The organism is Bradyrhizobium sp. AC87j1 (assembly GCF_002936975.1).
In the GTDB taxonomy this organism is placed as follows: Bacteria; Pseudomonadota; Alphaproteobacteria; order Rhizobiales; family Xanthobacteraceae; genus Bradyrhizobium; species Bradyrhizobium shewense.
The window spans coordinates 57,672-103,957 of sequence record NZ_PTFE01000016.1; the positions used below are offsets into that span (position 1 = coordinate 57,672).

33 protein-coding genes and 2 pseudogenes (1 of these 35 only partly in view) are annotated in these 46,286 nt (G+C 58.1%); 20 read left to right on the forward strand and 15 right to left on the reverse strand.

Translation table 11 applies throughout. The annotated features are described in order from the left end of the window. Window positions 1–966, reverse strand: the 5' portion of a protein-coding gene (gene hemN / locus CV770_RS11425) for an oxygen-independent coproporphyrinogen III oxidase (protein WP_104462408.1). Its footprint begins 372 nt before the window's first position; the window shows 966 of its 1,338 coding nt (coding positions 1–966); it begins with the start codon at window positions 964–966; its stop codon lies off the left edge, out of view. A 1,601-nt stretch (window positions 967–2,567) separates the two neighbouring features. On the opposite strand from hemN, the gene CV770_RS43250 reads away from it, so the two are divergent. Continuing rightward, window positions 2,568–2,852, forward strand: a complete 285-nt coding sequence (locus CV770_RS43250; RefSeq protein WP_245453731.1) for a hypothetical protein — start codon at window positions 2,568–2,570, stop codon at window positions 2,850–2,852. Window positions 2,853–2,879: 27 nt separating this feature from the next. On the opposite strand, the gene CV770_RS11430 is transcribed toward CV770_RS43250, so the two are convergent. Then, window positions 2,880–3,350 carry a sulfite exporter TauE/SafE family protein gene (locus CV770_RS11430; RefSeq protein ID WP_245453732.1) on the reverse strand — a complete coding sequence of 157 codons (471 nt, stop codon included), beginning with the start codon at window positions 3,348–3,350 and terminating at the stop codon, window positions 2,880–2,882. Window positions 3,351–4,699: 1,349 nt separating this feature from the next. Between CV770_RS11430 and CV770_RS11435 the strand changes: the two genes are divergently transcribed. Then, the gene (locus CV770_RS11435) at window positions 4,700–5,425 is read left to right on the forward strand and encodes a helix-turn-helix transcriptional regulator (RefSeq protein ID WP_104462439.1); all 726 of its coding nucleotides are present in this window, start codon (window positions 4,700–4,702) and stop codon (window positions 5,423–5,425) included. A gap of 352 nt (window positions 5,426–5,777) precedes the next feature. On the opposite strand, the gene CV770_RS11440 is transcribed toward CV770_RS11435, so the two are convergent. From CV770_RS11440 to nodD1, 10 genes and pseudogenes are all read right to left on the reverse strand, one after another. Further along, complete coding sequence (locus tag CV770_RS11440) at window positions 5,778–6,503, reverse strand: outer membrane protein (protein WP_201759802.1); 726 nt, start codon at window positions 6,501–6,503, stop codon at window positions 5,778–5,780. An 877-nt stretch (window positions 6,504–7,380) separates the two neighbouring features. After that, the gene (locus CV770_RS11445) at window positions 7,381–7,626 is read right to left on the reverse strand and encodes a hypothetical protein (RefSeq protein WP_104462441.1); all 246 of its coding nucleotides are present in this window, start codon (window positions 7,624–7,626) and stop codon (window positions 7,381–7,383) included. 680 nt (window positions 7,627–8,306) lie between these two features. Continuing rightward, on the reverse strand, window positions 8,307–8,684 hold the full coding sequence (locus CV770_RS11450) for a NolY (protein WP_104462409.1): 378 nt from the start codon (window positions 8,682–8,684) through the stop codon (window positions 8,307–8,309). Window positions 8,685–10,963: 2,279 nt separating this feature from the next. Beyond that, complete coding sequence (locus CV770_RS11455) at window positions 10,964–11,995, reverse strand: LLM class flavin-dependent oxidoreductase (protein WP_104462410.1); 1,032 nt, start codon at window positions 11,993–11,995, stop codon at window positions 10,964–10,966. Window positions 11,996–12,470: 475 nt separating this feature from the next. Further along, window positions 12,471–13,664 (reverse strand): branched-chain amino acid ABC transporter substrate-binding protein, encoded by a 1,194-nt coding sequence (locus CV770_RS11460; protein WP_245453733.1) that lies wholly within the window; start codon window positions 13,662–13,664, stop codon window positions 12,471–12,473. A gap of 258 nt (window positions 13,665–13,922) precedes the next feature. Next, window positions 13,923–14,636 (reverse strand): MerR family transcriptional regulator, encoded by a 714-nt coding sequence (locus CV770_RS11465; RefSeq protein WP_201759805.1) that lies wholly within the window; start codon window positions 14,634–14,636, stop codon window positions 13,923–13,925. Window positions 14,637–15,541: 905 nt separating this feature from the next. Beyond that, entirely contained in the window at window positions 15,542–16,513 is a 972-nt protein-coding gene (gene nodD2, locus CV770_RS11480; protein ID WP_104462414.1) for a transcriptional regulator NodD2, read from the reverse strand. A gap of 373 nt (window positions 16,514–16,886) precedes the next feature. Next, window positions 16,887–17,108 carry a transposase domain-containing protein gene (locus CV770_RS43255; protein ID WP_245453742.1) on the reverse strand — a complete coding sequence of 74 codons (222 nt, stop codon included), beginning with the start codon at window positions 17,106–17,108 and terminating at the stop codon, window positions 16,887–16,889. A gap of 73 nt (window positions 17,109–17,181) precedes the next feature. Beyond that, window positions 17,182–18,007 (reverse strand): annotated as a pseudogene (gene tnpC / locus CV770_RS44220) (IS66 family transposase); the annotation flags it as partial. Window positions 18,008–18,457: 450 nt separating this feature from the next. After that, window positions 18,458–19,402 (reverse strand): transcriptional regulator NodD1, encoded by a 945-nt coding sequence (gene nodD1, locus CV770_RS11495; RefSeq protein ID WP_104462415.1) that lies wholly within the window; start codon window positions 19,400–19,402, stop codon window positions 18,458–18,460. Window positions 19,403–20,237: 835 nt separating this feature from the next. On the opposite strand from nodD1, the gene CV770_RS11505 reads away from it, so the two are divergent. The 15 genes from CV770_RS11505 to CV770_RS41550 all read left to right on the forward strand — a co-directional run bounded on the left by CV770_RS11505 (window position 20,238) and on the right by CV770_RS41550 (window position 39,030). Continuing rightward, the gene (locus CV770_RS11505; RefSeq protein ID WP_104462416.1) at window positions 20,238–20,870 is read left to right on the forward strand and encodes a NodA family N-acyltransferase; all 633 of its coding nucleotides are present in this window, start codon (window positions 20,238–20,240) and stop codon (window positions 20,868–20,870) included. Further along, on the forward strand, window positions 20,867–21,526 hold the full coding sequence (gene nodB / locus CV770_RS11510; RefSeq protein ID WP_104462417.1) for a chitooligosaccharide deacetylase NodB: 660 nt from the start codon (window positions 20,867–20,869) through the stop codon (window positions 21,524–21,526). The genes CV770_RS11505 and nodB overlap by 4 nt, the downstream gene beginning before the upstream one ends. A 12-nt stretch (window positions 21,527–21,538) precedes the next feature. Then, on the forward strand, window positions 21,539–22,915 hold the full coding sequence (nodC, locus tag CV770_RS11515) for a chitooligosaccharide synthase NodC (RefSeq protein WP_104462418.1): 1,377 nt from the start codon (window positions 21,539–21,541) through the stop codon (window positions 22,913–22,915). A gap of 11 nt (window positions 22,916–22,926) precedes the next feature. Then, window positions 22,927–23,556, forward strand: a complete 630-nt coding sequence (gene nodS / locus CV770_RS11520; RefSeq protein WP_104462419.1) for a nodulation methyltransferase NodS — start codon at window positions 22,927–22,929, stop codon at window positions 23,554–23,556. A gap of 13 nt (window positions 23,557–23,569) precedes the next feature. Further along, the gene (gene nodU / locus CV770_RS11525) at window positions 23,570–25,279 is read left to right on the forward strand and encodes a nodulation protein NodU (RefSeq protein WP_104462420.1); all 1,710 of its coding nucleotides are present in this window, start codon (window positions 23,570–23,572) and stop codon (window positions 25,277–25,279) included. A gap of 1 nt (window position 25,280) precedes the next feature. Continuing rightward, on the forward strand, window positions 25,281–26,201 hold the full coding sequence (nodI, locus tag CV770_RS11530; protein ID WP_104462421.1) for a nodulation factor ABC transporter ATP-binding protein NodI: 921 nt from the start codon (window positions 25,281–25,283) through the stop codon (window positions 26,199–26,201). Window positions 26,202–26,204: 3 nt separating this feature from the next. Beyond that, window positions 26,205–26,993 (forward strand): ABC transporter permease, encoded by a 789-nt coding sequence (locus tag CV770_RS11535; RefSeq protein ID WP_104462422.1) that lies wholly within the window; start codon window positions 26,205–26,207, stop codon window positions 26,991–26,993. Window positions 26,994–27,316: 323 nt separating this feature from the next. Next, window positions 27,317–29,344 carry a carbamoyltransferase family protein gene (locus tag CV770_RS11545; protein WP_146101275.1) on the forward strand — a complete coding sequence of 676 codons (2,028 nt, stop codon included), beginning with the start codon at window positions 27,317–27,319 and terminating at the stop codon, window positions 29,342–29,344. Between the two features lie 170 nt (window positions 29,345–29,514). After that, complete coding sequence (locus tag CV770_RS11550) at window positions 29,515–30,621, forward strand: nodulation protein NodZ (RefSeq protein WP_104462424.1); 1,107 nt, start codon at window positions 29,515–29,517, stop codon at window positions 30,619–30,621. 836 nt (window positions 30,622–31,457) lie between these two features. Beyond that, window positions 31,458–32,294 carry an SDR family NAD(P)-dependent oxidoreductase gene (locus CV770_RS11560; protein WP_104462443.1) on the forward strand — a complete coding sequence of 279 codons (837 nt, stop codon included), beginning with the start codon at window positions 31,458–31,460 and terminating at the stop codon, window positions 32,292–32,294. Window positions 32,295–32,548: 254 nt separating this feature from the next. Next, window positions 32,549–34,303, forward strand: a complete 1,755-nt coding sequence (nifA, locus tag CV770_RS11565; protein ID WP_245453736.1) for a nif-specific transcriptional activator NifA — start codon at window positions 32,549–32,551, stop codon at window positions 34,301–34,303. A gap of 568 nt (window positions 34,304–34,871) precedes the next feature. Beyond that, window positions 34,872–35,714: an electron transfer flavoprotein subunit beta/FixA family protein gene (locus tag CV770_RS11570; protein WP_104462427.1), complete on the forward strand. Its 843-nt coding sequence runs from the start codon at window positions 34,872–34,874 to the stop codon at window positions 35,712–35,714. Window positions 35,715–36,947: 1,233 nt separating this feature from the next. Continuing rightward, on the forward strand, window positions 36,948–38,042 hold the full coding sequence (locus CV770_RS11575; RefSeq protein ID WP_245453737.1) for a GFA family protein: 1,095 nt from the start codon (window positions 36,948–36,950) through the stop codon (window positions 38,040–38,042). Window positions 38,043–38,060: 18 nt separating this feature from the next. Next, window positions 38,061–38,726: a 2OG-Fe(II) oxygenase gene (locus CV770_RS11580; RefSeq protein ID WP_245453738.1), complete on the forward strand. Its 666-nt coding sequence runs from the start codon at window positions 38,061–38,063 to the stop codon at window positions 38,724–38,726. A gap of 124 nt (window positions 38,727–38,850) precedes the next feature. Beyond that, a complete protein-coding gene (locus CV770_RS41550) occupies window positions 38,851–39,030 on the forward strand; it encodes a hypothetical protein (protein WP_146101276.1) in 180 nt (59 codons plus the stop codon). A 462-nt stretch (window positions 39,031–39,492) separates the two neighbouring features. Here the strand turns inward: CV770_RS41550 and CV770_RS11590 are convergent, their stop codons facing one another. The 3 genes and pseudogenes from CV770_RS11590 to CV770_RS11605 form a co-directional block, all read right to left on the reverse strand. Beyond that, on the reverse strand, window positions 39,493–40,809 hold the full coding sequence (locus tag CV770_RS11590; protein WP_104462430.1) for a preATP grasp domain-containing protein: 1,317 nt from the start codon (window positions 40,807–40,809) through the stop codon (window positions 39,493–39,495). 501 nt (window positions 40,810–41,310) lie between these two features. Then, window positions 41,311–41,583, reverse strand: coding sequence for a hypothetical protein (locus CV770_RS41555; RefSeq protein ID WP_146101277.1), 273 nt, complete (start codon window positions 41,581–41,583; stop codon window positions 41,311–41,313). Window positions 41,584–42,565: 982 nt separating this feature from the next. Continuing rightward, window positions 42,566–43,626, reverse strand: a pseudogene (locus CV770_RS11605) (M20 family metallopeptidase). 747 nt (window positions 43,627–44,373) lie between these two features. Between CV770_RS11605 and tnpA the strand changes: the two are divergent. The 3 genes from tnpA to tnpC (CV770_RS11620) all read left to right on the forward strand — a co-directional run. Next, window positions 44,374–44,826, forward strand: a complete 453-nt coding sequence (gene tnpA / locus CV770_RS11610) for an IS66-like element accessory protein TnpA (protein WP_104462433.1) — start codon at window positions 44,374–44,376, stop codon at window positions 44,824–44,826. Then, window positions 44,823–45,179, forward strand: a complete 357-nt coding sequence (gene tnpB / locus CV770_RS11615) for an IS66 family insertion sequence element accessory protein TnpB (protein ID WP_104462434.1) — start codon at window positions 44,823–44,825, stop codon at window positions 45,177–45,179. The genes tnpA and tnpB overlap by 4 nt, the downstream gene beginning before the upstream one ends. A gap of 122 nt (window positions 45,180–45,301) precedes the next feature. Then, window positions 45,302–46,286, forward strand: a 985-nt coding sequence (gene tnpC / locus CV770_RS11620) for an IS66 family transposase (RefSeq protein WP_245453741.1), incomplete at its 3' end; no start/stop codon positions are given.

Genomic DNA, 46,286 nt, shown 5'->3' on the forward strand with positions numbered 1-46,286 from the left:
CGGACCTAAGCCGATCACGGTTTTGCAGGTATCAGCCGAATAGCCCAGGGAGTTGCGGCGCAGCCGACCAGCTTTCTGGGCCAGCGCGAGCTCGTCATTGGGCAGGGCGAAATGGTCGAGCCCGATCTGGCGGTAGCCGGCCGAGACCAGCGTATCTGCAATAGCCGCGGCTTGCTCAGCGCGGGCGACATTATCGGGCAACGCCGTCTCATCGATTTGGCGCTGACGTTTCATATAGGAGGGGACGTGAGCATAGCCGAAAACCGCGAGCCGGTCTGGCCGCATGGCCAGAGCCGTCCGCGCGGAGTCCACGCAGGTCTGCACCGTCTGATGCGGCAGTCCGAAGAGAAGGTCGAAATTGATGCGGCTTATGCCATGCTGGCGTAGACTTTCGACGACCGAAGCTGTCAGCACCTCGCTCTGCACGCGGTTGACCGACCTTTGAACCACCGGATCGAAGCTTTGCACGCCGATGCTCGCGCGGCTGATTCCGGCCGCTTGTAACATTTCGACCATTTCGGCCGTGACCCCACGCGGATCAATTTCTATGGCGATGGTAGCTGATTTGCTGAATGCAAAGCAGTGGCGCAGGAGTTCCATCAAGGCGAGAAAATCGCTCGGTGCAATGGTGGTCGGCGTCCCGCCGCCGAAATGCACGTCGCGCACCGGCAGAGCGCGCGGCACTTGCTCTGCGACCAAGCCTATCTCGTCCCGCACTGCCGCCAAATAATTGCGAACCGGTCGCTCGCCGCCAGTGAGGCTTGTAGGGAAGCCGCAATACCAACATATAGAGCGACAGAACGGAACGTGGATGTAGAGCGATACGGGCTCGTCGGGCGGCAGCCGCCTCAGCCATGTCTCACAAGTCTTGGCACCGACCATCGCGGAGAAATCCGGTACGGTTGGATAGATGGTGTACCAAGGCAGGCGAGCATCGCCATACTTGTTTAGAAGGGAGGTCTGCAAGGCTTAACTTTCCCATGCTAAAACAGCATGAAGCTAACCGATGGCCTCTCTTGTGTCTTTGCGTTATGTCAAACCCGGCTAGTAGTTTCTGAGATCTGGTCCCGTTTTCGATGTTACTGCCAACGCGGCTTAGGGCAGAGCAGGGAGTGAGAGCCGCTCGTTGGCGATTATCTGGACGTTTAGGTAAGAATCTTCTCGTGCGAGCACGGTTGAAGCGGCTAGACGTGCCCGACGAGCCGGCGCGAACGATCAATCGCTCATCCGAGGGCACGTCGGTTCGCATTCGCTGGTGGCCAGTTGTTTTTGCGACGAAAACAGAGACTTGTAGGTCTCACCATGAGCAGCTGAGCTTCTGGATCTTCAAACCGGTTTTTCAAGCAAAGCCGATTGGTTGCTCACAGAGTTCGAAGGATGCCTCCGTCGGGCCGGCGTGACACGGAAGATAAGTTGCTTGCCAGATGGGAGCGCGAGGAGCGCAAGAGCACAACGTGACGCGACGTGCGATTCATATCGTTTTAGCGCAGTAGACGATAACAATTCCTAATCCCTAGTATCGAACGCATAAGCCTCAATTCCGCCACGCTGGTTGTCTCATTGCCACAAGCATCATCACGGATGTACTGATGATGTGGGGCGACCCCAGCGCACTTCAGCCCCCCCGGCGAAGTGCGTCGGGGCGCCTTGGTTCGGCGGCCTCGTCGCTGTCTAATGCAGCTCACCAACTCACAACGGCTTTGGACGTCTTGCTGATGGCAAAGCGAAGTCCGGCCGGATGCATCGGACGAGACACTATCTGCAATAGTTTCTACTCTTGTTCATCAACTGGGTTATTTTCATTTTACATCGGCTTTGGAGCTATCGATCCCTGCCAGATCCCGCATATCTATTCCGTTAGCCTTCATTGGCGTCGCAGCGATGCGATCGCAGCTCTCAGTTTCACATAGACCGCATGGTCAGGCGTCGACCATCCCGTCATATGTTCTCGGCTGCGAGCTGGAGCCTTCCGTGCAGGAGCCGGCTGGGAGATCTTGCGCCTGTTCAGTGCATGAAATTAACCTTCGCATCCTGGTATTTCAGTCCATTCACAATGGATCGAGGAAGTTTGTGGTTCGGTAGGCCAATCGAACCTGAAGCTCGTGTCTCGCGCGAATGAGAGCTGAGCCTAGCCAGGCCTCAAGGAGATTGCCGCCAAACAGCTGGATCGGTCGAAAGTGGGCACTCCACCCAGCTTCTGTTGTACAACGCCGAAGGCATCGAACTCATCGGGGGCCGGTAAAAGGATGCTATTTTGGCGCGGCCGATTTCAAAGGCAGCACGCGCGACATTTTGACGGCTTCGTGGCCCTAGAGGGCCGCGCAAGCCACAGACGAGTTGGAGGAGCGCCTCATCCCGCTCGTGCGCCCAGCCAACATTGACCCTCCCGCCAAATTGGAAGCGCGAACGGGATGTGACTAGGTACGGACCGCTCGGCTCATGGCGATCAGCTGGGATGCACGAGGTGATCCGCCCCATCGTCGCTCGACCCGACAGCTTTTCGTGGTCGCGTTGTCGGCTTTAGAGTTAGGCAAGGCGCCGACCGGACTTAAGCCGCGGCCTCCGTCATGTTGCACCCCGATCTGACCGTGCTGGATCTCCTGCCGATCCCACGAAAATGGGAGTTGAGACTTTCAAGCGAGAACCAACTGGATGCCGGCAACGAGTATAACCGCAGCGAGGATAAATCTGATGCCTGCCGGGTTCAGGTAGTTCAGGCTGACTACCGTTCCAGCGACCGCACCCGCCAGCGCGGAGATAGCGTAAAGAGCCAAATCCGGAGAGGGAAATTGGCCGCCGAAAAGAGCTCCGACGAAGCAGACTGTGGAATTGGCCAGAATAAAAGGCGGTGATAACGCGACGGTCTGCTTCGGTGATGCCTAATTCAGTGTGATGAGCGTCGGCGCGAGGAACACTCCGCCGCCCACGCCGGTCAGGCCGGAAATCAGGCCAAGGGCCGCGCCAATGCTCACGCTTGCCGTGAGCGAAGTTTCGCAAAGACGATCGGCAGCTCGTCTCCGCTGCATGATCATCATTGCGCTCGTCAGAAGAAGAACAAGCCCGGTCAGCGTCTTGTACATGTGGTCTTCGAGCACAATCAAGCCACCGGCAAGCGACGCTGGGACCGACGAAAAGAGAAGCGGGCGCAGGATTGCCCAGTCAACGACCTTGTTGCGGTTGAAGAGCCACGTAGAGTAAGTCGCGACGACAATGTTGAGACCAAGCGCCGTCGGGCGCATCTCCGTCGATGACATACCCAAAAATGCCATTAGCGAGACGAATGCAGTGCCACCTGCCTGGCCAACGCTCGCATAGAGCAGTGAGATGATCGCGAAGAGCAGAGTAGCCATGCTTCACCGACCTTGGCGATGGTCTTCGCCGTCTTCCACCGAGCCCATCATGATTTCGTGCATCAGGTGCGATCTAACTGTGTTTCTGCTTGGGACGATCTAAGAGCTTCGCCGGAAGCGCTGGCCGGAGGTGCAGTCAGTTCAAGTTCCTTAACGAGTGCTGTGTTTGGACCGTCCCATCAATTGCCGGACTTGGTACTTGACTGGGCCGCAATAGGGCTGCGTTTGGGCCTTAAGGGGGGCGGCCCTCGAGGGGGCCGCCGAGGTGAGCTGTATTTCTTGCTGTAGCTCACCTCGTGCCGCGCCTCGCAATGGTGCTGTCGCCTTTCCTCCGGATGTCATAAATGCTTCGACGCTCCTACGTCGCGACCAACCGTGGGCGTTCGAAACCCGTTCTGCGACGTTTGATTTTGCTGAAATCAACAGATGGTATGACACTTGCTAGTCTGGCGGCGGGTCCTCTCACTGCTGGAGAAGCGCATGCAAAGTGTCCTCCGCATCAAGCAGATCTCGCGGTTACGAGTATCTCTCGTTAGGCCTTTAAGGTGGCCCCTTTCGGCACGTTTGCGCCAAGCCTACCGGACGGATTCGATGAGACGCCGCACAATGATGCGAGGAGTACGGCTTCTGCCTCGACTGTTCCGTGTTGCTCATCGATCGCGTCCCGGGCGCCGTCGCACGGCGGAGAATCGGCGAACGGTTAGCGATGGCAATTCGCAAGATTGGGAAAAGACATGACTCTCCTGTTGTCTTCGTCTCTAAGGAGAATGGATGCTGACAGGACGCTCGTCGAGCCCCCCGCGCCGCCAACCGGTCGAGCTTAGCTGTATCGCGCAGATCAGAGCCATGGATCTCGTCGTGCTCGGCCTCGAGACAAACCAAAGCGGCGTTCGGCTGCGTTTTCTCGCCATGCAAGCTCAACAGAGCCAAGCCTCTAGCGCTAGAGCTGTTTGGAAGCTCAGTCCAGGACAGCGGATTTTCTATCGGTGCCGACATCATCAAACGGGACACCGTTGGGTTCGTGTCGGTGGCACAATCCTTCAACACGGATGATGGGCGATGATCTCCGATTTGGCCAGTGCGCTTATCGGCGAACTGGACCGATCCCTTCCGCTCAGCCTCGGAGGCAGGATGATGGCGCTATCTCCAGTGTTTGATGCGATTATGCCCGCGCTTTCGGCGGCAGGTCAACGAATACTGCGAATGGCGCCCGGCACAGCGCGAGCGCTCAGACTGCACGAATAACTAAAACTCGAGTTCAGCTCATGGACTGGAATTTGGCTCCGCCTGAAACAAGCGCAATCGAACACGATGACGGGGAGCTCGATCGTCATACTGAAGCGCCTATCATGGACCTCTTTAGCTTCACCGAATGCGCGAACCAGACTCATTCGCTCAGAGCGCTATTCGAGCTTCTTGTAGGCTGTGCCACCAACGAAGGCTTCAGTGAAGTCGCATACGGCGCTCTCAACTTCGTTGAGCCACTTCGGCTGGCGGAGTATCCGCCGCCGACTGTGGCTGTGAAGTGGCCGCCAGACTGGTGCGACCGATATTTCAAACGCAAGTACCATACTATCGATCCGGTGCTCCGGCGGACGCCGATGCTTTCGCGGCCGTTTTTGTGGGATCAACTCGCCGACCACTATCAGCTTCAACCGGACGAACGACGCGTATTGGACGAGGCGAGAGAGGCCGGGCTGAAGCATGGCATGAGCGTGCCGTTGTTTGGCCCGTTGGGTCGGATATCTGTGGTGTCGTTTGCATCTGCGTTCGACGATGCTGATCCTCAGAATCGAATCGGGCATCTCAACGCGCTGGCCTGGCAGTTTCACACCGCCTATGGCGACATCGCCCGCCCCTGCGAAAATGGTTGCGAAAGAAAAGTGGCATTATCGAAACGGGAGATCAGTTGCATGCGGTGGGTGGCAGAGGGGAAATCGTCATGGGAAATTGGGAAGATACTGGGAATCAGCGACAATACAGTCAACTTTCATGTCAAGAATGCGACGCGCAAGTTGGGTGCGACCAGCCGAATTCAAGCAGTCGCTATCGCTATTCGCCTCCATGTTCTTTGAATTGTGAGAACGGGGCACTAACAGCCAAATCGTGGGCTTCCAGCTTCTGGCATGTTGAGCGTGGCGCCTTCGGCGAGCTCGCAGATACGACGCTCCTTGGAACAAGTCCGCTATCTCACGCTGCGTGAGGTTATGGGGCTTCATGAGATCGATGAATTGTCGAACCGACCGACCTGTTGCCCCAGTGTGGTGAGCATCTCGGCCACACACCACCCAGCCTGTGGATCCATTGCCCAGACGAGCGCACCTGGTGCTTCAGAACTGGATTGGTGGCCGGCAGGGAGAGGAGCAACTGAGGAAAGAACCCCGACCGGGAGTCGGGGTTCCGATTCACGCAACCGCGAGGAGGTCTCTATTTGGCAAAGGGCGAGCCAAACTTGTAATTGAGCCGTGCCGTAATGAGATCAACGTCCTGGTGGACGCGATCCGCGCCAAGCGCGGCTGGGAAGTTTATGTTGCTCCGCTGCATGAACAAATGGTTATACTCGACGCCAGCTGACCAGTTCGGCGTGAGGCTGAATTCGGCACCGGCCCCCAGCACGCCACCCCAACGCACATCATTGCTGTTGGCAAGCTCGGTGCCCGGAGCTACCGAGTTGAGGTGATAGGTGTTGCTGGTCACCGCAGCGCCACCCTTTCCGTAAAGTAGGACGGCATTGAACGCGTAGCCGATATGCCCCGTGAGTAGACCGAATGCGTCTGTCGTGGTGCCAACGGTGTTTGCCGGAAAGGCGGTGCTGACATTGGAGCCGCTGAAGTCGGCCCAGTTGCCCTGACCTTCGATGCCGTAGACCATGTTGAAGATCTGCCAACGATGGCCAATCTGGCCGCCAATGGTCCCGCCAGTCGAATTATGGCAGCCCTCGGGAGTGACGCCATTGAAATCCCAGCAATTGTGGCTCGTTCCCCAGCCACCATTGACGCCGATATAGTAGCCGGACCAATCGATGATCGGGGCTGCGACCGGCGGTGCTACCGCCTTGACCTTGACAGGTTGCTCCGCCAAGTCCGCGCCGAATGAGGGAGCGGCGGCACCGAGTGCGCCGATGCTTGCGGTCAGAATCAGAATCTTTTTCATTCGAGTGTCGTTTCCTTTCGGTGCCCCCCGGCGCCGTGCGTTTAACAATATGAACGCGAATTGCTGTAACTGCCGCACAACATGTTTTCGAAAGAAATGGGTCCAATCGCACGCTGCGTCAGATTGTGGAGCGCGCAACTTGCCATGCACGGCCTCGACCGCAATGCTGGGGCCCGACACTGGTCCTTCGCGCAGATGCTCCTTTAATACGATCCGTTCGTGATGGCCAGTGACGGGAGGCAATGCTGCGAGCTGTTTGGCTCCCTCTGTCGCTGACTAGTGACAAAGCCAGGCTGCGCCAACACGTCCCGTGCATACTCGCTTTTCAGAGAGTTCGGCAAATGAAGACCGTTGATCGAGGACGCGTCTCGTGCGCGCAAGCTCATTCTTCCGGCAGAACGGTCGTGCTGCTTGCAATCGTGAGCGATGCGTCGATGATCGATCTCAGGCCTGGATCGCTTCGCTCAGGACCTATCGCAAGTGTAGCACGATGTTCCTCAACCTTGACGTCGATCGACGGATGTCAAAGAGCCGATGCGGCTGTGCTTGACGAGGCTCTTTCTTGAACTTTGCGCAAGCTCGTGCCGAGCCAAAGGTCAGGAGAGGAAACCGTATGGCTTTTCGCTGGCGCCAGCGAATATTAGCGCGACCGCCCCGTCTCGTCGCCGACTTGCTCTGGGTTCCAGGTGACTGGTTTGGGGTCACCGGAAGAGCTGCATAGGCGTCAGTCTTCGCGAACGTGCTCGCCTTCGGCGGGGCTGAATATGAGTGGATTAAGGTTGCTCCACCACGTTCTGCCCCTGTTGTTTTCCCGCGGCATAAGGTGCCCAAGAGCCTTAACAAGCCAAACTCATATGGCAGTAGAGCTTCAAGCGCCTTATTGCTCGGTCGACGGTGCCAGTTCAGCCCGCAAGCTGCGTATCGCCTCGTTAGCCAAATTCAAAGTATTCCGTTCCCCCTTCCTTATCGAAGACTCAAGGAAAGTGCATAACCGGCTATGGAGGACCGTCTTGCGATTATGCGCCAGCAACGGATCCTTCTCAACAAAGCGCCAGGCTTTATCAAATGCGACGCTCACGATAGCATCTTGCATCTTCACTTGCTCGGATAACAATTGATCCATCTCAACACTCCACGACGTCCTGATACAAGGAAGTACCTTCGCAGACGCAAACCGAGAGTCTGTGGCTTGTCCCAGCAAGTAGGACATCAGAACCGCAGTACGCTCAGACATCGAGCTGCTCTCGATGCTTCAATGAAAATATAGATGTTTGTTGAAGTTACGATGACCCCAAATGTCCTATTGCCAGGCGCAATTCGAATAATTCTGAGGCGGTTGAAACCAGCTCGCATTGTTCGCGCGGCTTCGTAGCCGAAGTGCTCTTGTTGCTCGGTATCGGTCAATAATTGGGGCTCTTCTTCCTACAGTCGGGAGATCGGCCCATGCCGATCACGAGCAAAGCCGAACATCGATGTAGAATGGATCGTTCGGCTCCTTTCGCAGTCTCAAGCTAAGAAGCGTTTCTGGAAGCCTGTGGCGTTTTCCAGCCACTGCTTGTTTGCTTTCTGCCATGTGTCCGCCGGCACTTGTCCTTTGCTCGACCCTGCGCGGCCTCCAGCTTTCGAGCATGGTGGCGAACAGTTGTGATAGGGAAAAGCCAGCGGAACCGGCGCGCTTACGGGACGGTGAGCCCATAAACGCCAAGTCGTCGATCTCTGGTGCGTACGGCCGTAGCACTCAGCCCAGCGATAAAGTTCGATAAGCGCACCAACAGCCGCAAAAAAAAAGCCAAAAATGAAATCTCAGTCCGCTGCTGCACGTGACAGAATTAGTTTCGCGATCTTCATTTGGTTGGCGGGTGTTCGGAGCTCTGCCGGTAATGCGGCCACGGCCTGATCGAGAAGTCGTCCCAGAACCTGAAGGTCTTCTGGGTAGTAAACGCCACGGTCTCGCGATAGTCGCGTCGTTTGCCGGTCGCCGGCGCGGCCCCCGGTTCTCGTATCGCCGAGCTGGCCGAGCTCCAGTTCCGCCCTAATCATTTGGTTTGTCAGGGCGTTTAGCAGTCGGATCGCTTCGAGCCCATTGCCTTCTTCGCGTATGAGGGCGGCCACGATGTCCAGTTGCAGGTCAATGCGATCCTCGAGGTTCTCTGAGCGTGAATTGGCAGGGTCAAGTTCCACGGTGTTGCTCCAAAGTAGTTGAATGCAGGCAGCAGGCTGAGTAACGGTTGTGTCGTGCTTTCCCGTTCGCGAGACGGCAGACGCGGCGCGCGCACGCACGGTCGCTTTAGGGAGAGGGTGGCAGGCAAGTGCCGCGGAAGGACCGCAAAGCCGGAATCGACTATAGAACGCTGCGAACTGCGTTGTAGATGGCCCGTCGTTTGATTCGACCGTCGAGCCGGTCCAGCGCGTCGGACAGTGGCTGTGACTCCAGCCAGCGGGCCCACCGCTGATGACGGCAAGTCGAGAAGTGCAGCCCGAACCGCTGCCGGATTGCTTGCCGCCTGACATAGCGATCCGGACGCAACCGGAGGCCTCGCCAGGCAGAATGCAGTAAAGAGCGCTTGGCGCTGGACGAAGCTGTTGCTGAAGGCGCGCCGTCAACTGGTCCAGACCGGTCTCCTCATCATGCCAGAAGATTAATTCGCAGCCCATGCAAGGCAACCCAGAAATAACATACGTCTGCGGTTTCTCTCTGCATTCGTTGACAGGCGATACTTGGCCCGGTGAGGGTGCGGATGGGCTCCTTGAAGGTGGGCGCCCTAAGAGACAAGACCGGCAGATCGCGCAACTCCCCCCCTCGTTGCGATGGTGATGTAAGGATTGCTGAGAAGGGATAGCCGCGCCGGGATATGGCCGAACCGCGCCGGCGCATAGAATGAGATAGAGTGGCCTCAATCTGTAGGAAATGGGTGTGGAAGCCGCCCGCCGACGAAGACTGAGGACGCGAGCAGAGTGAGAATCCACGATCACACGACGTACTGGGGTGGGCAGTAAGATCGCGAGGCTGGTCTCATCACACCCATCGACGTCAGTGCCTCGTCGTGGCCGGCGGATATGCGGCTTGCACTTAGCGTGGTCAGATAGCTGACCGCACTGCTTTGTTTGAAGGCCACGAGAGCGTCGGATTGTCGGCGGCGCCCGCCTGGTCAGGGCAAAAAGTCCAGCCCGCACCGATGTAGAGGGCAGTTCGCCCGCCCCAATTCTATGCAGCGCACGCATTTACCTTGGCCAAGCGGTGTGCGTGAGATTCGATCTTCTTGGAGGGGCTTAGTATGATTGCAAAGGGGGAGGCGCCAGCGCGATAGATTACGCGCCAGACGTTGCGATTAGCCATCCGACCGCATTTGCGCCGCACCTGCGTCGATTCCAAGGATTGATGGGTGTCGTTGGCGATGCAGCCACAACAACCTTGAATCGGCCTGCGACTATGCTCAAAGCAAAAAGGGTCCATTGCTCACACGACATTCGTGAAATGTGCTTACCGGAAACCGGCTATCGACTTATGGGGTATTTGGCTGAAATTGGTAAAATCGAAAGTGTTGATGGGATGCATCCAGTTCGTGGATCGCGCACGCGCGTAATCTCATCTCTTACATCGAAAGCGGGTCAGTTAGTTTTTTCCTGTCGTCTTATGCGCCTTTTAGGGCGCCTGCTGATTCGTTGATGACCGGCGGCCATGATTGAGAAGAGAGAGAGGATCGCTGGCGAGCCTCTAAATTGGACTCCAGTTGTCACGAAGGTGCCAAAAAAACTCCTCGATCCCCATTAGCCGAAGAGAAGGTCATGGAGTCTCGTCGGCGACTATCCGACCAGGTCCGGCCTCCCGCAGATGCAGGATGAGCCTGAGCAATCGCGGGCCTTCATTGAAGAGGCCCGCGAGATCGAAGCAGACGAAGAGCGTTCGGCCGCGGATGAATTGAGAAAGCCGTTCGCAAACAGTCCCTAAGCCAAAGCTCGACCCCAAATACGAGTGCCAGGCGGTCAGATATCGCCGATTTTCTCCCTAACAATGTATCGGACGACCCTCAACCATGAGCGCCTGTGGCTTCCCATCTGAGAAGTTAGCAGGTCGATCGAGCGTCAGGCTCCATCTGGAGTCTGCCGGTACTTGAGCGCCCGTTACCAGCGTTCCGCCGGTTGGCGCATATAGGTTGACAGTCCCCTTTATGCGGCCGCCTTGCTCGATGTAGGTGCCGCTATAGCGAAGGTTTTCAGCGCCGACCCCGACAATCTTTGCCGTTCCCGACGTAGACGGTACCGCCGCCAGCTCCGCCCATGCCGGCGAAGAATTCCTTTCGAAAGCAGAGTTAAGAAGATCAGCTCAACGGCTTGATCGCTGCCATTGAGGCTGACGATCGCCTTTGCGCCCAGGGCAAACAACAACCAAAATCGCAACCAACTTCGGATAACCTCAGCGCGTCGGTCTACTTGCCAAGCATACGATCGCCCAATGGACATTATCCGCCAAAGCTATCGAGAATTTCAGCTTTGATTGCGGTTGCGGTGTACAGGGAAATCTCCAGCGGAAGGTTTCCGAATGCAACCTGGCAAAGCAAGTAGTTTGCACCTGCCACTTCCATCTGCTGAAGAAGGAGCTGTCGGACCGAAGTTGGCGTTCCAACGACGCACAATTCGCTTTCAAGTGCTGCATCAAAGGTCAGCGGAAGGGCGGGCGGTGTCGGAATGTCATTCAGCTCGTAGAGGAACTTAAAGCTTTCCAGCCATCGCCGATACGCAGTTTCGGCCGCCGCATGAGCGTCCCGATCAGACTTCGCAATCACGACCATGCGGGCCAGCCCGAGAAATGGCTCGCGGCCGTATGCGGCTGTATTGTGGGCTCGATGGGAGCGGTAGGCGTCCGTAACGTTCCGGACAACACGGGCGGGGCCTATGCACGCCAGATTGGCGCCATTTGCAGCGGCCCACTGCGCCGACTCAGCCCGATTGCTCGCGATCCAGGTAGGCGGATATGGACGTTGATGAGGCCTCAACGTTAAGGGTATCTCGCTCAACTCAAAGTGGCGTCCCTGATAAGATAACGTATGTCCCTTCAGCGCAATATTCAGGATTTCACTGGCTTCCGTATAACGGCTTTGTGCGGCGTCTGCACTGATGCCGAAGAAGCCCCATTCAATCGGCTGTGAGCCGCGGCCTATCCCGACCTCGAGCCTGCCGCCGCTCAATTGGTCAAGCATGCAGATCTCCTCGAACGCGCGCAATGGATGATAAAGGTTGAGCAACAGGACGAGCGGACCGAAGCGTAATCGCCGGGTGCGCTGCGCGACGCTCGATAGAAACAGGTTCGGCGAGGGCCCCCTGCCATGAGGTGTGCAGTGGTGTTCGGCCAGGTGATAGGCGTAGAAGCCGAGCGAGTCGCAGACCTCGATCAGCTTGAGACGATCTTCATATTGTCGTGCGGCATCTCGGCCGTCGTCATCCAAATGGTCGAAAATGCCGCACCTTAATCTTGAAGGAATGCCACTCTTCACTCGATCAATCTCCGGTTATGGGTCAGATGTCTGTTGCTTCATGGCCGTCGCGCTCAAAGAGGTCTCGTTCGTCATTCGACCGCTTAGGCCGCTTCTCTTTGGGGGGCGCGGATCTGAGCTTGCACAATGTGAGTGGTCACGCGAATGCGCAGATGGCAGTCCGGCCGCACCCTTGCTAGACGTTCCCGAAGCGCCTCCACAGCGAGCATGTGCTCGACCAGAAGCATCGTTAGCCGCTTCAGAGGTCCTGTGCATGCGAGGCAGATCAGCTCCGCACGGCTACTATTTGTCTATCATCGGATGTAGCGTCTCCTTCAGCTCGACATCGGGTAGCTCTGCGAGCGCTGCAACGAAAGCAAAGAACGCTCCGAAAGCTGCAAGTATAAGAGAGCTTGCGAGTATCGCTGCTCCAACGACCTGAGTGCGTCTCATCACCGGTGTCACTTTGGGTTGGGGGAGACGGCGTTGATGCCAATCAGTTCTGCTCGACAGTTTCAACACGGCCGTCTCGCCAGCGGTAAACCAGAAAGCCAGGAGCCGCATTGTCTCCCTTTGTATCGAACCGGACTGGGCCAATCACGGTATCAGTCGGCCGTGAACGAAGTGCGCTGGCGACGCGCATAGCATTGAAAGAGCCGGTTCGGTTCACCGCCTCTGCCCATGCTTGCACGGCTGCATAGGCGTAAAGCGTGTAGCCTTCGGCGGACAGGTTGGAAGCTTTGAGTTTGGCCACCACGCCGGCCGCATCGGCATTCCTAGCGGGGTCCGGCATGAAGGTAAACAACGTGCCATTTCCAGCGCTGCCTGTAATGGCCCAGAATTCAGAGGTCATCAACGGATCGCTTGCCATGACGATGAGTCCCGCTTTTGCTTCCGACGCCTGGCGTACAAACAATCCGATTTCGGTGTGATAGCCGCCGATATAGGCGACGCGCACCCGATCCTTCTTCATTCTTGAGACCAACGCCCTGTAATCCTTTTCACCGGCTACATAGCTTTGGCGAATGACTTGTTCACCGAATCTCCGAAGCTGTGCTTCAACGACGTCGGCGATACCCTTGCCGGCGGTGCTCTTGTCGTCGAGCACTGCGATCTTGTCGTTGGGGAAGTTCCGGTGAATGTACTCTGCGGCAACGATGCCCTGTTGGTCGTCGCGGCCGCAGATCCGAAAGACACTCTCAAGGCCGCGTTCTGTTAGCTGAGGATTTGACGAGCCTGGTGACATCTGAATGATGCCTGCTTCTGCGTAAATCCCGGAGGCCGGGATCGACGAGGAAGAGCAAAAATGGCCAACGACCAACCGGACCCGCTCCGTTGTGAGCTTATTCGCGACTGCGACAGCCTGCTTCGGGTCGCATGCGTCGTCGGCGACACTCAATATCACCTTGATATCGAGAAGTAGGCCAGAAGCGTTCAACGCCTCGACCGCCACAGCCGCACCATCGCGCATTTGCGCGCCGAAGGCAGCGCTGCTTCCGCTCATTGGCCCAACTACGACAATATTGACCTCGGAGCCGCGCGCAACCGAGGCGAGGGCGCAGAAGAGAAGCGCTGCACTCGCAGCAGAAGCGTAACGCCCACTTAACATTGTAGAGCTCCCAATGCTCACCTGAAGTGAACCGCCAGCAGCTGTAATCAGACGCGCCTGCACGTTGAGGCTGTCTGACAAGCGAAGCTTGCGTGAGGCCGGCCAGATTGCGACCACGGTAGAACTTACAATTTGACGTTACGTGCGGTTCAAGGCCGTTTTGAAGGAGCCTCGATCAGTACGTCAGGGAGCGCAGATCGACGGGGACATGACGACTGTCCGGCTCGAATCCAAAGAAACCGTCGGCCCGCATCAGAGCCGCCGATCGACCAAGCGTCATCGCGTTTTCAGATTGCCAGGGCCGATCTGCAACGCGGTGCGGAGCCGGCCGTGAGGACGTCAGTACGGCTGATCTTCCAACCCGCCAAGGGCGAGATCGAGATATTGCATGAGGCAGGGGTCCCAACCAGCCAGACTACGGGGAGCGCTTAATCGTGCAAGTACCTTCAGGATCATCGAAACGCGTGAATCGGCGCCGGCGATTTCGCTGATCAGCAAGCGTGCTGCAACTGCGACAGCTTTTGCCCGCTCGCCGCAAGGATGCTCGCCCCGATCCATGCAATCACGCAGGTCGTTGCGGATCCGCCGCCACCGCTCCTCGCGATCTGCAGCTAACTTGCAGGTGCATCGGGACGTCTGATTATGCGTCTCGACCCGCGACATGGCGTTGAGGGTGGCAGGCAGCTCATCCACACTTACCTGGATATCACTGTCGATGGTCATGTTGCGCAAGCGATCTCGCAGCAGAGTTGCTCGAGCGACTTGAATTTCTATCCGCTCTAAATGCTTGCGTAGAAGATCGATAAGTGAGGTCGTGCCCTCCATAGCTTTACGGATCTCGACAAGGGAGAAGCCAAGCTCACGTAGCGCACGGATCTGGTGAACCCGTTGCACGCTTTCGCGGTCGTACATCCGGTGGCCGCCGTCAGTACGCTCTGAAGCCGCTAGTAGCCCGGTGTGCTCATAATGATGCAGCGTGCGCACCGTTACTCCGGTCGCCTCTGCAAGTTCGCCAATGCGCCATCGACGCCTTCGTGGTGTAGCTTTGCTCATGTTGTTCAATTTCAAAGCCTACAACCTGACGTCACGTGTGATTCAAGCTATTTCAAAGCTCTAGCTGGATCGTCTTCCATTCCAGCGCGTGGGAGGTGACTATCCTCAGAATGGCGGGGGATCAACCCTGAGGGGAAATGGTGATCAACAAGTTCGTTAGGCATGCCAGTCGAGCCTCGCCAGCCGCTGTACGCTCCAGGATGAGTTTGGCGATTGCTGTGCGATTTTCCGGACTTCGCATCGATGGGGGTAGCGCGGTGACCGCACTATCATAAAGGCGTCCTAGGACGGAAAGCTCTTCCGGATCGAATACGCCGCTGCATTGCTTCAACGTTCAGCTCCTTGTTTGTCATTGCGTCATGGCAGCGCACGTCGTCAAGACGTTTGGCTGCGATAGGGCCAAAACAAGTCAGACCCGCGGCGCGGAGCGACGAAGATGCGATGTACTCCCAGGTGATGCGACAGGGCAACACGGGTGCGCGATGCTTGCTTTGACAGCGCAAGAGATCGCGGTCATGTGCATGATCGATGACCACCACGGCGGCCACGGTGCGTGATGGTACGACTCCGAAGAAACCGAAGCGTTTCCGCTCATCGGGAGCCACTACTGATTCGGAGAGTTGACGAGGGCAGCCCAGCGGCGATTGTGCTGTATCGCGGCAGGTGCGCCCTGCGGCCGGGTGCAACGTAACTCCCTGTCTCTAAAACCAGGCCAACAGTCTGAGCCGCCGCTCGCACGTCGAGCCTATTGCCAACGTGCGAAAGACCTACACAACGTCGTCATGATAGCCGTCCGCTGCGACGATCCTTATAGAGCGATTATGAATTCGAGCGAGGCGATCCTGAATTGTCTGCGCTGAGGTTCGCGGATCTTGCGTACGTCCTTACGAAAACGGCGAGACAGATCATGCGAAATCTCCGGCAGTATCCGCTCGTTCCGAAGCGCAGATGATGGAGGGCTCTTCTCCCGTCACCATGCGGCTAGCCTCCTGCAACAATATCTCTCGCATCCACAGGCTTTCCGGGTCGCTATTGTCAAGCACGGGCCATTGGACCGCCTCAGTGAAGGCGGGGAATGGCTGCGGGAGCTCCGCAATGCGAAGGGGCATCGTTCTTTGGAAATGCTTTACGAGCCCTAATGGCATCGTCCCTATGCGGTCCGTGCCTACCAGCAGGGGCGGGATCATGCTGAAGCTCTGCACGAGAATGTCGATACGCCGGTTCAGACCGAGATCGAGTAAAAAGGATTCCTCGACCGGCGTCTTGCGCGCAGCTCCGAGCTTAACCGCCACGTGGCCCATCGACATGTACCGATCAAATGTAAGACGCCGCAGTAGTTGCCTGTTCGTGCGGCAACCTACGCAGACGAGTCTCTCCTCGAATAGGGCCGCCCTGGGGTGCGCGCTGGACATGAATAATTCGGGCAAGATAACAAAATCGACTTCGCCGCGGCGGAGTAGCTCATCCTGCTCATCGGTGAGCGCGACCAGTTCGAAGCTGACGGCGGGTGCTTCTCGCGCGACGCGCTCCACGACATTTCGAAAGAATACGACTGTTATAAAATCAGAAAGGCCGATCCTGAATCGCCGGTTCGATCGAGCTGGATCGAACACGTGTCGCGCGATGATTGAGAGCTCAATGTGCGTTAGAGCCTCGCGCACAGGACCTGCGAGTCCTTCCGCGCGTGAGGTCGGGACAAGTTCCCGCCCCCTCATCCCAAACAGCTCATCACGGAAGTAGGAACGCAGCCGGGCAACGGCTGCGCTCATGGCAGGCTGACTAAGGTTAATCTTGCGTGCCGCTGCGCTGAGGTTGCGCTCAGTCATTAGAGCATCCAGCGCGACGAGAAGATTTAGATCCAGACCTTTGAAACGCATGTCTACTTATCCGGCATGAACGGGATTGCGGCGCATACAACGAGCGGTGACCGCTGCGTCTGGAGAGATCCTATTGGCTTGCCCGAATGGACATCGTTCCGTCCTGCGATCGCGAAAAGACGCTTGTGAAAAGACCGCAAAAATGGAAAGCAAGGCGGTAGGGCGACCAGCAGCGGCCGGAAACCGTCAGGAATCCCGAAGTTGATCGGTCTCGCCGCTTCCGGCGAGCTACGCAACAGGACCCGGTCAGTTGGGTAATGGCAGATGAACACAGCGTCCGGCCAGCGCCGTGAGTTCGCCAAAGCCCAGTCGACGGCCGCGTAGCGCAGCGTTAGTCACAGCGGCCAACCTACAACCTGACGCAGTGTGTGGTTCAAGCGATTTTATCGGGCAAGCCAAACATTATTGTGCTGGAGGAGGCGTGTTCTGCCGCGATAGTGCCGGGCGTCGCCTGTTTGTAAGCGCGTAGCCGCCACCCTATGGACGCAGGCTTGACGCTTTGCGGAATCGGATGGCCCTCGATAATGGCCTCGAGGGGTTCGGTGATGTAGGCGGCCGGGTCGACGTCGTTGAGCTTGCAGGTGGCAACGATCAAGCAAGGCCCAATTTTCAGCCCCGACCCCATGCCCGGCGAAGAGAGCATTTGTTCTGGTCAGGCACACTGGCCGGATAGCGTTCTCGACAGTGTTCGTGTCGAGCTCGAGGCGTCCGTCTTCGAGGAAGCGGGTCAGCCCTTGCCAGTGATTGAGCGCGTAGCGGATGTCCTCGGTGAGTGTCGAACCGCTGGAGAGTCGACAGCTGCTTGTCGAATCAAGCTTTAACGCGGCGACCATGGGCAGCGAGTGCTCCCTGCGCGCGGCCAGCCGGATGTCCGGCGATGAGCCGCGTACCATGGCTTCCATGGCGTAGAGCTGTGCGATCTGCCGTCGGCGGGCCTCGGCGATCGGCGATGTGCTGTTACAGGCCAATTTGACCAAGCGCCGGCGCAAATGGCTCCAGCAATGCACGAGCGTCCATGGCCCTTGTGGTCGAGCGACTTCGGTCATCCGGTCATAACCGTCATAGGCATCGCATTGCAGGAAGCGTTCGCAAAAGCCATTCAAACTGCTCCGCGAAGGCACCGCTGCGACCGGGGGCATATCGGAACAGCACGATCGGCGGACTTGGGCGGCTGTGGCCGCGGTAGTCGGAGACGATCGCCCAGAAGTAGCCCTTCTTCGTTTGGCCTCGCCCGGGATCGAGCACCGGCGCCGTGATTTCGTCCATGAACAGACGATCCGCCATGGCCAGGCGGCGGCGCATGTGGTCCGCGATGGGCTGAAGATGGAAGCAGGCGCGGCCGCAGTGTCGCCCGATCAAGCCCTGGCGCGCATAGATCTCTGCCTGACGGTAAAACGGCGTATGGTCGCCAAACTTGGAGACGATCACGTGCGCAATGGCCGCTTCGGTCGGCGGCCCGCTGGGCACGACGTGCTCCGGTGCGCGCGCCTGCACGACACGGCCCGAGCAGCGGCGACAGATGTATTTCGAGCGACGCGCGTGTCGGCGACGATCCGGGCTCTCTCAGCTTCCGAACGCACAAGGCGCCCTGACGGTCCTTCAAGAACCTCTAGCCGGCTAACGGGCCTTACCGACGAGCCGTCCAAATGGGCGTCCCTTTTGCTGCCCAATCCCATCCAAACCTCCGTTCCAAGCCGGAGGGTTCTTCGCACATTCAATCTAACTCTGAGGCCAGGGTATCGGCTTCGCGCTTACGCCTGTTTGCAGTGCAAGCGCATCAAACCTCACCTGCGAGGTCACCACGCGCACCACTCGGCAAGTCTTCGCAACCGATCGCCGTCTCTGGCAGCTTCGCCCCAGTCACGTTGAAGTGGCGAAAGCGGCCGAGCAGGTCGAAGGATTGTTAGCGTATTTGGAACGTGCCGGGAGCGGCATATGGTGAGCCTAGCAGCGCCTGCGAGTTGGAGGCTCCTGATTCCCAGATGCCATGTTAGATGCTTCCTCCAGCAATATCCGCCGCATCCAAATGCTCGCCGGGTCGGTATTGTGGAACGCAGGCCACTGCACAGCCTCGGTGAATGTGGGCAGGGGGAGCGGTGGCTCGACGATCCGCAGTGGCATCCGCTTTTCGAAGTGTTTGGCGAGCCGTAAGGGCATTGTGCCGATACGGCCTGTGTCCAACAATATGGGCGGAATCAGGCTAAAGCCCTGCACAACGATCTCAATGCGTCTCTTGACGCCGTGCTCAAGCAAAAACCATTCTTCGAGGTTTGGTCTGAGCGCCCGTCCGAACTTCGCCGTAACGTGCCCCATTGAAATGTATTTCTCGAACGTAAGCTGCCGCGAGAGCTGCTTGTTCTCGCGGCATCCCACGCATACGAGGGTCTCCTCGAACAGCGTCGCCTTAGGATGCGCGCTCGACATGAACAGCTCCGGCAGAATGAGAAAATCCACCTCGCCCCGGCGGAGCAGCTCATCGGGTTCATCGGAAAATGGCAGCAATTCGAAGCGCACCGCCGGAGCTTCCTGGGCGATACGGTCCACAATTTGGCGAAGAAAGACGATCGTCATGAAATCGGAGAGAATGAACCTGAAGCGTCGGCTCGACTGAGCAGGGTCAAACGCGTCTCGCGATATGATCGAGAGTTGGATGTGCAGAAGGGCCTCGCGAACCGGACCTGCAAGCGCCTCCGCGCCAGGTGTCGGGACAAGCTCGCGACCTCTCATGGTAAATAGCTCATCGCGGAAATAGGTGCGCAGCCGCGCGATCGCCGCGCTCATAGCGGGCTGGCTCAGGTGAATTTTGCGCGCGGCCGCTGTGAGGTTGCGCTCCGCCATCAGAGCATCGAGCGCAACGAGAAGGTTTAGATCAAGTCCCTTGAACCGCATGTTGTCAGTCTATCCATCGTGTGGATGTAATCCATCGAAACAATCGATTTTACCAAATTGCGGGATGTTAGATAGCAAACATCAGTTTGCAAAAGTAATCAGGCATACCATGATGGCTGCTGCTCGTTCACGCTGGCTCAGAGAAAAACTCCTGGACGTGCGAGCAGCCGGCACATCCGCTTCGAGGGCGGCTATGGACGCGCCGTGCGAGCCGCGTCGCTTCTTCTCGGTGCGAAGCTCACTCGATCGAGCCGCCAGGCAGATCTCCATAAACCTTGGTATGCGTGTTTCATCCGTTTCCATATTGGAGGTTTACCCGCGTACACTTGAGAGCGCGTCCAGCCGCATTCTAGTGTCGCGAAATAGCGGCAGGCGCAGATTGCGGATGCCAAGTAATTCAGGCGACTCTCCAAATGGCTCGCCTGTCCACAGCATTCAGGGCGTGTCGAAGATGCACATGAGGCAATTTGATCTGATGCCACTAGGATGCGGCGTCGATGAGGCTCCCCGCATCGAAGGCCTGCCCGCAGACGTCAAAACGTCGACAGCGATGCTAGACGAGACGGAGAAGCTCCGTGGTGCAGACAGATTCGGGCTAGTCCAATCGCCTCGTCGGCATCTTCCGGGATATCCCGCGCAGGGCATTGGCCGGATGACGTGTGCGAACCATGAGATCGTTTCGTCGCGAGCGAAGGCGCGCGGCGTGGCGCAGGCGAGGAGTGCCGCGCTCCGACGGGTCATGGCAGCTCAGTTCAGTATTGATCAGCGGTTCGACGACTAGCGTGCTCACGTGACCATCTCCGCTCATAATTGCACTGGCGCAAGGAAGCTCGCCATGAACATTGCCGTATCCCCGACTGCGGAAACTCCGTCTGCACGCGCTCAAGTGCAGTGGAGTCGTCGCTGGGAAAGCGAATTGCAACTCGCCGATCATGCCGAACTCGCCGAGTTCTTCCGCAAGAGTTACGGGCCGACCGGTGCGTTCAATGCGCAGCCATTTGAGGGCAACCGAAGTTGGGCCGGTGCAAGACCTGAGGTCCGCGTAATCGGTTACGACGCGCGCGGGATAGCTGCTCACCTCGGGCTACTACGCCGCTTCATCAATGTTGGTGGGGTCGATCTTCTCGTGGGCGAACTGGGGTTATACGCGGTGCGTCCGGATCTTGAAGGCCTGGGAGTCAGCCATGCAATGCGCGTGATGTATCCGATGCTGCATGAGCTTGGGGTTCCGTTCGGCTTTGGCACGGTTCGGCCTGCGCTTGCGAAACATATGACCCGATTAGTCGCAAGGCAGGGGCTGGCCACCCTCATGTCTGGCATTCGCGTCCGCTCCACGCACCCGGATGTCTATCCCAATTTGCCGCCGATCCGGATCGAAGACGTGATCGTAGTGGTTTTCCCGGTTGGATGCTCGATGAGCGAGTGGCCGGCCGGCACGATCATCGATCGGAACGGGCCTGAGTTGTGAAAGAGCGTTTCCCCCTATCTGCTGTCCGATGCGACTACGCTGACGGGAGCGGAAGTCGCCCTGTCTATTTGACCTTTGATGATGGGCCAAATCCATTTTGCACGCCGGAGCTGCTCGATGTGCTGGCCCAACATCGGATTCCGGCGACGTTCTTCGTGATCGGCACGTACGCGGCCGAACAACCTGAACTCATTCGACGAATGATCGCGGAAGGGCACGAGGTTGCGAACCACACCATGACGCATCCGGATCTATCCAAATGCAGGCCAGCGGAGCTACGTTATGAAGTGCTGACGGCGAGCGAGGCGATCCGTTCGGCGTGCCCGCAGGCCTCACCCAGGCACTTGCGAGCGCCATACGGCATGTGGACACATGATGTGCTCGCGGTGTCGGCGAGCGCTGGTCTCACAGCTGTGCACTGGTCGGTTGATCCGAGAGATTGGTCCCGCCCCGGGGTTGATAGAATTGTGAATTCGGTACTGGCGAGCGTTCACCCGGGCGCAATTGTGCTCCTGCACGACGGATATCCTCCTGATGAGGAGGGACCGTGCACTGATGCCACGCTGCGTGATCAGACCACGATCGCGCTGTCACATCTGATCCCGGCACTACAACGGCGCGGGTTCGTAATCCGTCCACTCCCTCAACTTCACTGAAAAAAACACCCTATGGACCTACTCGCTACAACCAGTGCTGTCACTGTTTCGTCTTATGCGCTGCTCTCGACGATCTACAAGAGCGCGCAAGCGCTCTATGCCCAACCGGCGATGAACTCATCGCTGCCGGACAATCTGGGGCTATCGGAGGCGGTCCTTCCCAGTGTTGACGTCATCGTACCGTGCTTCAACGAGGATCCAATCACGCTCGCCGAATGTCTGGAGTCGCTTGCGAGTCAAGACTACACCGGAAAGCTGCAGGTTTATGTGGTCGACGACGGATCTGCAAATCGCGATCTTGTCGCGCCTGTACACAAAATCTATGCGAACGATCCGAGGTTCAGCATCATCTTGCTGGCAAACAACGTTGGAAAGCGCAAAGCGCAGATCGCCGCAATACGCAGCTCATCCGGTGACCTGGTCCTCAACGTCGACTCGGATACGATACTTGCCGCTGACGTTGTCACGAAGCTTGTATTGAAGATGCACGACCCGCAAGTCGGTGCGGCCATGGGTCAGTTGATAGCGAGCAACCGCAGCCAAACCTGGCTGACCAGGCTGATCGATATGGAATACTGGTTGGCATGCAACGAGGAGCGCGCGGCGCAGGCGCGTTTCGGTGCGGTCATGTGCTGCTGCGGCCCATGTGCCATGTATCGTCGCTCCGCGCTCGCTTTGCTACTTGATCAATACGAAGCGCAATTCTTTCGTGGGAAGCCGAGCGATTTCGGCGAGGATCGCCATCTAACGATCCTCATGCTCAAGGCAGGATTTCGAACCGAATACGTCTCAGACGCGATCGCAGCAACGGTCGTCCCGGACGCCCTTGTGCCATATCTACGTCAGCAACTCCGCTGGGCGCGTAGTACTTTCCGGGACACGTTCCTTGCATTACGACTGCTGCCAGAGCTCGATGGCTATCTGACGCTAGACGTTGTCGGGCAAAATCTCGGCCCGTTGCTTCTCGCCCTTTCATCGCTGGCTGCGCTCGCACAGCTCCTTATCGTAGGCTCTGTGCCCTGGTGGACGGGATTGACGATTGCAGCAATGACGATGGTCCGGTGCAGTGTGGCATCCCTTCGTGCTCGCGATCTGCGGTTTCTGGGCTTCTCGCTCCACACACCGATCAATATCTTTCTCTTACTTCCTCTGAAAGCCTATGCGCTTTGTACCTTGAGCAACAGTGATTGGCTATCGCGCAAGGTAGCCAACGTGTCGGCGGAAGGGGAAAAGGAGCCGGTCATCCTGCAGCCGAGCGATGGACGAAGTCCTGCAAGTATGGGGGGAGCGTGTAGTACAATTCGTAAGACGGGGATTTCGCAGCGTCCATCGAGCCTGGCGGCGAAGAAGAGTGTTTGCGGTCGCGACCGTTCGACTGCCTTCAAATAGGTGATTGGCTCATGACCCTGGACACAAATCATCAACTGCTAGAGCGAGAGTTGGCTTTCGACGATCCATGGCGCCTCGACAGCAGTTCTTTCGAGCAGGAGCGATACGCGCAAATGCTCCGGATGTCGCATCGCGATGGAGATGTTGCGTATGCCCTCGAAGTAGGATGTGCAGCCGGTGCATTCACGGAGATGCTGGCGCCGCTTTGCGAGCGACTCACGGTGGTCGATGTCATGCCGCAGGCTATCGAGCGAGCGCGACGACGGACCAGGAAGTGGTCACATATCACGTGGGTGACCTGCGACATTCAACGGTTCTCCACCACTAGGCAGTTCGATTTGATCGTAGTGGCCGAGGTTCTCTACTACCTCAAGGACATTGTCGAGATGCATGCGGCCATCCGCAACCTGGTGAGTATGCTTGCGCCAAATGGAGCTCTGATTTTCGGGTCCGCACGTGATGCCACATGTCAACGATGGGGTCATACTGCTGGTGCCGAAACGGTGATCGCTCTCTTCAACGAGAGCCTGTCGGAGGTCGAGCGCCTGCATTGCCACACCGACTCGGTCAACGAAGACTGCTTGATCGTCCGGTTCCGGAAGCCGGGTCATTCGTCAGAACAATCAAACGTCGGTCACTAGACCAGGGGATCGTATGCGCATCTGCGGCATCAAGTTAACACATGACGGGGCAATAGCTGTCGTCGAGGACGGGCAGCTTGTCTTTTGCACCGAGCAAGAGAAGCGCGGCAACAGTCCACGATATCAATCCGTCGAGAACCTCGATGCAGTCGTGCTCGCCTTGGCGGAGCATGGCCTGGATCCGCGGGATATCGATCAGTTCGTGATCGACGGCTGGGATGGAGAGATTGAGTCGCAGTTCCAGGTCCTAAGTGGCGCTGTGCCGATCGCGCTCAAAGGGGCGCCATATGTCGAGCGCCATGCTGAGGGCGTTCTTGATTCCGTCGACGGCTTTGGCCTGATCCTCGGAGGCAAGGCCTTTACATATAAGAGCTACCCGCACGTCACGGGCCATGTCGCGTCAGCATATAGCACTAGTCCCTTTGCAAGTGCGGGAAAACCCGCGTTCTGTCTGGTATGGGACGGCTGCATCTTTCCACGTCTTTACTATGTCGAGCCTCGGGGGGCACGGCTCATTGCATCCCTATTTCCGATGATCGGCCACGCCTATGCTGCCGCGGGCCTTCACTTCGGCCCTTATAGGCAGCCGAACCGCTCCAATTGGGATTTGGGCATCGCCGGCAAGCTGATGGCTTACATCGCGCTTGGCTCTGTCGACGAAAGCATCGTGACGGTGTTTCAGGAGCTCTATGAAAAGCGCTTCGCCGATGACACGGAGCAGGCTCGTCGCTACCGCGCTGACATCAACAATGCGGAATCGTCGCTGGCAGCTATGCACGACTTCTTCGAGGCAAGCGCATTGCGCCTGACGGCCAAGCGAGCGGAGGACGTCCTTGCGTCGTTTCATGTGTTCGTGGAGCGTCTTCTTGTCAAGGAAATGGCGATGGTTCTGTTGCGACACTCGTCGCTTCCGGGAGCGCGAAATCTATGTATCGCCGGAGGTTGCGGTCTCAATATCAAGTGGAACAGCGCGCTTCGTGCGGAGGGATTGTTCGATGACGTTTGGGTGCCGCCGTTTCCGAATGACAGCGGCTCGGCAATCGGCGCTGCTTGCGGCGCGATGGCGGCGCAAAATGGCTTCGGGCCATTGGAATGGTCAGTTTACAGTGGTCCGGACCTGCAGGACAGCGAGCTTCCGCCGGATTGGGAGGCGGCGCCATGCAGTCTGCGTGAACTTGCGGCGATTCTCGCCGACAACAAGCCGGTCATCTTCCTTTCCGGGCGCGCCGAGCTTGGGCCGCGGGCGTTGGGCGGCAGAAGCATTCTTGCAGCGCCGACCTCCCCGTCAATGAAGGATCATCTCAACGACATCAAGCGTCGCGAGCACTTCCGGCCGGTGGCGCCGATCTGTCTGGAGGATCGGGCGCCAGAAATTTTCAACCCCGGTACGCCAGATCCTTACATGCTTTTCGACCACCAGACCCGGGCGGAATGGCGCGACAAGATCCCTGCTGTGGTCCATCTGGACGGCTCGGCGCGGCTGCAGACAATCTCTCGCAACTCTCCGCACAAGGTCGCCGCGCTTCTCGTCGAATTTGAGCAACTCACGGGGATTCCGCTGCTCTGCAACACGAGCGCGAACCTCCACGGACGGGGATTCTTCCCGGATGCTGCCGCGGCTTGCCAATGGGGGCATGTTGAGCATGTGTGGTGCGACGGCCAGCTCTGGACCAAAACGGTCGTTAAGAAGCCATCGTCTGCTGAACGACTTCTTTCAGCCTAAGATGAACATGTCCACGGTAGCGATCGACCTTGCCGGCGTGAGAAAATCATTTGGCGATAAGATCATCGTCAATGAGCTGTCGTTCTCTGTTGCGCGCGGAGAATGCTTTGGCCTTCTCGGGCCGAATGGAGCTGGCAAGAGTACGATTGCCCGTATGCTCCTCGGCATGATTTCGCCGGACGCAGGCAAGATTACGGTGCTCAATGAGCCTGTCCCTTCCCGCGCTCGTGTGGCGCGTGTGCGCATCGGCGTGGTGCCGCAGTTCGATAACCTTGAACTGGAGTTCACCGTACGAGAGAATCTGCTGGTGTTTGGTCGCTACTTCGGCATGAGCGCTCGCAAGATCGAGGCGGTCGCCCCCTCGCTCCTTGAGTTTGCACGCCTCGAAAGCAAAGCGGACACGCGCGTCGCCGAGCTGTCCGGTGGTATGAAACGGCGGCTGACGCTGGCGCGTGCGCTAATCAATGACCCGCATCTGCTCGTGATGGACGAGCCGACGACTGGTTTGGATCCGCACGCCCGCCACCTGATTTGGGAACGTCTGCGAGTTCTGCTTGGGAGGGGCAAGACGATTCTCCTGACCACTCACTTCATGGAAGAGGCCGAACGTCTGTGCGATCGGCTGTGTGTCCTCGAGGGGGGACGCAAGATCGCCGAAGGCAAGCCGGACGGCCTGATCGATGAGCATATTGGCTGCAACGTGGTCGAAATCTATGGCGGTGATCCACATCAGCTCTGCGAGTTGGTCAGGCCGCATGCACGGCACATCGAAGTGAGTGGTGAGACGCTCTTTTGTTATGCGCCATATCCGGAGCAAGTACGCGTGAAACTGCGCGGGCGAGCGGGCCTTCGTATTCTGCAGCGCCCCCCGAATCTCGAAGACGTGTTTTTGCGGCTGACCGGGCGCGAGATGGAGAAGTGAGCGATGGGTGAAAGTTATGCGGCGGTGATGCCCGCTAACGCGTACAATTGGGTTGCGGTATGGCGTCGGAACTTCCTAGCATGGAAAAAAGTCGCACTTGCATCGATTCTCGGCAACCTCGCAGATCCTATAACCAATCTGTTTGGCCTCGGCTTTGGCCTTGGACTGATCGTGGGGCCCGTTGAGGGGACGTCGTACATCGCGTTCCTGGCGGCAGGCATGGTCGCGACCAGCGCCATGACGTCCGCGACCTTTGAAACCATGTATGCAGCCTTTGCACGCATGGACGCCAAGCGCACCTGGGAAGCAATCCTCTCCACTCAGCTCACGCTTGGCGACATCGTTCTGGGTGAACTGGTGTGGGCGGCCAGTAAGTCCGTTCTGGCCGGAACAGCGATCTGGATCGTCGCTGCCACGCTGGGTTATGCGTCATGGCCATCCATTCTGTATGCGATGCCAGTAATCGCCCTTACTGGCCTTGTCTTCGCCAGCATGGCGATGGTCGTCATATCTCTTGCGCCAAGTTACGATTACTTCGTGTTTTACCAGACACTTGTCCTCACTCCTATGGTGTTTTTGTGTGGCGCCGTCTTTCCGACGAGCCAACTGCCCGGCTCATTTCAACATTTCGCCGGCTTGTTGCCTCTCGCACATTCGGTCGACCTTATTCGCCCAGCGATGCTTGAGCGTGGCGCCGACAGCGCCGCCTTGCACGTAGGTGCGCTCTGCGTTTACGCGGTCTTGCCCTTCTTCGCGTCGACAGCACTATTTCGTCGCCGGTTGATGCGTTGACGTGAGTTCAGCGAAAATGGAGAAAGTCACATCGATGCAATGTCACGATGCGTTCTGCGGTAGCTCGGGATGACCTGGTCTGTCACAGCAACTGCTGCAATGGCCTTAAGAGGCCCAGATCGAGCAAGGTCTACGGCCGCCTGTTCGGTCGAACGGTGCGGACGCCAGCACCGTACTTTCTGAGCGCTAGTCGCTAGGCGCCGAGATGGACTTTGCAAAGTTGTGTTGTGCTGTCTGACCCGCGCAACCGATGGAGCGTGACTGTAAAGATTAGATAGGTGGGACGCAGTTGGCGTTCTCGGCATGATCATATGGAGAACGGGATGTTGTGCCTGGGAGTGAGTGGCGGACTTGACAGAGTCTATGAAAGCTCGCCGGAGCTGCCGAATACATTTCTGCACGATGGCGCTGCGGTTCTTGTGCAGGACGGCCGCGTGATTGCTGCTGTCGAAGAGGAGCGCCTCAACCGCGTCAAGCACTCCAACAAGTTCCCGAGCAATTCGATCCGGTACTGCCTCTCTACCGCAGGGGTTGAGCTCGGCGAGATCGACCGTATCGCGTTCTACGCGACTGAAGCCTACTGCAATACCATGCTCGAGCGTCTTTCTGTTTCTCAGCCCGTTCCGTTGGACGCCAAACTGTTGCTGCGCCAGCTGCTGGCACGGGAGTTCGGCGCTGAGATCGATCCGTCGCGGCTTTCCTTCGTGAATCACCACGAAGCGCATGCCGTGAGCGCGTTTGCCATGTCCGGCTTCGAGCAAAGTCTCGTTTTTGCGATCGACGGCGGTGGCGATTTTCTCTCCGGCTTATTGGCGGTGGGGTCTGGCACCGAAATTGCGCAACTTGCAAGCTTCCCGGAACATAACTCCTTGGGGCTGTTCTATCTCGAGACGATCCGATATCTCGGCTACGGGTTGTTCGACGAGTACAAAGTGATGGGGCTTGCCCCGTATGGTGATCCCGCTCCCTATCGCGAGCTCTTCGCGCAGTTCTACGAGTTGCTGGAAAACGGTGGCTATCGCGTTCACCTGGATCGGATCGGTCCGGCCCTGGTCCGCAAGATCGAGGTTCGGCGAAAAAGAATGCCGTTCACCCAACAGCATCGAGATGTCAGCGCTTCGCTGCAGGAGGCGCTGGAGCGGATCGTGTTTCACATCCTGCGGCACCATCGTGAAGCGACGGGCATGACACGCTTGTGCTTGGCTGGGGGAGTAGCCCATAATTGCACGCTGAACGGTAAGCTGCTTTATTCCGGGCTATTTGACGACATCTTTGTTCAACCCGCGGCGCACGACGCCGGTTGCGCACTGGGCGCTGCGTTGATGGTGTCAAACGAGCTGGGCAGGCCGGCGCCGCGCGAGCGACTGCCGGACGTTTATTGGGGGCCCGATCTCGGCAACGAGCAAGCCGTCGAGCATGAGCTCAACGCATGGTCAGGCCACCTCGACATTCAGCGAAGTGATGACATAGCATCCAGTGCGGCAGACTGGATGGCAAATGGTGCTGTAATCGGCTGGGTTCAGGGCCGCTCTGAGTTCGGCCCACGTGCGCTTGGTAACCGCAGCATTCTCGCGGACCCGCGGCCTGCGGAAAACAAGGACCGCATCAACGCGATGGTCAAGAAGCGCGAGGGCTATCGCCCCTTTGCGCCATCTGTACTGGAGGAGGATGCAAGGGAGTTCTTTGAGCTCCCGGAGGGCACGCGGCAGTTCCCCTTCATGAACTTCGTGGTTCGTGTGCGTGAAGCCAAGCGTAACGTGCTCGGTGCAATCACGCACGTTGATGGGACCGCCCGGCTGCAGACAGTATCGCGCAAGACAAACCCCACCTATTGGGATGTAATTGATGCGTTCAAGAGGCGAACAGGCATCCCAGTTCTTCTAAATACCTCATTTAACAACAATGCCGAGCCGATCGTGGAGTCCGTGTCAGATGCGATCACCACGTTCTTGACGACTGACCTGGACGGACTTGTTGTTGGTCCTTTCCTCGTCAGGAAGCGACCAGCATCACTGCAGGATTGGAGTGCACTCGGCGTTTCATTGCCGCCGTATGCATCCCTTCATCGTGTTCGCTCCCACACAGCGCCAGATCGTCAGGAAACGGTCTGCGAGATCCGCACGGGACATTCCGACCACGATAGCACGCGCATCTCACATGAGCTGTTCGCGATCTTGATGCGGATCGAGGGCGAGGCGTCGCTCGGCGGGCTTCTCGACGCAACCATGCTGGACCAGGCCAAGCGTGAAGATCTCGTGAAGGAACTGCGGCTCGTGTGGGAGCTGCGGGGCGTTCGGCTGCATCCGCCGCGCGCGACTTGCGGCTGCAATAAAGTGCAAAGCGAAACATAGTCGGAACTCATGAGCATGGCCATGCCGATGCCTGCATGTGAAGAGGCGAGGCCATCCGACGCACGGGGGTGCATCGGGCCTCCGATTGAAATTGGGCACGTCGACGCAACACCGCTCGAGAAAAGACGGAAATTGTTGCGAGAACGCTGCCCATCACGGATAGCGCTGCTATGAAGTTCTACCGACGCAGCTCGCCGGCACCGCGATGTCAGACCGTGACGTCGGACAAGATGATACGTGAGATGTCTGCAATGACGTCTCTTGTCCAACCAAGAGCCCGGGAAGAGGCAATGCAGAGCGGTTCGAAGAATGATAGGTTCGTAGTTTCCCGGCGACGCACGGGGTTCGGCGACTGCCTGTGGTCACTGGCGGCAGCCTGGCGTTTTGCAAAGCAGACAGGACGGACGCTAGCCATCGATTGGCGGGGATCTTGTTATCTCAATGAGCCATCCATCAACGCCTTTCCAGTCTTCTTCGAACCGGTTCAAGACATTGGTGGCGTGCGGGTGATTTGCGACGACAAGATCAATCAGTGTTCATTTCCGGGACCATTCTTCCCGACATGGTGGAACAAGCCAACCATCGATTGCGTCTATCGCCCGGACGAGCAGATTTTCCGGGAGCGCGACGAACTCGATCGACTGTTCCAAAGTCACAAAGATAGTGACGCTAACACGGTTGTGTGTGATGCGTGTCTGATGTGGCGCTGCGATCAGGAGGCCGAACGACAGATCTTTCGGAGCATCAAGCCACGACCTGAAATTCAGGCTCGGATTGATGCTATCTACCAGGAGCACTTTGAGCCGTACAGCGTAATCGGCATTCATGTCCGGCATGGCAACGGCGAGGACATTATGGGGCATGCTCCCTATTGGGCTGACCCGGAGCGCGCCTTGCGACAGGTCTGTAATGCCATCGATAAGGCCAGGGTGTTACCCCACGCAAAACCTCTGAGGGCTTTCCTGTGCACGGACAGCGCGCTCGTCCTTGAGAAGGTCTCGACTATATTTCCTGATGTTTTCACGATCCCAAAACGGTTCCAGGCACCTCAGGCCGGCCCGTTGCACAACGCCGCGCTCGGAGCCGAGGGCGGCTTTTCCGCCCTCATCGATATGTATCTCCTTGCGCGCTGCGACACCGTGATCCGTTTTCCCCCGACGAGCGCCTTCACGCGCTATGCGCGTCTCTTTGCCCCACGCGTGATGGAATTCGATTTGAGCGATCCGAGCCGATTGATCCTGATTGAAGAATCCCCGCAAGAGCTCGTGGCTTTATGAAATTCGTAGCTCGCCTGATCGATCTGATTGCCGCTTTTTGCATCCAGAAGTATTGGCAGATCTTTTCGGGCCGGCAATTGTCTGCCCAAGGTGATGCTCTGTCCCGAACTTGCACCGGAGAACAGAGCGACGGGGGGTACGAATGCCTTCCGGTGAAGCTCGACGTCGACAACAATGAGCTTACGTGCGGCCGCCGCGGTAAACAGGTGTAACACGTCTTCGTCTTCGCCTCGGGGGGCGCAACTCGAAGCTAATCGGTGGTCGATCGCGGATGAACATACCGAAAGGGGTCTCCGTTCAGCCGGCGAGTTCCGTCTTGGCGGTCTGTACTCGCTGGTGCCAATGGGCGCTCTCGAGAACCACTATTCTGAGAAACATTCAGTTCGCCAGGTCGTGGTCCGGGAATCAATCCGCCCGGCGATGTGCCAGTGCTGGACACAGCAGAGCGGGGCGCGATGAAGTCGGCATCAGCTGTCCGCGAATCTAACGTACGAAGCTGGTAACGTCAGCTTTCGAGTTGAAGCGGCTACTGGCGGCGGCCGCTATCCTGATCGATCGTTGCCCGACGAGAGGGGCTGGCCACTTTTTCGGCTCTTCTGGTTGTGCGATCAGGAAAGAGAGCGCGGCTCGTAGCCTTGTCTTTACGAAGGTGAGTGTGCTCGCGACATTACTTAGCTGATGCGCCATTGCTGTCACAAAGCACACGCACCGTGTCTTGATGCCGCCAAACATTCCGTTTGCGCGACATTAGGACGCAAAACGCAAGCGGATTTACATGCATCGCAGTGGCCCAAATCCTGCTACGCGTGCGGCGCGCATCAGGAGAGGAGGCGGGCGTGGGTCTGGATCTGCCAAATGACGATCTAATCAGAGGCCCGCTGCCCGAAACACATTTGGCTTGCCCCTTTCAGGCCGATAAAGCCCGTACTCATGGCGGAGAACAGAAGGCGATGTTGCTCACCGGAGCATCGCGCGGAATTGGTCATGCCACTGCCAAGCTGTTCTCGGAGGCGGGCTGGCGCATCATTTCTTGCGCGCGTCAGCCGTTCGACGGCGAGCGATGCCCCTGGCAGGGAGGAAACGAGGATCATGTCGAGATCGACCTCAGCAATCATCGAATGCTGCCGCGCGCGATAAGTGAGGTCAAGAAGCGCTTGGCCGGTGCACCTTTGCACGCGCTCGTGAACAATGCCGGTGTCTCGCCGAAAACGCCGGCTGGCGATCGGATGACGTCGTTGACGACGTCAATCGAGACTTGGATGAGGGTGTTCCATCTCAATCTGGTGGCGCCGATCCTGCTGGCGCAGGGTTTGTTTGACGAGCTAAGAGCCGCGTCAGGGTCGATCGTGAATGTGACTTCGATTGCGGGCTCGCGGGTGCACCCGTTTGCGGGCAGTGCCTATGCCACGTCGAAAGCTGCGCTTGCGAGCCTTACACGCGAAATGGCCCACGACTATGCGCCGCATGGCATCCGCGTGAATGCGATCGCGCCCGGCGAAATCAGGACTGACATGTTATCGCCCGACACAGAAGCGCGTCTCGTGCCAAGTATCCCGCTGCGCAGAGTGGGAACCCCGGATGAAGTGGCCAAGGTCATCTTTTTCCTGTGCTCGGATGCGGCGAGCTATGTCACAGGGGCCGAGGTGCCTATCAATGGTGGGCAACATCTGTGAATCGGCTGGCCTTGGCGACACAGCTGACTTGAGCTGCAGCAGCGGTACGTATGTTCTTCGCTGACGACGCGCACGAAATCCGTAAAAATGAAATGAAGGCACACCGTAAGTTTACCGCCGTGCCATGAAAAGATGTCACGGTTCTATGTCATCTCGTCAACACTTGGCGTTAGATCGAGCGTGACATGCAAAACGAAGCTCGCCAACCAGGACAAGGTGCCAGGGAGGATGATCAAGACAACGGAGACCGCCTCATGCTGGATATCCCTTCCTCGCGCGAAAGACCTGCCTCGCAACCTGAGCCGGAGGGTAAGCTCTCGGCGGAGCCGTTGCGTGAGAGCGCGCTGACCGGCATCTTCGAAATATCAAAACTACTCACCGCTCCTTGTCGGCTCGAAGTCACGTTGGCCAACGTTGTTGGTCTTCTGCAATCGTTTGTGCAGATGCGACACGGCATCGTCTCGCTGTTCGACGACGACGGCATGCCGGACATTACAGTGGGCGCCGGCTGGAGCGAAGGCAGCGACGAACGTTACCGGATGCGACTGCCGCGAAAGGTAATCGACCACATCATCGCAACGGACATGCCTCTTGTCGCTGACAACGTGGCCGCCGAGCCGGTATTCAGCGCAGCCGACCGGGAAGTGCTCGGCGCCTCTGAGGATATGCCAATGTCGTTCATCGGGGTTCCGATTCGTATTGATCCGAAGGTCGTGGGTACGCTGACGGTCGACCGTATCCGGGACGATGGGTCGAGTCTCGGGCTCGAGTACGATGCGCGCCTGCTCGCCATGATCGCTAACCTGGTGGGACAAACAGTGAAGTTACATCGCTTGTTCGGCTGCGATGGCGAACGACTGATGGCGGAGAAGGACCGGCTGCAAAAGCAAGTATTAGAGCTTAGGCCACCCGCTCGTGAGCGCAAGAAGCTACACGCCCATGGGATCATTGGCGACAGTCCGGCGCTGCGCGGGCTGCTCGAGAAGATTGCGGTTGTAGCCAGATCTAATAGCACAGTTCTGCTGCGTGGCGAATCCGGTACCGGAAAGGAACTCGTAGCCAAGGCCATTCACGAATCATCGTCCCGCGCCAGGCGCCCGTTCGTTAAGCTGAATTGCGCGGCGCTTCCTGAGACCGTCCTGGAATCCGAATTATTCGGACATGAGAAGGGCGCCTTTACCGGTGCGTTCAGCTCGCGCAAGGGGCGCTTCGAACTTGCTGATAAGGGAACGCTGTTTCTTGACGAGATCGGCGAGATCTCAGCTCCGTTCCAGGCGAAGTTGCTGCGCGTTCTGCAAGAGCAGGAGTTCGAGCGCGTCGGCAGCAACCAGACTATTAAGGTCGATGTTCGAGTGGTAGCTGCGACCAACAAGAACCTTGAAGAGGCTGTTACAAGGAGCGAGTTCCGCGCAGACCTCTACTATCGCATCAGTGTCGTTCCATTACTGTTGCCACCGCTGCGCGAAAGACGAAGTGATATTCCGCTGCTTGCCAGGGAGTTCCTCAGAAATTTCAATAACGAGAACGGCCGTACTCTGACCTTGGAGGCGAGTGCGATCGATGTACTGATGAACTGCGGCTTTCCGGGAAATGTCCGCGAACTCGAGAACTGCATCGAGCGGACAGCGACGCTGTGCGCCGGATCATCGATCGTGAGAAGTGACTTTGCATGCTGCCACGGCCAGTGCCTTTCTGCGATGCTGTGGAAAGGCACGTCAGATGAGAGACCAGACCAGCCCGCACCCCTGGCAGCGGTGCCTGCAAAGTCCACCATTCCGCAAGCTCAAACGACCCAGCCGGTCCAGTCTGTCGGCGGTGAACTGGCCTCACTGGGGCCTCCCGGCACAGTTCTCGTTAGTGGCGCGAAGATGGCCGATCGCGAACGGGTGATTGCGGCCATGGAAAAATCTGGCTGGGTGCAGGCAAAAGCAGCGCGCCTGCTCGGACTAACGCCGCGCCAGATTGGCTACGCGCTGAGGAAATATGGAATCGAGATAAAGCGTTTCTGAACGATGACATCGGGCGGAACTGCTACCGCCAAATAGCTTTACGAGGACGATCTCCGATGGGCAATCTGATCGCAATCTGATGGAAATGGGTCCGCCCTCGGGGGCGACTTGACCCCGAGCGAAGGCACCGCGCCCGATTGCGGGACTGCTGTCGAAAGGCGGGCTTACCTGGTTCGATGAGAGAGGACTTGCGCGCGATGACATACTGAGCGTCACTTGCGGGCCATGCAATCGCGCACAGCTGCTGAACATCTAAAGCGTCATGCCTATCCGTCGATCAAGATCGGACAGTGAGCGGCAATGCTCATTGAACGTCAACCGGTCGGCCACCCGCTGGTGATTGGCGGCGGTAATCTGTCGCAAGCTGTCCTGGCCCCACTCAGCTGGCGTGGCCTGCGGAATGCTGTCGCAGTCCTGACTATGTTAGCATTCCTTCGTCGGCAAGCGGGCTAGAGGGGCGCATCACCCGGTCTAAGCCTCTGTGATGGCAAGCCAATTCCAAAAGGGCGCGCGATGGTACAACACTTGCTGTGCTCTCCGCAGCTGTCGCAGCTTTTGGAGCAACACCGTGCACAATGTCGTCTGCATCAAACAGGTTCCGGACTCAGCGCAGATCCGCGTGCACCCCGTCACCAATACAATCATGCGTCAGGGAGTGCCGACCATCATCAACCCGTATGACCTGTTCGCGCTCGAGGCCGCGCTGGAGCTGCGCGATCGGTTCGGCGGCGAAATTACCGTGCTTACAATGGGGCCGCCATCGGCGGAAGATTCTTTGCGAAAGGCGCTGACTTATGGCGCCGATCGCGGCGTCCTACTCACCGATCGCTACTTTGCGGGCTCCGACACCCTGGCCACAACGTATGCACTTGCAACAGCCATTCGAAAAATTGGTAAGGACTATGGCCCGACAAACCTCATCTTCACGGGAAAGCAGACCATCGACGGCGATACGGCGCAGGTTGGGCCCGGCATCGCAAAGCGGCTGGGCGTATTGCAACTGACCTACGTTGCGAAAGTCAGATCCTTAGATCTCGCCGCCCATACAATTGAAGCGGAACGACGCTCCGAAGGCGGTGTCCAGGTGCTGCACACGAGGCTACCCTGTCTCATCACCATGCTGGAGGCAACGAATCAGATTCGGCGCGGCGCGATGGAGGATGCCTTGCGTGCCGCGCGTGCCCAAATCGTGAAATGGAGCGCAAACGATGCCGGTATCGAAGACGTCTCCAAATGCGGACTCAAGGGATCGCCGACCGTCGTCAAGCGAGTGTTCGCTCCCTCTGCGCGGGCTGAGAAGGCGGAGCTGGTCGAGGCAGCCGAACAACCGGCGCCGGCGTTGATAGACGCAATTTTCAAGCACCAACCGAAGCTCGAAGCCGATCTTGCGGCACTTGTCCGCGACGTTTGATCTGGAGAGTCCTCATCGTAACGGTCCGAGGATGTCTCAACACCATGAGGCACACGCGTCCAGTGAGCGCGCAAAGATGTAGGTAGGAATCTCAGCCGGCGACCTTCGCATTCTGGTCCATGGCGTTCTTCGATTGCTCGCGATCACCTGGGACCGCATGTTCCGTAGACCACGTTCTGGCCTCGATCGATGCCCGGAGTTAACCGCGATTGTCAGGCGCATCGACAAAGGGCTGCGCATGCCTCCAGATCCCACTATATGGTCATGTTCGACGGCGTTGAGGCGACCGCTTCTCGCGTAGTTGTCACGAGCGAAGACGGATTACGTCAGCGATCGGGATCACCATGCTGGCGCACGAACGCCAAAAGCGCTGTCCAGGGCGCGAAGCCCACCTATGTGGTACCTTTGGACCAATCTCCGCGATTCAAAAGCCCTATACCCGTTGTGAGTGGCGGCTGGCCCATCGCCGTCTGGTGTCCGACGGCCGTGCAAGTGCTGTCAGGTCTAGTACACTGCAATGACGAGTCGGTCGCGAGCGTTATGCCAATGTATTCAGGCTGTGGAGCGAATGCACGAGTTGGCACGGTGATTGCTGTAAACGTGCAAGAAGACAGCGTGGTGGCGCTCGCGAACGTGAAACATAGCGGCGGTCTCTTTGAGAAGCTCGTGCCGGCCAGCAGCCGGCATTACGCGCGGCTTGCCGCCGAGACCCTAAGAGCCAGGTAGATGCGGATAATCCTTGCAATGCTATACGAAGCTCATAGCGTTTCGATCAACTTGCAGGAGCAGCGACCGCGAGAGCCTGCGCGGCGCAATATCTCACCATGAATCTGCAAGCGAATGCTGGCCCTGCCGAGAATTCGCGGCGTCGGACTTTTCGTGCACCGAAATCCGTCTGGCTCGCCGCCGCTCAGTTGATCTACACGTTCCCTTCGATGGGCGTGAGCAGGACTGAGCATGCCGCTGTCTGCCACCGCGAAAGGTGGCCACCAGGAATTGCGCCTGGATGGTGAACGCGATCACAAGCCCATCGAAAACCAACGAACTCGCGGCAGCCAATAGTTGGCCCGGATGCGAAGTTGCTCCGCCAAGGACCATTCTCTCCTCATCTCCAGGGGTCAAATGACATCTCAACCGTCTCGATTTACTCCCGATCAGCCTCCGCAGATATGCTGCGAGTATTTGACCGAGCAAGCGCGAGCCCTGTTCGGCCCGCACCCATTCGCTGTGGAGATGTCCGAGGACCAGGTCGCAAGCCTGCTCCCTGAATATCTGGCGATGTCACAGGCCTTCCCATACCTGCAGGCGGGGTCGCAACGGGATCTCATATTCGATGCAATGAATCACAATCGCGATCTTGCGAGGGACATTGAGCTGACTAGCGTGGTCGGAAATTTCATCTGTTGGGATGAGACGGGCGGTTATGGCCAAATTCTCCAGGGCGGCAAGGCGGCGCTACCCGATATTCTGGTAACTGAGAACTTCCACTCCAATCTTTTTAGAAAGGATGCGTCGCAACTACTCGGCAGAGCAATACGACCTAACTACAGCGCCACGACGAAGCGGTACCTGCATTCTCTCTATACCGGATTGTCATCGAAAGATCCCTTGGTGCGTTGCGCCTACATGGTCGCTTTTGAGCTACATGCTGCCGACATGATCCAGTCGCTATGGACCACTTTGGTCAAAACCTTCAAGGCGCGGCCTGACGATCTTGAATACTTCCGCAGCCATGTCGGCGGAGAAGATCCCGCGGAGAAGTATCACGCAGAAATGACAAGCCGGCTTATTGGCGAACTTGTCCCGGCTCACCGCAATGAACGCTTTTTGAGTGAATTCGATCGAGCCTATCGGATCAGCGTGCATTGGTGCCGCGATATGCTCCGAATTGTCTCACTTAAGGGAGATGATCACTCGGAGATCGAACACCGTGGCCGTTGTCATTGTGGTTCTGTCAAGTTCTACGTCAAAGCACCGCGAGAGCTCTCTGCAGTTCGATGCAATTGCTCAATCTGCCAAATGTCTGGATTTCTGCACTTGCTCGTACCTGGCAATAAGCTCGGCATTGAGTGCGGCGAAGAATTTCTCACGGCGTATCAGTTCAACAAGAACATCGCTCGGCACACGTTTTGCCGGGTTTGTGGTGTAAAGCCATTCTATACGCCGCGGTCGAACCCCTCCGGATTCAGCGTAAACATTCGATGCCTGGATAACAGGACCATCGAACGCATAACAATAAGCGAGTTCGATGGCGAGCATTGGGACCAAGCATTCCGCTTGATGCACCAGGATCTGGAGCCATGCGTTGAAGATAAAACCCTGGAGTGAACTCGAATGGCGCGCGCAATGAATCAGAAATCCCGTCTGCTTTCAGAAGAAGCTTTGACAAAGTACCGCATTGAGCTGTTGGTGAAGGGGACGGTCGTGATCGGCCCCGAGATATTGTTCACCCAAGATGACTTGGCCATGATCGAACAGCTGCAGGCTGAGATTCCTGAAGAAGAAGTGAGGGAGGGAGATGCCGGCGACTCCCACAATGTTTTCGTCAAACGCGTGAGGGTCGACCCGCCCGGCCGCGCTCCTAGCGACGCGAATGGTGCAGCTCCAGGGCAGATCATGAAACTACTTGAAAGGAAGGACCGAAGCTTCGCGCTAAGAAAGATTTTGGGAGCCACGTCAGATTACGTGGTTCGCCGATGCCAAATGCATCGGATGCCTCCTGGTTCTTTTGTTGGCATTCATCTGGATGCTGCGAGCGACCCGGATTTCGAGTACTCGGTGATTGTACAGCTGGCGAGGGACTTCGACGGGGGTGAGTTCGTGGTATATCCAACCCGGTACGAACACCAGGTATTCCGACCGCCATTTGGCGCCGTGCTTGTCACCACATGTAAGCTCCGGCACGAGGTGAAGCCTGTGCTGTCCGGCGAGCGCCGATCGCTGGTCTACTTCTGTTCAAAACGAAGCGGCGCGAACCGCCGGATCATTGAAAGCTCGACCGCTGACGTATGAGGTGGGGTGGCTGAAATCGCTTCCCAGTGAATTTGGTAACGGGGTGAGCTTTCAAGAAAGGGTGGTAGCTTTGCCATCTTGTGCTCAGACTGTCTTTCGCAAAAGCTGCCACGGCGATGTGCATGTGGAAGAAGAGTTGCAACGGATCGAGCCGGATCTCGCCGCCCCGACCCGATTCGTTCAACCTGCGCAAGCCGAGTTGCTGCGCTTGATCCCGAGCCAGAGCGACCGCGTACAAACCTTCCAGCAGATCGTCATGATCAGGATGGTAACGGCACCGCCGATTTCCTGTTCGTGCCTGTGAACGATGCTGGCGTTACTGGCGGCGGCGCCCACTGGTCCTTCTGTTGGTTGACGCGTGCCTACCGCGCCGGTTGCCTATCACTATGCCTCCGTCGGGTCTTCCAACAGTACCGTTGCAGAACAGCTCGCAGCACGTCTGGGCGTCCGTCTGCAAGCGGCCCGCTGGCCCGGCAGCAGAACGGCCATGATTGCGGGTTCTACGTGGTAGACGCGACGCTAGCGCTGATTGGACGATTGGCGCGGGGCAAGCGGCCAGACAATGAGCCGCTTCACCTCGGGCACCTCATCGCCGATTCGCCAACACTCCAGGGGCGACTTAAGGATGGTCGGAATTGGGGCTGACAGAGCTCGAGCTAGACGAGGCAAACATTCGCGTCGCTTCGTCAGGTACCGCGCGCGATTGAAAGCACGGACAAGTTCAGATGAATTCAGCGGTTGAAGATGTGGTCGCTGGGATACTCAATCAAACCATCCGCAGTAGCTGGTGCTGCAGATCGCGGGCCGCGGGCCTATTGCGCGCAATCACAAGGCACTCCACCGTGCCGGCCTCTTGATCGGCGGCAAGCGGGATCACTCCTTCCTTGCGTGCGCGGTTGAACAGAAATCCTTCCTTGACAAAACGATCATGCGCTGTTTGGAGGGATCCTGATCGAACATTTCTAACGGATAAAATAACGTTGCAGCCGGAATAGTCGAAGCCCAGCAGCCGAACGGCAATGCTGTGTAACACCGAGCCGCCACCCCAGCGGCCGTTCGCTTCATTAAACAGCAACCGTCCGTCATCAGCGAAGATGGCGTCAATGTTGATCATTCCGCGATATCCCAGGTTTCGCGCGAGCGTCACAAATCGGTAGGCATGCGCCTGGGCAGTCAACCATTGCTCGTTCCCCAGGTCGCTTGGAAGCTCAAGTCCTGTCCAGATCAGAGTTCTTTCGGATCGATCCGTGCTTTTGCGCAAACGTATGTTTCCACTGTTCGTGAAAACAATTGAACCATCATCCTCGATTTCATACTCGAGATAGAACAAAGACTTGGCGAGGTGGTACGACTCCACGACCAGCGTCTTACACGATGCCGTTGTCATCTCAGACCAAAGCGCGTCAGGATCAAACGACGGCCATGGAATCCATCGGGTATCTCTTGCCCCAGGTAGTGGATCGCTTTCATTGCCGGTCAGGATAACATTTCCGACTCCACCGGCTCCATTGTCCAGCTTTACAATGACGCTCCCGGTCTCGGTTCTGAGGGAAGTGACCGCTCTGAATAGTTCGTTCGAGTCCGTCGTGACAGATCCATTGGGCAGCGGAAGTGCGACGCTTGTCGCCAATTGACGGAAGTGGCTCTTGCGGTTCAACAGATCAGGCCCTCGCTGCAGAGCGAAGTCGTCGCCGGTCTGCGGTATGCCCAGCATGGCCGCCAGGCGTGCGACGCCTTCAGTAGAGTAGCAGGGATATAATCGCCAGGTTGATCTCTGACGAATATGTCTGTTGATTCGCTCAACAACAGTCTTGGAAAGGAGTGTGCAATCATCAAGGACCGGCGATTGGCTGCCGCCTTGAGGTACAAGCAGACAGAGACTCGATGCGTCGAAATCGAGCGTCGCGCCAATGAAGGATAGCAGATCCGCCGGGATGACTACTGGGGAGACTATCAGGTCACCCTCATGAGCAAACCACGCTGAACGGTATGCCGAGTTGGCGGCCAGCGAAAGTTGAGCTGGTGTCAGATCGGCGCCCGACATTTGAGCTGTACCGGCATTCATGATCAGGATCCGCGGCATCCGCGACCTCCGGGCATTTGGACGCGATCAGACAGGGATCGTGATGCAACAATGCTGAACTTGCTCTGCCGTGGTGAGGCACTGAGTGAGGCTCGATTTGGCGCCGTCCTGCTCCGAGAGAGGATAGGTCGGTGCTTTCGCATCGACCATTGCATCCCCAGAAAATTCGGCGTGCTGAAGCTGAGGATCGGGATCCGGTCTCCCCTCTGGACGCCGAGCTGGCTCTTGAAGGCGAGCGATCCGCTCAGTCTGTCCGTTGAGGCTGACGTAGCTGAGAGCCTGCCCTTCGAAATGGATAGCAGTTGTGTCGCGAGCATAGGTAGCGTTTCCCTCGTCAGGCTGCAGAGCTCAAACTCGCTATTCATGCGCCTCACGCCCGCATAATACGTTTGCCGCGAGTTGCTTCCGCCGCAACCCGGAATTGCTTGGCGAGGCCCCGATCACATGTCTCGGTTGGCTCTTGTACAGGCTGATCACACGGCCTTGGAAGGACCCGGTTTCTCATGGTTCTCTTGGGTTGCGAACAATCGATATTGCTTGAGGGATCTCGGGCGATTGATCACTCACTCTGTTCTGCTGGGGAGCGGTCGTGTGCATCTGTCCGTAGTGATAGATACACCAGGAAGACAGTTTCTTGCCGCGTCTTTGGTATACAGGCTCGCCGCACATATAGGCCTCTCTGGCATCTCCATCTTTGAAGCCGATGATGCAACGGCATTGGCCTTCAATATGGTCGATCAACAGGACCTTCTTGAGGCCGTCGGGCTCTTTCAACTTGCTGCTCCATAATGCCAAGCAATATCATCCGATGCCGCGCTGGTCACGCGGAGCGACAATTGCAGCTCAGGCTCTTTGAGAACCTGCGCAGGCCCGACGTCTGTCGCACCTTTGCGCGATGGAAATGCCTTGCCTTCACGGGAAAGCAGTTTGGACAGAGCGGAAAGCCCGTTCGGCGAACTGATCTTGGCGCGGTGTCGCGCCAGAGGAGGGGCTTGGTTCAGATTCGGGAAGCAGCGTCCTACACTTAGGGGTTTCGGATGGAGGTCTACGTCGGTCAATTCTGACCTCGCCGGCCCTCTGGTCCCCCGGTCCAGAACAGCCACATAGTCTTGCTTCCGGAATGGCGAGCCATTCAAAGCTACGTTCGAGCCATAGCGCCGCAATCGGGCTTGGCTGCAGCGCCCTTCCGACCGACCCGGCACAGGGGTTGAGGATGACCGGCCATGGGAACGGAGATCTGACCAGCTGAGACATTCGCAATCCTTCACAATCCCGGCGGCAGACCGAGATAGGCCTACCTCAAGACCGTACAACTTAACGTTACGTCCGATTCAAGCCCTTTTATGCAGGCGTGTGAACGTGGCCAAGCTCTCGAATCGGGCCGCCGGCCGGTTTGGTGTCGCGCGCATTCAGCGCTGCGATTTGCGTCAACAAAGTTCGTCTCCTTTTGAGATCAGGGTCGCTGCCGATAAGCCCATGGTCGGAAACATTTCGCCATATTGCGACCAAGTGCTCGCTACCTTTGCAGCGGGTTACCCGCCTGACCTCCGCTGCCGTCACTGGATAGCTCAGGCACTTCTATCCTACGCTGACCTTGCAATGCCAAATCCGGCATCCGACCGATACGTTTCGATGAGGTCGGCCTGAGGGGGCGCAGCCTGCAGCCCTTCGGGGAGGGTGAGGAACGATCCTGCGAACGTGCCGCCGGCCGTCATCAAACGCGCGTCGCGATCACTGACTGCGCCTGGCGTCGAGATTACCGCAGCGTCTGACAGAGGCGGTACAGCAGCCGCGCGCGAGGTTCAATCGACGAGATGTAGAGTTGCTCATAACGCGTATGCGCGCCCTTGCCATCGACACCAAGACCGTCAAGTGTCGCGGTATGCGGCGCGGTGAAATTGCTATCGGAGCCGCCGCCGCTGAACGCGTCGAGCAGCTCGAAGCCAAGCTCGGCGGCGAGCTTTTTGGCGTGTGCGTAAAGTGCGGCACCGGCACGGGTCTTCTTATATGGCGGACGGTTCAATTCGCCTGATACATTCACGCTCACGCCCTCGGTGCGCGAGCTGATGCCGAGAATCTGCGGCACCAGCTCGTCGGCATTGGCCATGGTCGGGACGCGCATGTCGACTTGCGCATAGGCCAGTTCCGGGACCACGTTGGGCCTGGTGCCGCCGCGGACGACGCCGACATTGACGGTGATACCGCGCGTGAGATCGTTCATCGCCTCCAGCGTCCGGATCACATGGCCGAGTTCCCGGATCGCGCTGCGGCCGTCCTCGGAGCGCGTACCTGCATGCGCGGAAGCGCGCTTGATGAATACGTCAAAGCGCGCCACGCCTTTGCGCCAGCATGTATTTCGCCTTGCGGCCCTCGGCCTCGATCAGCCCGCGAGAGGTTGGGCTGCCGATCTCTTCGTCCGAGGCATAGAGTGCGTGATGCCGAGCGGCGGGCGTGCATCATCGGCGCAGAGTTGCCGGAATGCGTGATAGGCGAGGTAGGCACCGCGTTTCATGTCGTAGATGCCGGGGCCGAACGCACGGTCGCCCTCGATCTTGAATGGTAGCCGTTCGATGGATCCCATCGGATGAATTGTGTCGAGATGGCTCAACACCAGAATGCCGGTACGCCCTGCCCCCAAGAAGAGCGGGTGACCAAATGATCGTCGCAGCCGTCATGCCCCGCAACGCGCTCGACGCTGGCCGGCAGGTCGCGATAACCTGCTGCGACGACATTAGCCAGTTTGTTGATCTGATCCGGCCGCTCCGTCGGAGATTCGATCAGGACCCAGCGGCGAATACCCTTGAGAATCGGGGCGATTTCGAACGCGTTGCTGACATAGTTGTCTGACGCCTTTGAATTCGACTTCTCATCGCTTCTGCAAGATCATGACACCACCATGTACTCACATCAAAATCGAGCCCGAAGATCTAGAGAAGCGCCAACCGTTGTGACCCGGGGCGTGCCTCTAGACCCGATCCTGCTGCGGCAACGAAACTACTCGCCTGTCGATCACAACTGATCTACCAAAGCTGGTAGTTTTCGACAGGATTATGCAGCTGAGGCTGTATTGGACTTGGACGTTCTGGTGAGCTGTTGTTGACGTCCCTTAAATCGTGGACTGACCCTTACATCGTGGAATGATGCCCCTATAATCGTAGACTGGCGCAACGTTGAATCTCTTCCGCAAGAGAGTTTCGCGACGCCACCAGGCCCGGTGCGTGCGCAGCATTCGGTATGCAACGGAAGCGGTGATCTCGACCCCGAAACCTCGTTCCCGACAGTTGATAGTGATGCTGGTTCTTGCATCTGCTGGCCAACGAGGCCAAGCTCCGCGCTCGGGGTGGCCAGGCGTCGGGCGGAAGCTCCCGCGCCGAGCCGGACTGCCGAGCGGACTGCGCGGCCGACGAACCCGGCTGCTCACGAGCTTGCAGCCCAGCTCTCGGTTCGCCGCGATGAACAGCAAGCAGCTTGCAAAGATGCGTAAGCGTCGTTCCGCTCCCACCTTCTCGCGGCACATCGGATAGGCGAGTTTCACGATCTCTTTGAAGGGATCGGCTTGTGTCTATGCTTGACCATACGCTTAAGTCGGACGTGACGGCGCGCCGGCTGGAAGTGATCACGGAGACGGGACGCCGTCGTTGGTTCTCCAAGGACGACAAGGCCCGGATCGTCGAGGAGACGCTGGTACCAGGCGCGGTCGTTTCCGAGATTGCCCGACGACACGGGTTGATGCCGCAACAAGTGTTCACTTGGCGTCGGCAGGCGCGCCGGTCGCCGACGCCGATGGCTGACGATCCGCCGTTTGTACCGGCGGTGGTAGACGCCATGGCGCCAGTCGCGGTTGCTGGCCATGAGCGCAAGACAGCGCAACGCAAGGCCAAGCAGGATGTCCGGACTCGCCATTGCGACGCCGGGGGCATCGAGATCGAAGCCGAAGGCGTCACTATCCGGGTCGGCCGAGGCGCGGACGTGGCGATGATTGCGGCCATCGTCCATGCGCTGAAGGCAAGCCGGTGATCGGCCCGTCCGGAACTGTCCGGGTGATGGTGGCAACCAAGCCGGTCGACTTCCGCAAGGGAATGGAGGGGCTTGCTATGTTGGTGCGCGAGCACATGAAGTCCGATCCGTTCTCGGGTGCTGTTTATGTGTTCCGAGCCAAGCGCGCGGACCGGATCAAGCTGATCTTCTGGGACGGTACGGGTTTGTGCCTGTTCGCCAAGCGGCTCGAGGAAGGCGTCTTCCGCTGGCCGAAGATCGAGGATGGCGTGATGCGTTTGTCAGCGGCGGAATTGTCGGCGCTGCTCGAAGGGCTCGATTGGCGGCGTGTCCACGCAGCGCGGGAGACGGTCGTCCCGACGCAAGCCGGATAATTGTGGGCCGCGCTGCGGCGAAGTGAATCAGGGGCATCGAGCACGTCGTCAGGCGGGCGCGAATATGCTCTGATTTGCCTGTGAGCAATAACCTTCCTGATGATCCCGAGACGCTGAAGGCAATGCTGCTTGCCGAGCGGCACGAGAGCGAGCGGCTGCGCCAGATCATCAAGGAGCTGCAGCGTCATCGCTTTGGCCGGAAGGCCGAGACGCTTCCCGAGGAGCAGATGCTGCTCGGTCTCGAGGACGTCCAACAGGTTGCAGCCTGTACGGAAGCCAGCCAAGACGAGACAGCTCCGGAAGGCCGAGCGGAACGCGCACGCACGCGCCGCGTCAACCGCGGAGCACTACCGGCGCATCTGCCGCGGATCGAGGTTGTCATCGATATCGACGACAAGACCTGTCCCTGCTGCAAGGGCGACCTGCATCAGATCGGCGAAGACAAGAGCGAGCGGCTGGACATGGTGCCGGCGCAGTTCCGCGTTGTCGTCACCCGACGTCCCAAATACGCCTGCCGAGCCTGCGAAGATGGCGTCCTGCAGGCCGAGGCTCCGGCCCGGCTGATCGAGGGCGGACTGCCGACGGAGGCAACCGTCGCCCAGGTCCTGGTGTCCAAATATGCCGATCATCTGCCGCTCTACCGGCAGGCCCAGATCTACGCCCGCCAGGGCATCGCTCTCGATCGATCGACGCTGGCGGACTGGGTTGGGCATGCTGCCTTCCATCTGCGCCCGCTGCATGAGCGCCTTCTCACCGTGCTTCGCGCGAGATCCAAGCTGTTCGCTGACGAGACGACGGTGCCGGTGCTCGATCCCGGCCGAGGGCGCACCAAGACCGGCCAGCTCTGGGCCTATGCCGCCGACGACAGGCCCTGGGGCGGCCTCGATCCGCCCGGCATCGCCTACGTCTATGCACCCGACCGCAAAGCCGAGCGGCTGTTCAGCCATCTTGCCGGCTTCAAGGGCGTCCTGCAGGTCGATGTGTGTGGACGCCCCAGTAAATGCAAGCAAAATATAACTTCGGAACAGGCATGTGGTCGGGTGCTGACGTGTGTCCGGCCTCGTGATGCGACCTCGACACGTCGCGGGCCCTTATGGAATGCGTGGA

Bases quoted from the DNA above. Each gene is read 5' to 3' on its own strand.
- nodD2 (WP_104462414.1), bottom strand. From the start codon at position 16,513: ATGCGTTTCAAAGGTCTGGATCTAAATCTTCTCGTCGCGCTGGATGCT.
- CV770_RS11445 (WP_104462441.1), bottom strand. From the start codon at position 7,626: ATGGATCAATTGTTATCCGAGCAAGTGAAGATGCAAGATGCTATCGTG.
- nodS (WP_104462419.1), top strand. From the start codon at position 22,927: ATGACCCTGGACACAAATCATCAACTGCTAGAGCGAGAGTTGGCTTTC.
- nodD1 (WP_104462415.1), bottom strand. From the start codon at position 19,402: ATGCGGTTCAAGGGACTTGATCTAAACCTTCTCGTTGCGCTCGATGCT.
- CV770_RS11440 (WP_201759802.1), bottom strand. From the start codon at position 6,503: ATGAAAAAGATTCTGATTCTGACCGCAAGCATCGGCGCACTCGGTGCC.
- CV770_RS11580 (WP_245453738.1), top strand. From the start codon at position 38,061: ATGAATCAGAAATCCCGTCTGCTTTCAGAAGAAGCTTTGACAAAGTAC.
- CV770_RS11550 (WP_104462424.1), top strand. From the start codon at position 29,515: ATGAAGTTCTACCGACGCAGCTCGCCGGCACCGCGATGTCAGACCGTG.
- nodU (WP_104462420.1), top strand. From the start codon at position 23,570: ATGCGCATCTGCGGCATCAAGTTAACACATGACGGGGCAATAGCTGTC.
- CV770_RS11545 (WP_146101275.1), top strand. From the start codon at position 27,317: ATGTTGTGCCTGGGAGTGAGTGGCGGACTTGACAGAGTCTATGAAAGC.
- CV770_RS11590 (WP_104462430.1), bottom strand. From the start codon at position 40,809: ATGCCGCGGATCCTGATCATGAATGCCGGTACAGCTCAAATGTCGGGC.
- CV770_RS11535 (WP_104462422.1), top strand. From the start codon at position 26,205: ATGGGTGAAAGTTATGCGGCGGTGATGCCCGCTAACGCGTACAATTGG.
- CV770_RS11465 (WP_201759805.1), bottom strand. From the start codon at position 14,636: ATGAGCAAAGCTACACCACGAAGGCGTCGATGGCGCATTGGCGAACTT.
- CV770_RS11435 (WP_104462439.1), top strand. From the start codon at position 4,700: ATGGACCTCTTTAGCTTCACCGAATGCGCGAACCAGACTCATTCGCTC.
- nodC (WP_104462418.1), top strand. From the start codon at position 21,539: ATGGACCTACTCGCTACAACCAGTGCTGTCACTGTTTCGTCTTATGCG.
- CV770_RS11430 (WP_245453732.1), bottom strand. From the start codon at position 3,350: ATGGCTACTCTGCTCTTCGCGATCATCTCACTGCTCTATGCGAGCGTT.
- tnpA (WP_104462433.1), top strand. From the start codon at position 44,374: ATGCTTGACCATACGCTTAAGTCGGACGTGACGGCGCGCCGGCTGGAA.
- CV770_RS43250 (WP_245453731.1), top strand. From the start codon at position 2,568: ATGTTGCACCCCGATCTGACCGTGCTGGATCTCCTGCCGATCCCACGA.
- CV770_RS11575 (WP_245453737.1), top strand. From the start codon at position 36,948: ATGTCCGAGGACCAGGTCGCAAGCCTGCTCCCTGAATATCTGGCGATG.
- CV770_RS11505 (WP_104462416.1), top strand. From the start codon at position 20,238: ATGAACATTGCCGTATCCCCGACTGCGGAAACTCCGTCTGCACGCGCT.
- nodI (WP_104462421.1), top strand. From the start codon at position 25,281: ATGAACATGTCCACGGTAGCGATCGACCTTGCCGGCGTGAGAAAATCA.
- nifA (WP_245453736.1), top strand. From the start codon at position 32,549: ATGCTGGATATCCCTTCCTCGCGCGAAAGACCTGCCTCGCAACCTGAG.